Genomic DNA, 57671 nt, shown 5'->3' with positions numbered 1-57671 from the left:
ACCGATCATTGTTTTCGTTATAGGTGAAACCCAATTCGTACAGTTTTGTATTCAGCACGTCTATATTCAATTCAGTGTCATTGCTGTTGGTTTTATAGTTCTTATATACAACCAGAAACCCCGGATTTTTTTCGTCGCCCACATGATATTCGTCGTTGATATAGTCCTCCAGTGTGGCGTCGGGACTTAATCTCTTCGTGGTGCAAACTATTTCGTAAGTTACGTCCTGCTCGGCATGCAGCCAGGTGAGAACAACCTTGGAATCGGTAAGTTCCAGTTCACCCTGTTCATTTGTAGCTATGGAAAATTCAACGGGCGTTCTGGGCAGACGTACAAGATCGTCCATGCTTCCCGAATCGGTTTTTGGCGTTGTAATTGATTTGGCAGGGGTTGCCTCGCCCATCAGGAAATCATCGTCAACATTGACATACAGTATGGCCCTCATTTTGAAATAATATGTCATATTGGGCTTAAGCGCCGTTCCGTCAGGGTATTGGGTTACCATTGCGGATAAAACCGTATTCGGATTATTATCGGGGTATGTGGATACAATTTCATCCACGAGGGCAAAGCTGTCCGGATCGTTACTGTCCGCCATATACAGTTCATACTTTATCCTTCTTCCCTCGGCTACATCCGTGTATTTTGCCCAGTCTTCGTTACCGAGTATCTTTGAAAAACTTACCCTTATTCCGTTAAAAACAGGCTTACCCGTTTCAGGATCTATTTCATCCTTCGGATCCAGTTCCAGAGTAAAATTCGGAACGGGTATGGGCATATCGCGGGTAGGATAGGTTGTAAAACTTACCACCGGGGATATGTAGGATATAATTTCACTCAAATCCGCCATATTCCCGTCAACCCATCTTACTGCGCCGTCATCCTTGCTCCATGTGGTAAACATTCTTAAATAATATTTTGTATTGGGTACGAGAAAATCCGGATAACCCTTATCATTTTCAAAATCCAGCCCAAAGTCGGTGAACAGTCTGTTTCTTTTTACATTCCCGTTTTGATCGGTTTCAATTCCGCCAATCTCGAAATAAAGCCTTCCTGTACTTTCATCTTCTTTAATCTGGTCCCTCGTGATTACCGCCACCCTTTTTTCCTTAACGGGTAAGTTAACCGTGACTTCGGGCTCACCTATTTTTTTCGTTTCGCTTTCCTTTACATTGTCGGACAGGTATGTGCTTAAAAGAACATGGAAAGAAAGACTACTGTTTTCGTCCATACTGTCCCAGAAAAGCGGCTTTTCAAACGAAACTCTTATCTTTGTAAGCGGAATCTTGACCTCTGTGCCGTTAACATTCACTTTCTGCTTTCCCTGGTATATCGGCTGTACTTCAATCTCCCTCGGGACGGGCGGTTTTCCAGTATCCTGATCCAGCTTGCTTAAATCAATGGCCAGTGAACCGAGGGGAGTTTTGGAATCGCCGTCGGTTACAACCACTCTGTAATAATATTGAGGATGTTCGCCGTTTTCATTCAGCGGCACTTCAATTATTATGCTGCCCCAGCCGACACTGTCGGGAATGCTGGCGTCGGGCATTTTTATCCCGCCGCTCAGGCTGGACTGGCCTTCAAGGAAATCGGAGACCGCGCCTGCTTCCTGAACCTGATAATACAAATTAGGATAATTCTTGTTTTTTATCTTTTTTATTCTTACTTCAATTTTATCAATGTCCACCTTATAAACTTCAAAACGCATCGGCGTAAATATGGAGTCCAGGGTGAGATTCTGGAAAACTATATCCCTGTTTACGACTGAAAAACCCTGTCCGGCACCGTAACCGTTAAGAAGCCTCGTTGAAAGAACCTGCTGATCCTTGTCTTTATCCCAGAAAAACAGGCGAATATCCACATTGGCATACTCGGTTCCCGCCTCTATGCCGTCCGACTGATCCAGAACAATGGAGACAAACCCGTCTTTATCCGTTACGGCACCGTCGGCCCCAAAACCCGAGACCTCATCACCCGTTTCTTTTACAATTATCTTGCCGTTCTCCAAGGCGGTCCGGTAATTTTTCGGTGTCACTCTGTCGGTTATTTCGTTCATACGGATATGAAAATAACAGTAATCAATAGTATTCGCGCTTCCCGGTTCCAGAATGCCGTATTCACCGGCCTGCAGCTCAGTAATTCTGACAATGCCCTTTCCTGCATAGTAAATTGTGGGAACTTTCCATCTCAGCGTTATTTGCGGTTTGTGCCCGCTAAATATTTTCGTAACGGGTTCATCGGGTCCGGTACTGTTTGTGTCATAGCTGTTGTCCAGAATTCCGCCCCTGTCGTTAAAGGACGTACCTTCAAAGGTTATATCGGCCAGGAAGAAAACGGTATCCTGTAAAACCAGTTCGTTGAACTTGTTTCTGAAACGCACGGTATCATTTCCATAAGTGAATTTAAAGGTAAAATCATATATATGATCGGGGAGAAGGGAAAGGCTCACCACATTCTTCCCTGATGTTACACTGCCGTCCATTTCAACCAATTTTACGCCGTTAGGACTGTTTTCGTCCGGCTCATGGTATGTTAAAAAATAATGATCGGTACCGTCAATTGCCGTCCATGAAATATCCCATCTTCCTGTGGACGAATTATATGTAATCGTCGGGTTAAATACTTCATTTGCAGCAAAGGAAGGTTCAAGCAAAGGCGATATTATTCCGATGAAGATTGCCAAAACGATAGTCAAAGCGGTAAACCTTTTTAAGTATTTCACCAAATCACACCTCACAGAAATAGTTTAAAACGGTTATATCTCAGTATTAATATCGACATTGCGTATTACGATTTTTAATACATTAAAAACCTCTTTCATCACATGCCGGCAGATTAAACATATACTGGTTATTAAAGAAATTCAGATATCGGGTGTTTTATATGTGGTATACCGTTGTTGCCGGAGACAGTCTCTATCAAATAGCCAGGCGTTTCGGAACAACCGTTGAAACCCTCGTCGAGGCTAATAAACTCCAGAGCACCGACCTGAATATCGGACAGGGTATTTATATCCCACCCGTTCCCGGGAGGGCATTTCAGTACACCGTCCGGGCCGGTGATACGCTTTACGGCCTTGCCCGCCTTTTTGGTACAACAATTCAGGCCCTCGCCGAGCTGAACGGGATCGAAAACACCACCATCTATGCGGGACAAAGGATATTAATACCTTTTTACACCGAAGTGATAGTCAATACACCAATGGCAAACGTAAGAAACGGGCCGGGCACAAATTTTGCGTCGGTTGCGGTTATGCAGCAGGGAGCACGCCTTCCTGTGGTTGGTTACAGGAACGGGTGGTATCAGGTAGGGCTTTTCAACGGCACTTTCGGCTGGATTTCGGAAGACATAGTAACTTTGGATGCGCATGACAGCATAAGGCCGGTTCAGCCCATTATAGGTTTTTACACCCTGGCCGAAGGACCGGGGCTTCCCGGATCGTACACGTCTTTTGCAGACAATGTTTCCCAATTGTCGGGTGTTTATCTTTTCTTTTATCAGATAAGCCGGAATGATCCGACCCAGATTGACAGATTTTTTCAGTTCACCGATCAGGATATCCGCGTAATTGTGGCGGTAGCCCACAGAAACAATATAAAGGTTCTTCCGGTGGTTCACAACCTGCTTTACCGCCCAGGCGGAACGGCGCTGGCAAGGGATCTTGTGCGGCAGCTGGTTTCGTCACCGCAAAACCGGCGTGCCTTTGCGCAAAATCTGGTACAACTTGTGGAACGGTATAACTTTGACGGCGTAAACATAGATATAGAAGATGCCTACACCGAAGACAGCGAAAACCTGGCCCAACTGTATGTGGATATTGCCGAAGCCTTCAGGCCGCACGGTTATTTTCTGTCCGCTTCTGTACCGGCAAGGATTAGTGATGAGCCTTTCAATCCGTTTTCAGATCCCTTTGACTATGCAACTATAGGAAGTGCCGTGGACGAGTTCATTGTGATGCTTTACAACGAATACGGATGGCCTGGAAGCCCTCCCGGCCCGCCGGTTTCGATCCCTTGGATGAGAAGGGTTCTGAATTACACCAAAACAAAAATGCCATGGTATAAAATTGCCGCTGCGGTTTCGGTATTCGGCTTTGATTTCAATTTAACCACAAACACAAGCTCTTATGTCTCCTTTGACAGGGCAATTCAGCTTGCCGAGCAATATGGCGCGACGATCCAGTTTGATATGAACCGTCAGACGCCATGGTTCTCGTATACCGATGGCCAGGGACAGCAACATCAGGTATGGTTTGAAAACACCGACAGCATCAGGGCCAAAGTCCAGACGGCATGGAACATGGGAATTAACGGAATTGCCTTATGGAGGCTGGGTATGGAAGACCCGGGTATATGGGATATGCTTGCAAATGAGACAGTAGTGAAGAAAATAATTGAAAATTTCAGGTAGAGGCCGTTAAAATGCGGCCTTTATTGCTATCTTCCGCGTACAGTCTGCCGGAGTCAGACAATATACATACGAATATACGATAGGCGTGTTTTTTATGATATAATAACTTTTGGTTATGAATTTCGGAGCATCTTTAATTATTTTGACGAATGGAGAATAGTCATGGAATTTCAAATTTCCAATGATATGCTGTTTTCGGACACACTCGTTCCTGATGTTTTTATTTGCGATATTATGCCGTCACTTCCTTCCGACTGCGTGAAGGTTTATATATACGGGCTTTATCTGTGCAAATATAATAAAAACATATCACTGGACGATTTTGCAAAAAACCTTGGTTTGTCAACGGACGCATTAAACGCTGCGCTGGTAATGCTTGAAAACGAAGAACTGATTGTCCGTACCCACACGGGAATAACTTTTGTCAGTGTAAAGGAAAAGGTTTTAAACCGCCTGTACCGCAGGAAAGAAGAATCCACTCCTGAAGAGGCGCTGTCCAATACCCAGTATAACCAGCGCAGGCATCAGTGCATTCAGTCAATGAATCAGATGTTTTTTCAGGGAAGTATGCCTACAAGCTGGTACACTTTCATAGACAATCTGTTTAATCAGTACAACTTTGACGAAGATGTTATGATTTCGCTGTTTCAATACTGCTATAACAGAAATGCACTGAACAGAAAATACATAGGCCAGGTTGCGGCCAGTTGGGCAAAACGGAATATCACAACCCATATCGAGCTGGAAAAATATATGGAAATATTCCAGAGAACAAAGGATCTGAGCTATCAAATTGCAAAAGTATTGAGGCTTCACAGAAGTCTTACCGTATATGAGGAGGAATTTGTCGATATATGGGCAAACCAGTACGGTTACGGCATGGATATTATAGAATTGGCCCTTCAGAAAATGTCGGGCAAGTCCAACCTGAATTTCAGGTATATACATAAGATTCTGACCGACTGGCACAATGCGGGCTTAAAAACAAAAGAAGCCGTTATTGCTTATTTGTCCAAAAAAGAGGCAACGACGGCAGCGTCAAAGGCCGAAACTGCCGTTTCCGCTGAGAAAGTGCCCCAGAAAAGCAATTTCTGGCAAAGAGAATACAGTGATGATTTTTATGAAAAACTCAAGAATTCCACTTTTAAATGAAAATTTTGTTTAAATATGCCTACCACAAAACACACAGGAGGAATTTATGAACAGTAACTGGGAAGAACTAAAAAGGGAATTTTTCAAACGCCGAGAGAACGCATTAGCCGCCCGTGATCAGAGGAAGGAAGAAGTTTACAGAAAAGTGCCTGAAATAAGGAAACTGGATCAGCAGATAGCAGAGCTGGGCCTGTCTTTTAACCGTGAGGCGATAAAACAGGAACTGCCCCCTGAAAGCGTACGGCTGTTTGAAGAAAAAATAAAGCGGCTGACTGAACAGAAGAAAAAACTCCTGACCGAAAACGGATTCCCGGAAAATTATCTTGAAGTGGAATATACCTGCAAAAATTGCAATGATACCGGTTTTGTCCTTGACGATGAGGGAAAGCCCACCACTACGCCGTGTTACTGCTACCGCCAGCTTCTGATTGAAAGGCTTTACGACGTTTCAAACCTTAACAGTGACGGGCAGACGGGGTTTGAGTTTTTTAACGAAAAATATTACTCGGATAAAACCGATGAGAATTCAAATGTTAAGGTTTCTCCAAGAGCCCAGGCCTTAAGGGTGAAACAAAAATGCCTCGATTTTGTCAATAATTTTGAAAATACCTCTTATCCCAACCTTTATTTTACAGGGCCTACAGGGGTAGGAAAAACTTTCCTTTCAAAGTGCATTGCAATAGAAGTTTTGAAAAAGGGGCATACTGTCCTGTACTTGCCTGCTCCCGCAATGTTTGACATCATTTACAGAAGCAAATACCAGTTTGACGGAAACACACAGGATAATGCTTACCAGAACATACTCAATACCGAACTGCTCATAATAGACGACCTGGGCACCGAGTCGCCGAGCGCGGCCAAATATACAGAACTGCTTACAATTTTGAACTACAGAAGCGCAAGAAATGTAACTACTCCGTGCAAAACCATATTATCAACAAACCTTGAACCGCAGGACCTGCACAAAATTTATTCCGAACGCGTAGAGTCGCGCATACTCGGGGAATTTGACATTTTGTATCTTTTCGGCGATGATATACGCTTAATCAAAAGATTTTTGAATGACAACGTCTGAAAAATATAAAGGCCAATTTTGTTAACCTTTTTAAATTTTTAGTTGACATTTCTGCAAAGTTTTTGTATCATCATTACAGACATCCGGATGTTAGTATTTATTATAAGCATTTTCCGGGGTGGTTAATGATGATACGGCGTGTAAATACCAAAAATATGATTCTTACGGCGTTTTTTACCGCTCTTATCGCAGTCGGAGCTTTCATCAAAATCCCAAATCCCTTTTTCCCTGTTCCGTTTACGTTGCAGGGCGTGTTTTGTGCCCTTGCGGGGCTTCTTCTCGGCTCAAAATACGGCTCACTGGCGGTTACCGTTTACATCATCATGGGGCTTCTCGGCTTGCCTGTGTTCACGGCACCAGCCGGCCCTCAATATATTTTTCAGCCCACTTTCGGCTTTTTACTGGGCTTTATCGCCACGGCATACATCATAGGGAAGGTTTCGGAATTAAATGAAGAATTTACATACACAAAGGCATTTGCATCATCGTACGCCGGCCTTTTTGTCCAGTACGCGTTAGGAATATCATACATGTATGTAATCTATAACTTTTATAACAAAAGCCCAATTGGTTTTTGGGCTCTTGTCTCGGCTATGTCGCTTTATTTTCTGAAAGACATAATATTATATTCGGTGGTGGCTTCGGTATCGGTTGTTCTAAGGAAAAGTCTTTCACCAATACTTCAGGAAAGGTAACATTATCTTGTCGCAACGAAAAAGCAGCGCTCGGAATTTTCGCGGGGCGGATTCTTGGTGTATTCGTCAAAAATCCCCATAAGTTTCAGCCCCGCTTCCTGAAGTGCCGATTTTACTTCTTCAAAATTCCAAGCTTTTTGTTGCTGCTCCTCCTCAAACCTTTTGTAAAGATCCCCTGATTCCTTTACAAACAATGTCAAATCAAAGGAACAAATCCGGGTATCCCTGTCATAGGTATTCTGCCATATATACGCTATATCTTCCCCGATCTCGTAGAAAAAATTGTTTCCGAGAATACTTTCCAGCTTGTACGGCGTATTCATGTCAAAAATAAAAAGGCCACCGGGATTCAGATAGTTTCTTACAAGGCTGAAAACCAATTTCAGCTCGCCGTAATCGGTAATGTAATTCAGGCTGTCCAGCGTGCACAGAATGGCGTCAACCGTCCCGTAAAGTTCAAAATTCCGCATGTCCTGGCAAACCCACAGCGGGAACACCTGAGCTTCGCCCGATTTTTCAACAGCGCAGTTCAGCATGTCCTCCGATGCATCAATGCCAATCATGTCATAACCACGCTTCGCCAGTTCCAGAGTGAGACTGCCGGTTCCGCACGCCAGATCAAGCAGAAGTTTTGGTTTTTCGGCCATGTATTCCGAAAAAAGGCTTTCGATGTAATCAGCCATCTTTGAATAATCTACGTCTTTTGTAAGAAGATCATAAACATAGGCAAAATCGCTGTACATTCCGACCCCTTATCCCAATTTTTTTCTCTTTGCCATTAATCCGCCTATCCGGCCGGTTTCTTTGGCACTAAGGCTTTTCCAGCCCTCTTTCTGTACTTTTTCCAACAGACCAAGTTCTTTCGCAATTTCCAGCTTCAGTTTCTCATTTTTCTTTGATGCCATAAATAACCACCTCGTAGAGTATATTATACCCCTACGGTTATGTGGCTATTCAGCAAAAGATTATTTGTTATGCTCTTTTTCCGAAATTAACCTGCTTACCTCGTCAATCGCCCTTAGCAACTGTTTGTCCTCGCCCTCGGGGATTTCGTCTATGCTGTAATACCTGTATTTTTCATCATTGCTGACTTCAATGTCGGGGGTGACACCGACTCCGTGTATTGAAACGCCTGAAGGAGTAAAATATCTTGCCGTGGTGAATTTCAGCCCGGCGTTTCCTTCAAGCGGGATTATGGTCTGAACAAGCCCTTTTCCAAATGTGGTTTTGCCAATCAGCGTACCCTTGCCGTATTCCTTTATTGCTGCCGAAAGAATTTCGGAAGCACTGGCGCTGTACTCGTTTATCAGCACAACCAGCGGCATATTTAGTTCACCTGAGCCCGATTTCTCCTCCTGTCTGTTTCCGTTCCTGTCCTCGGTATAAACAATCAGTCCTTCCGGCACTATAAAATCGGCCATGCGAACCACCTGGCTGTAATCCCCGCCGGGATTGTTCCTGAGATCAAGAATCAGCCCTTTCGCACCCGCTGCTATAAGTTTATTCACATGATTAACAAAGTCCTGCGCAATGTCTTCATCAAACAGCTTCAGCTGAATATACCCTATGTCGTCATTAATCATTCTGCTCTCAATGTACTGAATATTAATTACTTTCCTGACCATCGAAAGTTCCACGTAATTATTGATTTCAGGTCTGTAAACCATAAGCACAACTTCGGTATCGGGCAATCCCTTTATTTTCTGAACAATCAGGTTTAGATCTGTTATTTCGGTCACGTCTTCCCCGTTTACCATGACAATCTTGTCCCCGTTGCGCATTCCGGCCGCTTTAGCCGGTGAGTTGTCAAATATGTCTGCAACGGTGGCCAATCCGTCGTCATCCATAAACACCGTCACGCCTATGCCCACGTAACTGCCGGTTTGCTGTTCCATAAAGCTTTTCATCATATCGGGAGTGTAGTATACGGTATACGGATCGCCGACTGCCTCGACCATCCCTTTTATGGCCCCTTCAAGCAGCACATCTTCGTCTATCTCTTCATAATAGCTGTTAAGCAGCAGTGATTTAACCTTGTTAAAATTTATAATGTTCTCCCTTGACACATTCTGGCTGAATATTATTTCATACTTCGGGCTAAGCGCGTCAAAAACGTTACGGGTGAAAAAACCTGCAACAAAAAAAGTAACGGCTATTACAACACATATTACTGCGGTTAACCAATTTTTTCTCATTTCAACACATCCCATTCTTTATTAATATAAAAATTATGATCAATAAAGCAAATCCTTAGTAAATATATATTTACCATGTTTATCAAAAAGTCTTACATATATAAAGAAAATACCCGGTTACCCGGGATTTCGGTAAGGTTCTATTTTAACCAGAATTACTGTTATGGTTTTACATACTCAAGCGGATTCTGCGGAACTCCGTTCACTCTCACTTCAAAATGCAGGTGCGGACCGGTTGCAACGCCTGTCTGACCCGCCTTCGCTATTACCTGTCCCGCCTTAACCTGCTGCCCCGTCGTCACCAGAATACCACGGTAGTTTATATGGGCGTACAATGTAGTAATGCCGCTTCCGTGGTCAATAATTATGCAGTTCCCGTATCCATCACGCGTTCCTGCAAAAATAACGACTCCATCTGCGGCCGCGACAATTTCTTCGTTCAATGATGCCCCTATGTCTATACCGGTATGTTTTTTGTAAACTTTATAAATCGGATGGAGCCTAGTGCCAAACGTAGAACTGATGGTTTTGTTCGACGGCATCGGCCATACCATTTTACCGCCGAATTTCAGGTTGCTTTTGCTCTGCAAACTTTTAATCAATTTCTCAAGCTCTTTTGATTCCTTCTCCAGTAATGCTTCCTTTCTCTCGTACTCTTCCTTACTTTCTATATCCTTTTTAATTGACGCTTCCAGCGAAGATCTGGAGATTTCAAGCTCTTTTATCCGCTGGGCATAGCGTCTTGCTTCTTCCACACAGTTGTCAATCTCATCCTGCCTCATTTGTTTCAGTTCCTCAAGTTCATTCTTTTTCTCCCTGATGTTGTTTAAAAGCATTCTGTCGTATTCGCCGATCTGGTTCATAAGTTTTACGCGTATAAAGAACTCATTCCAGTCACTACTCTTTAAAAGCTCATCAAGTTTCCATACCGTACTGGAACGCTTGTACATAACACGCAGACGCTCTTTTAATAAATCTTCCTGCTGCGCCAGTTCGGCCTCTTTTATCGCAATCGCCTCATTAAGGGAATCAATGGCCGATTCGAGAAGCTGAATTTTCTGCTCAATTTCGGACTGTTTAAGACCCAATTCTTCAAGCTCTTTTATTATCTGATTGCGTTTATACTGTTTCCAGTTTATATCTTCGCTTATTTTCTGGATTTGCTTTTTGTAATAGGATAAATCAGATTTTTTGGCATTTAACTGTTTCTGGTACTGTGAAATGTCGTCGGCAAAAGAACTGAACATCATTACAACTGCCAATGAAAGCACAATCACTATATACCCCGTGCATTTTATCCCCGTTGTAAATTTTACATGTTTATCATGCCTCATTTTTGTCCTCCTGCACTGTTATTTATCTGTGGTTTATTCTGTTCGGTCAGCTTTTACTTCGCATGAGGGAAAAAATCATTTCAGTTAAATTATACATAAACAGGCATTAAACATTCAAGTGTCTTCTTACCGAAATTACACTTCCTATGCTCCCCATCACTACTCCTATAATCGCGTAAATTACGAAAATCTGACCGCCAACGTTCCCCAATGAAACAATTTTAATCAAGTCGCTGATCCCATATTCCACCGCATGGGAATTCACAAAGGATTCAACCGAATTATAAAGATAGCTTGTCAGTATAAAAGCTATAAGTGCACCGGTAAAACCGATAATTATACCCTCTATGATAAACGGCCAGCGGATAAACCAGTCGCTTGCTCCAATATATTTCATTATTTCAATTTCCTTACGCCTTGCATAAACCGTAAGTTTTATTGTATTTGCTATGATTGACACCGATACAATCAAAAGCAGCGTAAGCACAACCATACTGCCGGCATTAATCCAGTTCAGAACCGTGCTGAGCTTCTTCAGCGATTCATAAGGGTAATTTACATCTTCCACGCCGTCCAGTTTGCTTATTTCTTCCGTAAATGCGGCGCTCTCTTCCACATTTTTAAGGTGTATTCTGAAAGACTCGCTTAAAAAATCAGGGGTGAGCCCATCAAGAATGTCCGAATCTTCAAGATATATATTAATAAGCTGGGCATATGCCTGCTCTTTTGTTATTTTCGTATAGGTCAAAACACGCTCGTCGTTTTTAATCTTTAACTCCACATTTGAGGCTTCAAACTCGGTAGCATCGGGTTTGAGAAAAACAACTATCTCCATCTGCGCTTTGAGACGGTTAATGTTATATGAAAAGTTTATAATAAGCATAAGAAATATTCCGAATATTATAAGCGAAGCAATTACGGTTGACACCGACGCAAGCGACATTAACAGGTTTCTGTATGTATTTGCAAAACCTTCCTTTACCATGTATTTCATTGTTCTAATCTTCATTTGTATAATTCCCTTCCTGCACGTCCCTGATAATTCTTCCGCGTTCGAGGTTAAAAACTCTTTTTTTCATATGATCCACTATGCTTTTCTCATGGGTTGCCACAATAACCGTTGTTCCCCGCTGATTAATCTCATCAAGCAAATTCATGATTTCCCAGCTTGTCTCAGGATCCAGGTTACCTGTCGGCTCGTCCGCGATCAGAACGGACGGGTTATTTACAATAGCCCTCGCTACAGCTACCCTTTGCTGTTCCCCTCCAGAAAGCTCGTCCGGAAATGCTTTTGCTTTTTTGCTCAATCCGACAAGCGCAAGGGCGACAGGCACCTGTCTGCGTATTTCCTTCGGGGAAGCCTCCACTACCTGCATTGCAAAGGCGACATTTTCATAAACGGTTTTGTTGGGAAGAAGCCTGAAGTCCTGGAAAACCACTCCTAATCCCCTTCTTAAGTACGGCACTTCCCTTCTCGGCATGTCATGTATGCTAAATTCGTTAACATAGACTTCACCTTCGGTGGGTACTTCCTCGCGGAGCATCAGTTTAAGCAATGTTGATTTTCCAGATCCGCTCGGCCCCACTACAAAGACAAACTCACCTTTTTCTATCTTGAACGTTGCATTTTGCAGCCCGACACAACCATTAGGATAGATTTTGGTAACATTTCTAAATTCAATCAATTTCCTTCATCCTTTGTTAATGAATTTTCAATTTCCCGTATCTTATTTGCTTGTTTCATCAAGATACCTCTTGACCATCATGGCCACCTTAAACAGCATGGCGTCTTCAAACTTGCGCAAATCCATGCCTGTAAGCTTCTGAATCTTGTCCAGCCTGTAAACAAGGGTATTCCTATGTACAAACAGCTGTCTTGAAGTTTCGCTGACATTAAGGCTGTTTTCAAAAAACTTCTTAATTGTGATCATTGTTTCCTGATCTATCTGTTCATAAACATTGTCCTTAAAAACTTCATTCAGGAACAGTTTGCAAAGAGTTGTAGGAAGCTGATAAATTAAGCGGCCAATCCCCAAATGATTGTAATCTATTATGTCCTTGTCGGTCTCAAAAATCTTGCCTATCGCGAGCGCAGTCTGGGCATCCTTATAGGAACGGGAAATATCACGGAGCCTGGTAACCTCTGAGCCTATTCCCACCGATGCTTTAACCATCAGCTCAGTATTCAGCGTATCTATTATAATCCTCGCCTTGCGGTAAATATCCTCTTCGGTTTCCTTTTCCTTCAATTCCTTTACCAATACGGTGTTCTGATCGTCGAGAAGCACGACGAAATCCTTTGAATCGTTCGGAAAAAGGCTTTGTATTATGTTATATGCATGAATATCCTTGGATTTCTCAGTATGAATTGAATACACTATTCTTCGCACATCGTCCTTAACTCTCAGCTCTTTTGCCCTAAGGGAAATATCGCCGGGTAAAATGTTGCCCAGAACCACATTTTTTATAAAATTATTCTTGTCGAATTTTTCCTCATAGTACAGCCTTGCATTCTCTATCGAAAGACAAATAAGTTCCATCGCCTTTTTACGGTCCTGCAAATTACCGTAAACTACAGCAATAAAATCCAGATTGCCCTTGCTTTCACCGACCTTCATGAAAGCGGCATTTTCGGTCTCGGCGTACTGTTCATTCGATTCAATAAATTCCATTACCTCTTCGTTGCATTCCCCTACCGCATTCCTTCTTGTACTGGCAAAAACTGTACCGTTGGTGTCGGTTATGTCCACGTCGCAACCAAGTATCTCCTTTACGCGATAGACAAGAGACTGAAAAATCTTAGCCGACAAAAAAATACCCCCATTCCGTCCCTTCCAAAATATCCAAAGGAATGAGACATTTTTGTGCATTTTCACCTATACATTATACAACAAACATTTTTTGATTTACAAGGTTTTGAAGATAAATAAAAAACGGAAATTGTCAACCCCCTCAATCATTAAATGCCGTTACCCTGCCTGAAAAAACCTGCATTATCGTGTCTATGAGCTCTTTATTTCTGATTTCGGATATATTGTGCATAATTATTTGTCTTGGAGCGGCAGAAATAAGGAAACTTATTAAAAGATCCTCCTCTTTTATTATTCCGTCAGCCTGTTCCCCCGCCAGTTCCAGTAAATACTGATCCGATATTCTTTCCATGTTTTCGTCATATAAAGAAAATCCGGAATCTTTTTCCGCAATTATATGAACACACCTGAATTTTGGTTTCTGCATCTGCACGAAACATGTCAAAAGCTTTATAAATTCCTGATATTCCTTTTCAATCAAATATTGCCTTACTGCCCAATCCATTACTTCCTCAAGCTCTTTGACATATTCCTGCATCCTGAATGTTACAAATCCCTCAAGAATTATATGATCATTCTGGTTCAGAAAATCGGCAAGTTTCCTTGTAACCAGATTTTTTCTCCTTATTTTCAAAATTGTGTCAAACAAATTCTGACTTCCATCCCTTATTTTTTTCTGCGCTATATTAATAATTTCCCTGCGTTCATCGGGTTTTAAATACCCATAATTCTTTTTGGCTATACGTTTTAACAACATATCGTCATATGCGGTTATTAAATATTCCGCCAGAACCTGGGACAAATGTTCGACAAAAGTCTTATCACCGGAAAACTTACCTTTGCAGGTGCATTCTACGGCTATGAGGCCGTTTTCCTCCTCATGGTTTACTTTGAATAATTCGCCGTCGTTACTTGTTTCAACAAGTTCCTTTTGCAAAAAATTCAAAAGTTCACCGGCTCCGTCACCTGCTGTAATACGGACAGGCTGCATATTTCACACTTCCTTTCTCAGGTGTAGTATATGAAGGTCTGAAAGTGCGTATACTTTCGGCGCATATGTAAATAATGTTAAGAGATATTTTGACATTGTTGTTATTTTTACGACATAAACATTCATAACTTCACCCTTTTTAATTACCTGTCTCAAAAATTGTTTCAGGCAGGCTTAACAAAGCCAGCTTTTATATACTATTCATTCCTGAGGCCTTAGGTGCCAGAACAACAATTGCTCGCCAAGATACTTAAAATCCGGCTTTACTATCAAATCTGCAAGATAGGCAGACCGTTCGGATCCGGTTATCCTGTTTCTGTTCAAATCCCGTATAATTCCATCAGCTGTTTTTATGCCAATACCGTGTCCATAATAATAACCGTTCAAAAGTTTTATTACATTTTCGCCCTGCCATTCAGGAGTATCGGGATTAACATCGGGATTTTTAAAATACAGGCAGTCTCCGGGTATTGCATCTTTGACCCCGCGGTAGTTCCGGACTCCCAGATCCTTGTCCAGGTATTTCCAGTCCATAAGATATATGTCCGGGAACAGCCTGTCGAACAACTCCCTCGGTAAAACTTCAGTCAGTGCAAGATAAAATACTATTACGATCGCGGTTGCGCATTCCGTCCCATACAATCTGCTGTTCCTGAGAATGTCTCTTACTGCGTCATATGCGCTGACGTTTTTTTTCAGGCGGAAACCTCCTTCTTCCGTCCTGTCCCAGTATCGTTTGTTGCATACTGAGTCCTTGAAAAGCCTGAAGGAAAAGAAGCTGTTGTTAAGCCGTTCAGAAGCTCTTACTATCTCTTTCCTGGTTTTAACCTCAAAGTCAAAAAGCTGCTCATCTTTGTATGTAAAAACAGTACCCGCCTTAAGCATCATATCCGCTATCTGATATTTTGTCTCATCCTGTCCGAACATGGCCGTCAGCCTGTCTTCAGTGACAATGTTTCTTCCTATTAAAATCATGTAATCCCACCTTTACATAATGCCTTACTTCATCATATGTACAAGGTGTCAAAATGGTAATGCAGGATGTTTAAACTTTGAAAAGAAAATTGATGAGGTTGGTAACGGAGGATGTAAATATGGTTCAGAAAGTTAAAGAAAAACCGGCTTATGAGCTTATCCAGGAATTCCTTCAAACATGAAACGCCTGGGATTTTTGAAAAGGAAATTGCGTTTATAATTGCAAAAATGGAGGGAGGTGCTGACAATGCATAACATCCTCGAATGCGAAAATCTGTCCAAATACTTTGGCCCGGTCAAAGCCGTTGATTCGGTGACACTGAGTATCCCAAAAGGCAGAATTGTAGGCCTTCTGGGACCAAATGGCAGCGGTAAGACGACATTTATAAAGATATGTAACAATCTTCTTCCCCCAACCGCAGGCAAAATACGTATCGGCGGTTTTGAGCCGGGTGTTGAAACCAAGAAAATCGTGTCTTACCTGCCCGAAAAAAAAACTATCTGAACAACTGGATGAAAGTTTCAGAAATACTTAACTTTTTCAGGGATTTCTATGATGATTTCAATGTGGACAAAGCTTATGACATGCTGGGCAAGTTAAAAATCGATGCAAAACCAGGCTGAAAACCCTGTCAAAGGGAACAAAGGAAAAAAGTTAAGCTGATTCTTGTACAGATCATTTCATGTTTTCTCTATATTTCAGCAGCTTGTCTTTAATCGAATCATTTTCGTCAAATTCTATACCTGCGCCGTATAGCCAGGGAAAGTCTTCTCTCCTGGTTACTATCCGGCTTTCGGTACTGTACTCCGGTTCTCCCTGTTCCGTGCTAAGCAATAATATGCTTTTGTCCAGGTACTCATTGATTTTATTATAGAAGGACGCCATTTCCTCTATGTCAAATTCACCCGTCCGGCCTGTTATATCGAAAGATACCTCACCCTTGTCAACTGTACTTTCCGTACCGTCGCTGTCAATTGAAAACAGCTCATAGGAATAGCTTCCCCAGCCCTGGTTCATATATGGATTATACCTTAACAGGAGATTTCTGCCGTCAACGGTACACAGATAAACCGAATTCCATCCGGCATGGGGTATGCCTGCCGATTCCTTCCAGATGGTTTTACCGTCTGCGTTCATGATTTTGAGAATAATCTCCTGTGTTTCTTCGGCCGCCGACAAATCCAGCACAATTTTCTCGTTTATTCCGTCATTGGTAAGATCGGCATAACCGGCAACAACAATTTTTTCACGGTCATAATAGCCGTTTTCCGAAGGCACGGCATCCAATTCCCGTTCAGTTATTTCATTACCGTCAATACTCACTTCTTTTCCTGCCGGCTCATCAGAAAAACACGACGCAAGAAAAAAACATGACATTAAAACGGCACAAAAAAAAAATAACTGAATGTTTTCAAATCAATCCTCTCCCGGAACCATTATTCTGCAGTATGCCGGCAGTGTTTAAAAGTCATGTGCAGATACTGCATATATATTCGTAATTCAGTTTTCGCATATCGTCCACTGTAACAAAGGCTTTCGACAGGTCCTGGCTGCCTGAATTCGGGTTGACAAATCCGATACACCTGATGCCCGCCCTGTATGCCGCCTCAACTCCCGGTGATGAGTCCTCTATTACAACACATTCTCCGGGCTCTGCTCCCAATAAATCCGCGGCTCTTAAAAAAATATCGGGTTCAGGCTTGCTTTTTTCCAGTTCCTCGCCGCTGACGACAACCTGGAAATATTTCTGCATATCAAGCTTCTTTATGACTGCCTCTATAAATGCCCTCGGCGATGAAGAGGCAACTGCCAATAGTACACCATGCGAAACCAGGTCACAAACCAGTTCTTTTACGCCGTCAATCGGCCGAAGCGGTGCTTCATCCAGCGTCTCAAGCAGTAATTTGTTTTTTATATTCAACAGTTTCTCTATGCTGTAATCAAGGTTAAATCTTTTCTTTACATCGGCAAGCATCTCGGGATTTGACACTCCCACATACCGGCTGAGAAATCTTTCATCAACATTCAGGCCAAGACTGCTCAGCAGCTTTTTGTCAATACTGAAATGTATCGGCTCGCTGTCAATCAGGACACCGTCCATGTCAAAAATAACCGCTTTCAGCATCTGAAACGTCCCAACCCTTTCAGGATACCATAAAAACCTTTCTATAGACTATAAGTATTCATTTTGCCGCAAGTTCCGCTATTCTGATAATCACTTCAACGGCCTTCTTCATCGAATTAACCGATACAAATTCGAACTTGCCGTGATAATTCTGTCCGCCTGTAAAAATATTCGGTGTTGGGATGCCCATATACGAAAGCCTTGCTCCGTCTGTACCGCCCCTGATTGGAGTTACAACCGGCTTAACCCCGGATTGCTCCATTGCCTTTTTGGCCAAATCCACAACATGCATAACGGGTTCTATCTTTTCCTTCATGTTGTAATACTGATCCTTCATTTCAAGAACAACCGTACCCTCACCGTATTTATAATTAATAAAGTCCACAATTTCCCCGATTAGTTTCTTCCTTTCGCTGAACCTTTTCATGTCGTGATCCCGGATAATATAATACAATGAAGTTTTTTCAACGTCACCCTCGATATTGTTCAGATGGAAGAAACCTTCATAGCCTTCGGTATGAGACGGCGTTTCGGCGGCGGGAAGCATGGAATTCAGCTCCATTGCTATGAGGATTGAATTTTTCATCCTGTTTTTTGCACTTCCCGGATGCACATTTACTCCGTTCACGGTGATCTTTGCATATGCCGCATTAAAGTTTTCATACTCAATCTGGCCTTCAATACCGCCGTCAACGGTATAGGCAAATTCCGCGCCGAACTTTTTCACATCAAAATGATCCACTCCCCTGCCTATCTCTTCATCAGGGGTAAAGGCAATTTTTATTGTACCGTGCTTAATTTCAGGATGTTTTATCAGGTATTCAGCAGCAGTTACTATTTCGGCAATTCCGGCCTTATCGTCGGCACCAAGAAGGGTTGTTCCGTCAGTAACAATAATATCATGCCCCTTTACGGTGAGCATGTTCGGGAATCGCTCCACCGACAGAACAATATTCTTTTCACTGTTCAGCACTATGTCACCGCCGTCATAATTCTCAATAATACGTGGTTTAACATTTGCCCCCGTCATGTCAGGGCTTGTATCCATATGGGCAATAAAACCTATCACCGGCACTTTTTTTTCGGTATTTCCATTCAGAGTTGCGTATACGTACCCGTTCCGATCGATTTCCGCATCCTTAAGACCTATCTGGCGCAGCTCTTCCACCAGGTATTTCCCGAACTCATACTGCTTTTGGGTACTGGGACAGGTATCGGAGTTTTCGTCAGACTGCGTGTCAAAAGAAACATATTTTAAAAACCTTTCCACCAAAGCATCCATTCGCCAAACCTCCCGTGATTTTTCGTTTCAGGGTGTCAAGCCACTCTGTCAGTACGATATTATCAAACTTCATAATACAGTTCAACAACGGTCTGTACTTCTATCTGGTTTTGTCTTTTACGGCCCTTTGTACTGAAAAGGCCTTTCAGGTAGATTTTTACCGTTATTTGTGCAACATCGAAGCAAAAGTATTTACAATCAGCCATAAAAACCTAAAGGCAGCAGATGAAAAATCCGCATATAAAAAAAGCGGTATTCCCACTTAAATCGTTTTAAATACCGCTTTTTACGCGCAGAGTATATTTTCGGCACCTTTCCATACCAGACGGGAACTGCCTGCAACGCCCGGCTAAGGCCCTTCGCCGCCCTGCATTCTCTTACCGTAGCCATGAGCCTGTTCAAGCATCATGTCCTTAACCTTCATAAGACGCGTGAGATTTGAGCGTTCATTTTCATCCAGCTTCATCACAATATATTTTATCGTCTCTTCCAGGTTCGGTATCAGCACATATTCAAGAGCGTTTACACGGCGGCGGGTTTTCTCTATTTCGTCCGCAAGAAGCTGGGCAGACTTTTCAATTTCGGCAAGTTTCAACAATTTAGGAGTCAGTTCCGACAACGTTGAAATTGCCTCATCCAGCTCAGCGGTTGTATTTGCCAAACCGTAAGGGTAAATATCCCCTTCGCTGCCGATTTCGGCAGTAAACTCCAGCACAGGCACATCCACGCTCATAATATTCCGCGTGGAAGCATTAAGGTTTACCTCAATTTTCGGAAACATCAAGGCTTCCTCAACTATTTCAGAGCCCATCACCGCTCTTGCCATGACAAACCGGGAGTGAACCAGCATCAGCTTTTCTTCAACTTCTTCGCGCAGTGCTTTATTCTCGCGCACTATTTCCAGGAACTTTTTCATCAGTTCGTCCCGTTTGTCCTTCAGCAGCTTATGGCCTCTTTTGGCCATCTGAAGCCTTCTTTTCAACCCGGTTAACACCATTCTTGTGGGATTTACATTCATTCTGGCCATGAGAATAATCTCCTTGATGACTGTATTTATAATTCCAAATCATTTATCGCCGCGGGGCAGATACTTGTCAATATATTTCTGATCAATACGTTTAAGCTCGCTTACCGGAAGTATCGACAGCAATTTCCAACCAATATTCAGTGTGGTCTCAATATCCCTTTCGGTGTCAAACCCCTGTGATACATACTGCGCTTCAAATTCATCAGCAAATTTGGCATACAGCCTGTCAACATCGGTGAGCGCTGCATCACCCAGAATGGTGGCCAGTTCCTTGGCCTCTTTACCGCGGGCATATGCAGCAAACAACTGATTCATTGTGCTTGCATGATCCTCACGGGTTTTTCCTGCGCCTATACCCTTATCCTTAAGTCTTGACAAGGAGGGCAACACGTCAATAGGCGGAGTTATTCCTTTCTTATACAGTTCACGGCTCAGAATTATCTGCCCTTCCGTGATATAACCGGTAAGGTCGGGTATCGGGTGTGTTTTGTCATCCTCGGGCATAGTGAGAATGGGAATCAATGTAATACTGCCGTTGTAACCTTTCTTTCTTCCCGCACGCTCATACAGCGTGGCAAGGTCGGTATATAAGTAACCGGGATATCCGCGCCTTCCCGGCACTTCCTTGCGCGCGGCCGAAACCTCACGAAGTGCGTCAGCGTAGTTTGTTATATCGGTAATAATTACAAGAACATGCATGTCCTTTTCAAAAGCAAGGTATTCAGCCGCGGTCAGAGCCATTCTCGGCGTTGCAATACGCTCAACGGCAGGGTCATTGGCCAGGTTCATGAAAAGCACTGCCCGTTCAATGGCCCCTGTTTTCTTGAAATCATTAATAAAGAAATCGGCTTCTTCAAAAGTGATACCAACGGCACAGAATACAACGGCAAATTTGCTGTCTGTTCCCAGTACCTTTGCCTGCCGGGCTATCTGGGCGGCCAGTTGGGCATGGGGAAGACCCGAACCCGAGAAAATGGGCAGTTTCTGTCCACGTACAAGAGTATTCAGCCCGTCTATCGCAGAAATACCGGTCTGAATAAATTCCGACGGGTAGTCACGCGCTGCAGGATTAATCGGTGTACCGTTTATATCAAGCCTTTTTTCGGGTATTATTTCAGGGCCGCCGTCAATCGGCCTGCCAAGGCCGTCGAAAACACGGCCGAGCATATCCATCGAAACAGGAAGCTCAAGTCCACGGCCGAGAAAACGCACCTTACTGCTTGAAAGGTTTATTCCGACAGCGTTTTCAAAAAGCTGAACCAGTGCATTGGTTCCGTCAACTTCAAGGACCTTGCAGCGGCGTATTTCGCCGTTCGCCAGCTCTATCTCCCCAAGTTCATTATAAGTAACGCCTTCAACGCCCTGCACAAGCATTAAAGGCCCTGCCACTTCATATATCGAACGGTATTCCCTAAGCATCATTGTTCACCTTCCTTTGCCATCAGTGCACTCATTTGTTCAGCCAGTTCGTTTTCAATTCTCGTGAATTCTTCATCCACCCTGTCTTCACCGATATATTTTGCGCGGCCGATTTTTTCCACAACAGGAAGGCTGAACAGCTTCTTCAGTTCCACACCTTTGCCCACTGCTTCAAGGGACATGTGGTAATATGTCAAAATCAGCTTCAGCATTCTGTACTGTTTATTAAGAGTGGAATACGTATCCGTTTCATGGAAAGCATTCTGATGCAGATAATCTTCGCGTATTGAACGGGCCGCCTCCAGTGTCACCCTGTCCTTTGGCGATAGGGCGTCAATACCGACAAGCCGGACAATTTCTTCCAGTTCGGCCTCTTCCTGAAGAATTTTCATAACCTCGGCACGGTATTTGTTGAAATCCTTTGATATGTTTTTCTCATACCAGCTTTCCAGGCGATCGGTATAAAGAGAGTAACTTATAAGCCAGTTGATGGCCGGGAAATGCCGTTTATATGCGAGATTTGCGTCAAGCCCCCAGAACACCTTTACAATACGGAGGGTGGCCTGGGTTACAGGCTCGGACAAGTCCCCGCCGGGTGGCGAAACCGCACCGATTACAGACACCGAACCGGTACGCCTGTCGCTTCCGAGAGTAACAACCTTGCCCGCCCGTTCATAGAACTGGGCAAGCCTTGACGCAAGGTACGCAGGATATCCTTCTTCGCCGGGCATTTCTTCAAGACGGCCCGACATTTCTCTTAACGCCTCTGCCCATCTTGACGTCGAATCGGCCATTAAAGCCACAGAATATCCCATGTCCCTGAAATATTCGGCAATTGTTATCCCTGTGTAAATTGAAGCCTCACGAGCCGCAACAGGCATATCGGACGTATTTGCAATCAGTACCGTTCTTTTCATCAGCGGATGGCCTGTTTTTGGATCCTTAAGCTCAGGAAATTCCATTAAAACATCAGTCATTTCGTTACCGCGTTCGCCGCATCCTATATAAACAACCAAATCGGCATCTGCCCACTTGGCAAGCTGGTGCTGCACAACGGTCTTTCCGCTTCCGAAGGGACCGGGAATTGCCGCAACCCCGCCTTTGGCAATGGGAAACAATGTGTCTATTGTCCTTTGCCCCGTAATCATGGGCTCATCAGGCGCCAGTTTTTCCTTATAAGGCCTTTGCTTACGTACAGGCCATTTCTGCATCATTTTTACCGGCTTCAGTTCACCGTCTTTTGTCCGCACGGTGGCCACAATATCCTCTACCGTAAACTCTCCCTCTTTAATATCCTCAATCGTGCCCTCTATCCCGAAAGGTACCATAATTCGGTGCTCAAAAACTTCGTTTTCCTGAACGGTACCTATAATATCTCCGGCTACCACTTTGTCACCTTTGGCTTTGACAGGTTTGAACCCCCACTTTTTACTGCGGTCCAGAGCATTAATGTTAATACCCCTGGTTATGTTGGGTCCCACCTGCCTACGCATGACTTCCAATGGTCTTTGAATACCGTCATATATATTTTCCAGAAGCCCGGGACCAAGCTCAACGCTTAAAGGTTCGCCGGTGGATACAACCCTGCCTCCCGGTCCTAACCCCGAAGTTTCCTCATAGACCTGTATAGACGCTCTGTCGCCATGTATTTCAAGTATTTCGCCAATAAGCTCATAATCGCTTACGCGAACAACGTCGAACATATTGGCGTCTTTCATGCCCTCTGCAATTACCAGCGGACCCGCTACCTTAACTATTCTTCCCTGGCTCAATCCATATCCCTCTCTTTCAGTGCATAAATGCGGCTTTATTCGTTAAAAAGAATGTCAGCCCCGACAGCCTTTTCAACGCATTTTTTCACACCCTGCATTCCAATACCCAGACTGCCCTGAATGCCGGGAATTGGAATAACCGCCGGGAAGCGACGTTCCCTGTACTGATTTATCCTGTCAGTGATTTTGGCAGCCGTCTGTTCGGTTATATAAATTACGGCGTAATTCTCCTCTGCCAGTTTAATCAAAGTTTCAACGGCCTGTTCTCTGTTTTCAACCGGGAAAACAGAAAAACCCAGGGATTTAAAACCCAATACCGCATCCTTTTCTCCTATTACACCTATTTTATACATAAATCAAACGCAACCTTTCACGAATCAAATCATTGGGCAATTTATTAATTTTTCCGGTTAATATAATCCGTACATTTTTAATTTCGGTCTCCTTTGCAAAAAGAAACGCAATAAGGGGTTCAATCCCAATTGTAACCATCTTTGCCCTCTGTATATATTTCATAATATAATCATCCAGAGCTTTCTCCAAAGCCTGGATATTTCCTTTTTCGCTAACTTTCACACTTTTCAGCATTTCGGCGCCGATACCTGTTCCGGCGATTTCATTAATGAATTCGCCGACAGATTTCTCGCTGTTGCTGAAATATACGGATTTGTCAATTTTTCCGCCGTCAATGAGAATATTCCTGATAAAAGTGATCTGTCTGTTAAGGACACGTGCCCTTGCGAACATTTTTATATTCGTAGTATCTGCAATAACATCGGCGAGCTCTTTCACAAAATCATTTTCAATGCTTTTTAAATCCTCATAGAACCGGCGGTATAAAGCCTTATCAAGTATTAAATCTATTGCCTGCGGATCCCGGGTTCTTGAAAAAACGTCATAAACCTCGGCAATTGCCTCCCGCATAACCGGAAAAAGCGCGTCATAATCCCGCTCCCGGATAATCCTCACTATTTCGGCCGCCGAATATGTTCCTGTTTCAACAAGAATGGGCGGTATCTCCTGGTTTGACAGTTCGGCCTTTAAAAGGACCTTCACATTGAAGAAATCATATCTCCTTTTAAAGGCCTTTATAACCTCTTTATCCGGCGCTATTTCGGACAAAAAGGCATAGGTTTTCCTCATCTCATCAGCCAAAAGGGCATCAAATTCCAGCACGTTCTTTGTGCTTTCACTGCCCATGCCGTATTCGGCTTCGGCCAATACCTTATATGCTTCCTCTGCGTCCGGAGATTCAAGCATTCTGTCAAACCTGCTTTTGTCCAGGAGTTTTATTTCTCTCGCCCGTATTCGTCCTGCGGCATATGCATAATCATCCTGATTAACTCTTATCATTGTATCCCTCGTTTTTTAAAACCTTAGGAAAAAAGAATTTTTACCACGTCATTTTCAAGCCTGGGTTTCAACATTTCAAACAATACTTCGAAGGTATTGTTTATTTCCATGTCCTTATACCTTAAAACAAAACCTCCGGCAGTTCTGATGCTGTCCTCTGCTAATACCAGTTTTCCTTCCTTTCCGCAGTCTTTTATCTTTCTGTTTATGTTCTTTACAAAATCCTTGTCAATTCTTTTTTTATCCGCTTCCGACAGTAAAATTTCCCCGTCTTCGCCTTTTGCCGCTTCAACAATCATGTTCACAAGCAAATTCTGGTAATCACGGTCGGAAATTCCGCATAACCTGTCCATAGCCTTCCTGAACGCCTCTTCCACCAAATCCTGTTTTGTCCTCAGGACCTCCTTGCGTCCTTCAAGATCGGCTTCGGACAGCATTCTGCGATATATTTCCTTTCCGTCGGTTTCACCTTTTTTAAGAATTTCGGCTTTTTTTCGCTCTGCCTCTTTTAAGGCATTTTCCTTTATTTCCCGGGCTTCAGCCTCAGCTTCCTTAATTATTTGCCCGGCCCTTGCCTCAGCATCCTCAAGAATTTTGGCTTTTATTTTCTCAGTTCCTGTCATTTGGAAAGCTCCTTTATTTACAACTGCCTTTCAAAGAATCAATACCGTAATTATCTGATCATCAGAATTGATACAATCAGGGACAAAATAGCAAACATTTCAACCATCAGTGCAAGTGTAATGGCACTTCCCAAACCTTCGGGACGTTTCGAAATCATCTGGATACCTGCCGCTGCAACCTTGCCTTGGAAAATTGCCGAAACCAGACCTACAATTCCTACCGGCAAACCTGCTATAAAAAGACTTAATCCCTGTTGCAGTGTCATGGACTCGTTAACATTACCGATGATAAGGAAAGCAATAACAAAACCGTAAATGGCCTGTGTACTCGGAAGCGCCTCAAGCAACATTACCGAGCCGAATTTCGACGGGTCCTCCGATAATACACCGGCACCTGTCTGACCGGCAAGACCAACCCCTTTGGATGAACCTAAACCGGCAACCAAAAAAGCCACAGCAGCACCCAGGTAAGCAAAAAACTGTCCTGTCAAAATATTCTCCAACATCGTCAAAAACCTCCACTTTCCTCTTCTTTTCATGCGGTATGAATTGTCTGCATTTCATAATCCGCATTAAGTTTCAGTTTCGTATACTTTGTATTTATTTTCAACGGACTGAAGGCTTCGCCTCCGCCCGTGTAAAACTTGCCAAAAAACTCAAGATACTGTAGCCTGCATGAATGCACATACGCACCCAAAGCATTAATTCCGAAGTTTACCGCATGTCCGACCACAAGTATTACAACGGCAACAATTACTTTCAGTACTATAGGCATATCAAACATGACGCTCAACTGGTTTACGATAGACGCAATAATCGCCGTCGCAAGTCCGAGGGCCAACAGTCTCGAATACGACAATACATCACTCAGGAAACTGACAACATTGTAAAGGCTGGACAAGCCACCTGCTATTTTGCCAAAGATGTTTTTCCTATCCCTGCCCTGTGTCAGCAGAAGCAGTACTCCGCCTACAACAAGCATATATCTGCCGATATTAACAAGAGGTGCAACTTTGTCCTGATTTACAGCCGGTGCGTAAGGCAACAGGAAAAGGACGGCCCCGGTGTAAAAAATATACACAAATCCTACATCATAAAGAGCATCAAGGTATTTTTTTTCACGTATCAAATTGGCCGCCTTAATGGCAAAACCGGCATAAATGTGAATAATCCCGAAAAGCAATGACCAGCTTAACATTCTCTCGGGCTCACTGACCATGTCAAACCATACGGCATAGCGCACAAGTGAGCTGATTCCAAACCAGCCGCCAAACATCAGTCCCCAGAACATGGTGGAAAGGCCACAGAAAAACATCAATTTCATAAATTTTCTCATTTCGTCTTCAAGCTTGAAACGCCATAAAATTATTCCGGACAATAATGACAAAATCAATCCATAACCACCGTCTGAAAACATAAGTCCGAAAAACATTATGAAAAACGGGGCCATAACAGCGTTTGGATCTATCTCTCTGCTGCTGGGGAGACTGTACATCTTCATTACAGGCTCACCGGTTTCGGCGATGCCTCTGTTTTCAAGCAATACGGGGAACTCCTCATTCTTGCCGGGTTCTTCTATTTCAACGTATACAACAAATTTTGATTCAAGAAGCTTTTTCACGTCCGGGGCGTTTCTTTCAGGCACCCAGCCTTTTATCATGAATACTTTTTTTGTCTTTATAAACTTCTCTGTAGCTTCAAGCCGGCTTTTTTCCATTAATAGCCAGTCGTATAAAACCTCCATTTCACTTCTGTGCCCGGCCATGTTCTTTATCTTTTCAATCGTTTTTTCCCGTTCTGACATTATTTCACTAATACGGCCGTTTATTCTTTCAATGTTTTCAGCCACCGTTCCCGTCAGCCCGGAAAAAGTTGCCCTGCTATATCCTTTTGACTGCAAATAAGACAGGCATTCCTCTTCATTTTCCCTGTGAACTATAAAAAACACATAATGCTGATCCTTGTCACTGTTTATTCTTTCCACATATGAATTCGGAATCTTTTCAGTCAGTTCCGCCACGACCGAATTCCAGTCAACAATGGAAGGTATTGTGCCGTACTGAAAAACTGTTTTCTGCGTACCGGCGAAATCCAGAGGTACATCAAGTTCCTTCCACGGCAAAAGCGACAAATACAGGTTGTTAAGCCTGTTTTCCTCTGATTTGAGGCTGACAAGATATTCTTCCTTTTTGAGTATATCGGTTACCAAATTCCAAACCGACTCTCTGTTCTTAACAATACCGTTAAACTCGGATATGTTGACTTCCCGGCGGCCGCCGAACAATGACGCTTTCACAGGTGCGTACCTGCCAAGGCAGTCCAGCGCCGAGTCAATATATGAAAGCTCTGTTTCAATACGCTGTAACTCGGAATTTACATCGGGATTGCCGATTAATTCACCGTATTCATCTATATCAACATCACTTATCTCAACAACACCAAGTTCCATTAATGTTTTTGTCAGTTCTTCGCGCTGATATTCCATACCCAGAAGGGTAATTTTGTTCATTTTAACGATCACTGCGAGTCACGATCCTCCCGACTATAAACTTTGCTGCATCTTCAATTTTTTTATCGGCCTTTTCGCGAATATCCTGACACTCCTTCTGAACTTTTTTCCGTAATTCTTCTATATCTTTCAGTGCTTTTTGCTCATAAGACCTGACAATTTCAGCGGCTTCACGCTCTGCCTCCCGCTCTTTTTCCGCCTGTAAGGCAGAAGCCTCCTTCCTTGCCGATGCAACAATCTCCCTGGCTTTTTTCAGTGCTTCCTGCTCTTTCTGCTCAGCCAGCTGTTCCACCGAGATAATATCCTTTAACAGAGAAATAGCCATTCGGATCACCCCAGAAATGAAAGTATGTTAGGACTATATCAAAGCTTTTTTCCCTTACAAATCTCGTTATATTATAACAGTTTTCCGGCGAACAAACAAGCAAAACGCTCAAACAGAGTGTATTTCATTGCAATTTTGACATATGAGTCAGATATTGCTTAACATGCCATAATCCACGCTTTGTATTCTTTCAAAAGAAACGGTGGATGAAATGAAATACATATATAACATAAGCCTCCAGAGCAGGCAAGCTTTTCATTATTAATATTAATACACTATGCAGTTTCTGCCGCTGGCTTTTGCCTGATAAACTGCCTTATCCGCCATTTCAATGATTTCCGCATCGGTGCGGTTGCGTGTTTTCTCATTTTTTTCAGCAATTCCGATACTCACGGTTACTCTGACCATTTCGGTCCCGCCGGGCGGTAGTTTACCTTTTGGCTTTTTCCTGGGCCTGTCGGGACTTCTTACAATAAACGGTCTCTTCTGCACCGCGTTCCTTATCCTCTCCAATACAGGCAGTACTTCTTTTATGGTTTTCTTCGGAAAGATTATGACGAATTCTTCCCCTCCGTACCGGAACACTTTACCTCCCCTTGCATACTTCTGAAGGCATGACGCCACCATTCGGAGAACCTCGTCCCCTACCTGATGCCCAAACCTGTCGTTTACTTTCTTAAAGTGATCCACGTCAATGATTGCAAGGGTATATCTGTTTCCAATCCTCAAAAATTCCTGCTCCATAGCCCTTCTTGTCAAAACCCCTGTCAGGGCGTCATGATATGCAAGGGAGTATGACGCTTCAAACAACGCAATAACGAAAATTAAAAAGACCGCTGAAGAAAACAGTGACATAATATCAGGGAAAGGAATAAAATGCAATATAATAAAACAGCCCAGAGTAGCGCCGATAAAAGCCATATCCATGTTGGATGAATAAACCATGAACCGTGCCAGCAGAACACACAAGCAAAGGATAAAAAGAAAAACGCTTATTACCGGTATTCCCTGAACATTCTCGTCGTTTCTGAACATAAATTCAACACTCTTCAGATTGGCAAGCCATGGTTTCGCACTGCCCGCGTCTATTACAGCGAAAAGCACCATGCCTGTGAACACAAGCCCCTTTATCAATCCATGTCTGCTGGTAATACCCCTTTCCTCAACTACAGCCAGTATTATAAAAATTACAGGAATGAAAATGGAAATGCCGTTTCTGAATACTGCCGGATTAAGCTTTCCGGGCGATGATAAAACAGCAAAGGAAAGAAGTAGCACGCATACGGCATAAAAAACCCTGCTGTGCTGAAACCATACGCTTAATACCATTGCAAAAAACGCAAAAATATACGGAACAGTAACAAAAACTGCATTCAGTCCGCTGTCGGGCGCAAAAGCCCCCATTGCCAATATCCAGGCTATTAGCAGAATAATAAAGGGTATTACCGCAATTATCACTTTTTTATTATTTAATCTAAACATAAGCCCTCACAATACAAGACAAAAAGGCTGAGAACGAAGCTCTCAGAATCCTGACAACAATATACGGAAAATACAATCTTTCTACATCTTAGATTATATAATACCTCAATTTATAAAACAACCTGTAATTTCCAACAACAAAAGGGAGGATTTTCTCCTCCCTTAATAATTACCGCCTTACCTTCTTCTGCGCCGGTCCTCTTCCCTCTCTTCGTCTCTTTCTTCCCTATCCTTTCTCTTGTTTTTTTCTTCTTCCGCTGCTTCCTCTGTAGGGAAGTCAAAAATCTGCGGCGGGAAGAACTGGTCAAACGGGAAGTCAATGGATTCAAACAGTTCGCACGGATTTTCGTCAGTTCCTGCAACACATTCACGGGTCGGGATGCAGAAATCGAAAGCGGGGATCAACAGCTGTACAAGTCTGGTCAACTTGATTATTGAAAACAGTCCCAGTGTTACAACTACCCGTTTGGGCGGCAAGAACCTTCTTCCAACTGCTGCGACGTTGTCCAGGCTGTCGTCATCTTCTTCGTCCTCAATATCGCCGAACGGTCTTACGGGGCTGCAACGTACGCGTTTAATCTGGGTATTCAGTACAAGAGGTTCGGCAACCTCAACCTTGACATTCGGCAGGTTATCCTGCTGAATTGTCGCATTGCATCCGTCTTCATCGGTCCCATGGTAATTATTGGGATCCACTGAGCTGAATATCTTCACCTGACCTTCGGAACCGAAAAGAATGACTGTCTTGCTGAACCATACGTATCCGGTCTTTGTATCGGATACACACATATTACCGAACTGGTCGCGGTGGGTAAATTCGACACGAACCCTTATCTTGTAGCGTACATTGACGGTAAAGTATCCTCTTTTGAACGGAACGTCCTCCAGATCGGTGAAAACTTTCACAACCTCTGCCTCTCTGACCCGTACTTTCACCGCTTTGTCAATTAAGTTCTGTACATCATCAACAAAGTCCACCACTGCATCTTCTATACAATCCTTTTCTCTGCAGTGATCGTACACTTTTTCAACCTGTACGCAAACAGCCTCCCGAAGTTTGCAGATGTCCTCGCCGTCTATCAGGCCGGCAACAACCTGCTCCTTTCTCATAACATTACATTCCCCCATCGTTTAAAGTATTTCAATTACATAATATGAATGAAGAATTTTTTGGTGATTAAAAGCGGCTGACGAATAATTTATAATGCCGGTGAATATAAATGCATGGGACGAAATGCCTTCGACGCGGAGGAGCAAATATGTACAATCCTGAAAACAGGCAATACATCCTTAAAAACAGTCTGGGCATATCATATCATGTCTACTTTGAAGAAGGGCGCGGACTGTGCATACGAATGCTTAGTGACAGCAAAATATGGTCGAGGGGATATGTGCTTGACAAATCGGCAATAAATGATTTCGCAGCGGCTCTGGACAAAAACGACGTTTTTCATTTCTTTTACCAGACCCGCGACGGAAGTCTCAATTACGGCCACGGTATGCACGGACAGATAGAAACCAGGCCTGTTTTAAACAGCAGGGATCCTGTCCCGTGGACAAAGCATGTTTCACTTATTTTACTGGAAAAAGCCACTGTATTTTTTTATGTTTTAAGATACCAAAGCAGACATATCATATCAATGCAGACAATTCAGAACGGCAAACTTTCAAGGCCGGTCGCGATTGACTATGTGGAAAATGCGTGTTACAGATCAATTGCCGATCACGAGGGAAAATGCCACCTCTTTTACGCCGGATCAGACGGTTTGAAAAATCATTTGTATCACAGAACCATGAAAGAAGATTTAACGGGTTTTAATCCCCCTGAAAGAATATTTTCCACTGAATTTTCCCTTGGCTCTGTTTCGGCAACATGCACCGGCGGCAATAAAATTCATGTTTCTTTCGGAGTATCCGGCGACGGCTTTTATGAAATTTTATACAAAAACCTGGCGGGCGATAGGGAAGCCATAAGCTTGTATAAAGGGGAGAATGCTCCCGGACATTCGGGGCTTGTCTGCAGCGGCGGTACAGTTTATTTTTTCCGCGCTGCTGACGGGAATTTGTATTTCAGAAGTTCCGAAAACGACGGACAGGACTGGACGAATGAGGCACCGTATCCCATCGGAAACAATATTGTCTGCTTTTCCTATGCATCCAACCATAAGGATGAAAACATATTCCCGGGGGAAATCCCCGGCAATTTCACCCGTGGATATAAACTTGCCTTTTTGGAACAGGACAGAATAAAGCCAGTTAATGTAAAAAAGCCGCAGACCAGTACTGAAACCGAAATTTTGAACGGCCTTGAAACAAAAATACTGCAGCTTCAGAAGCATCTGGATAATATACAAAATAATATACAAAAGGAATTTGATAACCTGCAGAACGAGCTGACCAAACTGTGGCTGACCCAGAAAAGTTTTGAAAAAAAACTCATATATCTGGATGGATTGTATGCCGAATTACAGGATCGGATTTTATACGAGCCTGAAGAAAACAAATGCAATAAAAAAATACCGCCTTCTTATTCCTCCGAAAGCTTCCATAGCCTTCCTGCTGCGGAGGAAATAAGCCGGGAAGACGCGTAAAACCTACCGGTCCGAAGAGTGGACCAGTTCACGCCATGCAAAATCACCACGATACAGTCCGTTGATTAGTATTTCGGCAGTGGCGAGATTTGTGGCAAACGGAATATTGTTTCTGTCGCAGTACGCCCGTATGGTGTTAAAACCCACAAGTTCCTCTTCGCTCCTGTTCGGATCCATGAAGAATATAACCAGGTCCATTTCGTTATATGCGACTCTCGCGGCAATCTGCTCTTCGCCGAGATGACCGTATTCCAGGCAGTTTACTTCCAGCCCCGTCGCTTCGGCGATCATTGCTCCCGTCCCTGCCGTGGCATATAAGGTATGATCCTTTAATATGAATTTATAGGCTATACAAAAAGCCTCCATTAATTCTTTTTTATTGTCATGCGCAATTAATGCAATATTCATCCATTGCCTCCAGGCAGCTCAGATTTATATTTATCTTCCAACATTTTTTACGCTTTTTATAGGTATATTTGCGATGAGGGCAGGAACAACCCCTTCCCCGTCTTCGCTCTGTGTCCGGGTAAGTTGTATGTCCAAATCCTCCTCATCAATTTCCATATAATTCTGAATTACTTTTATTATCTCACCCTTTACCATTTCAAGAAACTGGGGTGATACATTTGCCCTGTCGTGAATAAGAACCAGTTTAAGCCTCTCCTTTGCCACATCCTTCGATGTGCGCTTGCGACTTAATTTGCTGAAAAGCTCAAGCATAACAGCACCCCCTAGGCCGACTTAAAGCCTAACAATTTTTTCATCTTCGCCAGAAAACCGTCGTGGCCGTTAAGATTTAGAAGGGGTACCTCTTCTCCCATAAGCCTTCTGGTAATATTCCGGTAAGCCTGTCCTGCCAGTGATTTGTTGTCGGCTACAGCAGGCTCACCACGGTTCGTTGAAATGATGATGTTTTCATCATCGGGAACCACACCAATAAGGTCTATGGCAAGGATGTCTATAATATCCTCAATAGACATCATATCCCCTTTTTTGACCATATCGGGTCTTACTCTGTTGATAAGAAGCATAGGCTTCTTTATTTCATGAGCCTCGAGAATCCCTATGACTCTGTCTGCGTCCCTTACCGCGGAAACCTCGGGCGTGGTTACGACTATCGCCCTGTCAGCGCCCGCAATGGCATTTTTGAAGCCCTGTTCAATGCCTGCAGGACAGTCTATCAATATGTAATCATACTCCTCTCTCAGTTCATCGCACAGCTTAACCATCTGTTCCGGGGACACGGCATTCTTATCCCGTGTTTGTGCGGCGGGGAGGAGGTATAATCCGTCATACCGTTTATCCTTTATTAAAGCCTGCTTTATGCGGCATACACCTTCTACGACATTCACTAAATCATATACTATTCTGTTTTCAAGCCCCATTACCAAATCCAGATTCCTAAGGCCGATATCCGCGTCAATCAGTACCACCTTTTTCCCAAGCAGCGCCAATCCTGTGCCAAGATTAGCAGTCGTAGTGGTTTTACCAACGCCGCCTTTACCCGAAGTAATAACTATAACTTCGCCCATATCATCCATTCCCCCGTCAAGAACAACTCTTCCTTCGTGTCGCGTTACATCCTTACGCTTACAACTTATTAACACTACTGTCTAATTGTAACTATATCGGTTTTTCAGCCAGTTGTCAACAAACGAGGCCGGTGCCGGTGATGAAAAATTCACAGCGGCTCAACATATATCCGGCCTTCCCTGACTACTGCAATTTCCGGCTGAATTTCCCCGTCTTCGTCGGTATCAGGACACCTTGTTATAATATCGCCGATACGCAGCTGTGTCGGGGCGAGTCTCAATGCCGCCACAAATGCATCTCTGTTACCGTCGGCCCCGGCATGTACCATTCCCCTGAGAGCCCCGAAAATAACTACATTGCCTGCAGCTACAATTTCGCTTCCGGGATTTACGTCACCTATTACCACCACATTTCCCTCAAACAGAATGCGCGTACCGCCCCGTACCGTTCCCCTTATAAACTTGCACGGACCTTCTTCGAGATCCTTGAAATAAATCCTGCGTAACGGCATGCCTGATATATTCTGAGGTTTCTCAATTTCCACCGGCGGCGGGACAACTTCATATTTCACGTCCTCAACCGTAACCGAACTGTTTTCCTGCATAACGTTTACAAGTCTTTTTTCTTCATCCGCACTGAGTTTTTTTCCACGGTATATCACTTTCAGTTTTGCGCCGCGGAAAAACCTTTCGGCAGCTTTTACTTTCATGGCAATCTGGTCCATGATCCGGTCTGTTTCCATTTCCTCCGGAATTGTAATAACCAGGCCCTCAGCAGTACCTTTAAATGAAATCACTTTTGCACCGTTTTCCATTTCATACCCTCTTTTTTTATAATTATCGGAGCATTAAGCTTTATATTAATTAAAGGCAGATGGCCTCAGTTTGCCTGATCCTTTAAGTTGAAGTACGCCATTAAAACATCCCTGGCTATTGGTGCCGTGAACGCACCTCTTACCCCCTTTTCGACAACAACGGCAACTGCAATTTCAGGATCGTCCGCCGGAGCATAACATACAAACAGCGCGTTGGAAGAATGCTTGCCTTTCAAAGCCGTTTCCGCCGTTCCCGTCTTGCCTGCAACCTCAAAGGGAAAATCCTTAAAGGCTGAAACCGCAGTTCCGTCCTGGGAATTTGCAACCGCGACCATTCCTTTCTTCACGGCCTTGATTGTTGATGCTTTTGCCCCGGTTTCCCTGTATTTTATTTCGGTTTCTTCCACATTACCTTGATAGTCCACTTTTTTCCTGACCAGGTGAGGTGTATACAGTTTTCCGCCGTTGGCGATACTCGCGACATAGTTTACAAGCTGAATGGGCGTAAAAGCATTGTATAACTGTCCAATGGACGCATTGCAGGTGTCTGCCGGCACCCAGCCTTCATTCAGATATTTCTTCTTATATTCCTTTGACGCAAGGGAACCTATATCCTCTGAAATTTCAATTCCGGTCTTGCTTCCAAAACCAAAATTTTTCGCCCATTTCACTATATTATCTATACCCGTCTCAAACCCGATCTGGAAAAAGAACATATTGCTGGACGTAGCAAGGGCCTTCTCGAGGTTTATCCATTTCTGGTCTCCTTCCGGGTTTGTCCATATTAATCCCCCGATTTCCTTCTTATACGGGCAGTAAATCACTGTTTCAGGCTCAATTACACCGCTTTCCAGTGCAGCTATGGCCACCAGCGGTTTATATGTCGAACCCGGAGCGTAAGCACCGTTACATGCTCTGTTTAATGTAATATTGTCCGGATTATTTAACAGATAGCTTATTTGTTCATAATCTCCTTCAAGAAAAACAGAAGGGTCAAAGGTGGGATAGCTGACCATTGCCAGTATTTCCCCTGTTTTAACGTCCATAGCCACAACGGCGCCTGCGTTTGCATCGTGGTAATTGTCCCTGTGATCGGTGTTTCTGATTATTTCTATATTCCTCTCCAGTGATTCCAGCGCAGTTTTCTGAAGATTCAAATCAATGGTCAGATAAATGTCCTTTCCCGGCGTTGGTGCAACTTCCACTTCATAAGACGCAAGCCTTCCCTCGGTGTCCACCTCTTTACGTATCTTTCCGTTGATTCCCCGCAGTTCCTGCTCCATAGCAAACTCTATGCCCGACACTCCCACAATGTCGTTTGGCGTATAACCAAGCTCGGGGTATTTTTGCGACCATTCCTCATAATACGAACCAATGTTTCCCATATACCCAAGTACATGGGCAATCACACTGGCATCGTAATATTCTCTGAAAGGTTTGGTAAATGTGCTGAAGCCGGGGAATTCACTGTTCCTTTCCTCAAGTACGCTTACCGTCTCAATGGATACGTCTTCGGCTATCAGCAGCGGATTTTCCAGTGTCGCGGGTTTAATCAGCATTTCATACCTTAACTCCATAATGCGGAATGCCTCTTCATCGGTATATTTCGGATCAATGCCGAAAGTCTTTTCCCGCATGTAATTGAAAACTTCCTTCGGACTTGCTTCCATCAACAGTTTCTCGTCCTCATCTCTTACGGAAATTTGTTTTATAAGGCCCTCCCTGTTAACCTTAAAAGTGTAATCATTTATATTGAAGATACTTCTGAGTGTGGATTTGTAGGTATCTCCGTTTTGTTCAAGAAGCTTGACGAATTTGTACAGCATTTCGTTTTTTTCATCACTGGGCATTTCGGTATCCACATATTCTATACAGTACCCCATCCTGTTTCCTGCAATGGGAATTCCGTTGCGATCGTAGATATTGCCACGGTTTGCATAAATAACCCCTCTGGTGACAATCCTTTTCGTTGAAGTGTCAAGATATTCCTGTCCGTTCACAATCTGCAAATTCACAAGATGGCGCAGAAAAACCGCACAGCACAGTATAATGATAATAAGATAGATTATATATCTTCTTTTTATGTCCTTAAGCTTCTTTTTCTCCTTTTCTTCCTCACTGAGATCGTACTTTCCGGCCACGTCGTCACCTCCTTAATTCATGTGCGGATAAGACTGTATTTGTCAATTTTTCTGTATACAAGCGAGACAAGCTTAAACACAGGATAAGAAAGTACTGCGTTGTATAAACATTCGGGAAGTATAAGCTTCGTAACAACAAACAGAAAATCTTCGTATCCTTTCAGGAAAAAAGTAATCAAATAGTATAACGTTTCTATCGCGAGAGTTGAAGTAAATGCGAAAAAAACCGGAATTAAAGGGTTTTCTTTGTATAATTTCGGATTTATCCGGGCTATAATAAAATTCGCCAGAAAAAAGCCCAAACCATACCATCCCACTGCCCTGCCGACAAGAATATCCATTCCGAGTCCTAACGCCAGTCCGGTAAATGCCGACTCCAAATCATTTCTCAGAAGGGCAACCGATACCGCTACAATCAAAAGCAGGTTGGGTCTTATTCCGTGTATCTCTATATACCCGAGAACTGTGCTCTGCAGAAGACACGCAACATATATTAAAGAAGTCACAATAAGGATTTTTTTAGTCATCGCCGTTCCCCTGTTCTGCCCCTACTTTTATGACAACAACCTCTTCAAGCCTTCTGAAATCCACAGCCGGTTTTACAATTGCATAATAATCAAACTGCCCTTCATTTTTGACAATCTGAACAATTTCGCCGATAATGATTCCCTTTGGGTAAATGCTGCTTAAGCCTGACGTTTCCACCGTATCGCCTACAGCCACTTCCACATCGGGAGGTATGTAGTCCAAACGGCACAATCCCTGTGTCCTGAGCTGAGAGTCACCTCTTAATATTACAAGATCCCTTGATTTGGAAAGCCTTGCAGAAACAGAACTTTCAGTATCAATAATTGAAACAACCTTTGATGTAAACAAATCCACTTTTGCCACACGGCCTACAAGGCCGTTGGCATTTATAACCGGATCGTTGACACTTATGCCGTCCCTGCTTCCCCTGTCTATGGTAAAGGTTTCAAAAAGGTTTCCTGAATCTTTCGCAATTATATTGCAACCCACAATCTCCTGCGTAAACTGTTCTTTAAAATCCAAAAGCTTTCTTAAATTTTCATTCTCTTTCTGAAGTCTGTAAACATTTTCCAGTTCCTGTTCCATCTGCTGCAGTTTCTTCTTCAGTTCCTTGTTTTCCTCTCTTGCCGTACGGACCTCGCGAAAAAAGTTTATCGAATCCTTTACCCAGTTTGATACGCCCACTATTCCTTTCTGCAGGGGACTTAACGGTACGGTAAGGACATTCCTCACAACGTTCATCCGGCTGTTTTCTCCTGCAGTCAGCGCTGCAAGGACAAATATCAGCACTACCACCGCCGATATAATAAAAATTTTATTGCTGAAAATTCTTCTCAAAAGCTGACCCCTTCCTGAAAATTATCATAAGAACCAACGGGGCTTTCCCCTGCGCTTTCTACCTGCCCTTGTTTGTGGATATTAACACGCTCCTCAAAACGTCAATCTCTTCAAGAACTTTTCCGGCTCCCAGAGCCACGCAGTCAAGAGGATATTCGGCTATTTTTACCGGTATTCCCGTTTCCCTGTGAATAAGCTGATCCAAGCCTTTCAATAATGCGCCGCCGCCAGTAAGCATTATTCCCTGCTCCATTATGTCAGCAGCCAGCTCAGGAGGTGTCTTTTCCAATGTATATTTAATTGCGTCAACAATTGAATTTATGGGTTCTGCAAGGGCTTCTCTGATTTCCTCGGATTTTATCTCTATTTCCCGCGGAAGACCTGTTACCAGATCACGCCCTGAAATCCTGTATCTGATTTCTTCTTCCAGAGGATATGCCGAACCTACGTTTATTTTTATGTCCTCAGCCGTGCGCTCTCCTATCATTAAATTATATTCCTTTTTTACATAAAGAACAATAGCGTCATCCAGCTCATCCCCGCCAATTCTCAGCGATCTGCTGACCACAATGCCGCCCAGCGAAATAACCGCCACTTCGCTGGTTCCGCCGCCTATATCAACCACCATGCTTCCGGTGGGTTCATCCACAGGGAGATTGGCCCCAATAGCCGCCGCCATTGGTTCCTCAATAAGATATGCTTCTTTTGCTCCTGCATGGAGCGTGGCATCAATAACAGCCCTTTTTTCCACTTCTGTTACTCCAGAAGGCACGCATACAACAACCCTCGGCTTTACAAACAGACCGTTTCCGATAGCTTTGCGTATAAAATATTTCAGCATCCCCTGGGTTACCTGGAAATCAGCAATAACGCCGTCTTTCATCGGTCTTATAGCAGTTATGTTGCCGGGAGTGCGGCCGATCATGTTTTTGGCTTCAATCCCGACTGCAAGGACCTCACCGGTATGATTGTTTATCGCCACCACTGAAGGTTCCCTGATTACAATTCCTTTTGACTTTACATGTACCAGTGTGTTCGCCGTTCCCAAGTCTATACCTATATCTTTCGTAAACATAACATTCCGCTCCTTTTGCTCATTTGCAAAGTATAAAATTTTACCCGAGTACTGTTTTAATGCCAAATTGTGAAAGCATAACAGAAACTCTGTGCAACGGAAGGCCAACAACATTGTAGAAACAGCCTTCAATCCTCTCAACCATCAATGCCCCTATACCCTGTATACCATAGGCTCCTGCCTTGTCAAGCGGCTCACCCGTCCTGATATACTTCCATATTTCGTCTGGTGAAAGATCTCTCATTTTCACCTTTGTGATCTCAACACAGGTAAGTTTTTTATCCTCATCGCCGTCCAACACCGAAACTCCTGTCATTACCTCATGCCAGCGTCCCGAAAGCCTTGATAGCATTTCAAAGGCATGGTCTTCATCGGCGGGCTTCCCCAAAATCACCCCTTCATGAACCACTACAGTGTCGGCGGCCAGAACAACAAAAAAATTATGCCCGCGCGAACAAAAATATTCCTTAACTTTAAAAGCTTTCCTTTCGGCAACAGAACGGACATAATCTTCCGGTCCGACATTTTCCGTCATATTTTCATCAATATTTGAAGGATGAGTTTTAAAACTTACTCCTATCTGTTTAAGCAGCATTTCCCTCCTGGGTGACTGTGAAGCCAAAATAAGCTGTTTCATAAAAACCTTCTCTTTACAGTGTTTATAGTGTTAATTATTCTACAACATTATACACCAGTGCAGGGATTTATGGGAATATTTTTTTATTTACATACCGTAAAAAATATTTTATTATTATTGTTTGTAATTACCTGATTAACCATTCGTTTAACGGGGAAATATGATATATATTAAATATACGAAATCCTTAACAAAAATACTTTAAAAATTGTTCATAATTTAGTACTTCTCAATATATTATTTAAAAAGTATAATAATGTTAAGGATGACGTATTATTTAATACCAAAAATATAAGCAGAGGATACTTGATATGAGAATTGAAAAAATAAGTGAAAACAAAATACGCATCTTTGTCTCCTTTGACGACCTTGAGGAACGGGATATTGACCTGTCTTCGTTTAATTATAATTCTCCCGAAACCCAGGAACTGTTCTGGGATCTGATGGAGCAGGCGGAATTAGAATTGGGGTTTGAAACCAACGAATCCCAGTTATGCATTGAAGCAGTTACCGATGTGGATCAGGGTTTTATTATTACAATAACAAAAATTGATGACGACAGCGATTTTGAATCCATTCAAAAATTTATTAAAAACCGTTATAAAAAGAATGACATAAAATTTAAAAAGAAAACCGGAGGCGCAGGTTCAACGGTAATGATTTATAACGTGGAAAGCTTTGAGGATTTGTGCAACCTGTGCGCCAGACTAAAACCTGTTTATTCGGGAGAAAGCTCTGCATATCTGTGTGAAGGCTCTTACTACCTGGTACTTAAACGAATGGATGACAATGAATACAGAATAGAAAGCATATTATCCGAATACGGGGACAGAGTCCTTAACGTAACGTTCTTAGAAGGGTATCTTAATGAATACGGCAAACTAATGGTTGGAAACGATGCAGTAGGTTGTTTGGGAGATTTGGCTTGACAACGAGGAATTTTTAATAATAGTCAGGTGGAGTGACCTCCGCCTGACTATGTTTTTATTTCTGCTTTAATATTTCTTCAAGCCACGTTCTGAATTCCTCTTTCAGATCGTCCCGTTCAAGGGCAAACTCCACCGTTGCCTGCAAAAAGCCAAGTTTATTGCCCACGTCATATCTTTTTCCTATGAACTCATAAGCATATATGGCTTCGTGATGCATCATTTCCCTTATTGCGTCTGTTAACTGAATTTCACCGCCTTTTCCGGGTGGAGTGTTTTCAAGATACTTGAAAATTGACGGTGAAAGGATATACCTTCCCAATATGGCTATATCGGACGGCGCTTCATCTATTTCAGGTTTTTCTATCATTTCGGTGACTTTTATAACCCTGTCATCCACCTGTCTTCCGGCAACTATGCCATATTTGGATACTTCGCTTTGTGGAACTCTCTGCACCCCCAGAACGGTGGTATGGTATTCGTCAAACACGTCAATAAGCTGCTTTAGGCAAGGAATTTCGGATTTAACTATATCATCACCGAGCAGTACCGCGAAAGGTTCATTCCCAATGAACGACTTCGCGCAATACACCGCATGGCCAAGGCCTCGTGGTTCTTTCTGCCTGATATAGTGAATGTTGACCATATTCGAAATATCCCTTACCAAAGCCAGCAAATCCTCTTTATGTGTTCTTTTCAGCTCTTCCTCCAGCTCATAGGATTTGTCAAAGTGGTCTTCAATTGCCCTTTTTCCCCTGCCGGTGACAATGATAATATCTTCTATTCCTGAAGCAACCGCCTCTTCAACAATGAACTGTATGGTCGGCTTATCAACAATAGGCAGCATTTCCTTAGGCTGTGCCTTGGTTGCCGGCAAAAAACGTGTTCCAAGCCCTGCTGCGGGAATAATCGCTTTATGTACTTTCATAAATCATAACCTCCAGTTACAATAATTACTAAGAATATTATACAAAAAATATTCCGGCTTAACTCCATAAAACAAATCCTTTATCTTTCTTAGTATCCTTTTCTTTATCTTCCAATGTTTATTTCCACCAACGTATTTTCCGCCAAGGACAACAAAAAAGGTTGAAACAGTTTTTTATAAGGCTCATTTCCTATAAGTTTTCCTCCGGAGTTAACTTTACAGAACCATTTTACCCGGCAACAAGCATCTTAATTCCGCTTGTCATGAAGTAAACTGAAAATGCCGCAATAAATATGCCCAGTACCAGAACAATACGGCAGTACAACGTATCGCTTATCAGTTTCCTTCCTCCTGCAAAAGCTACTGAAACAGATGTATACCAGACAAAGTCGGACATAATGTGCCCAGCGTAAAAGCACAGAACCCCGATTAAACCGAATTCATAGGCCTGCCGCACCGATTCCATACCGGTGGACGCCCACCACATGATAAAATACGGATTTGTGGCGCTTACAATAATCCCAGCCAGCACAAGATTTTCAATACCAAAGCTTTTGCCGTTTTTTTGTTCCGAAAGGGAAACGGTCTTTTCAATTCCCGATTTTATCATCCCATAGCCCATCCATGCAAGGAAAGCTCCGCCGAACAGACCTATAATTCCTGCCACCGCCGGCCTTGAAAAGAAATCTCTCAGGCCGAAGGTCATAACAATGACCAGCGTCAGCTCCAGAATTCCATGCCCCAGCACAATCAGCGGGCCAGCCGTCCATTTTTTCCTTTTCAGGCTGCTTTCAATCGTAACCCCCAGCATCGGCCCGGGCATCATTGCTCCGGAAAAGCCGATTAAGAAAGCACTCGTAAAAATCCTCAACAGCTGCATAACATATTACCCTTCCATATGTATTTTTTCTGTGTTATTTCGATATCCCCGGCATTCCCTTAAAGCAGTGAGTGGCAAACTATCATGCGCGGGGCGAAAATCCGCTTAACGTCACAACCTTCTTCAATACATGCCATCATTTTTCAGTAAAGTTCTCAACCCTTTGATGTATTTGCCGTTTGCGATAGCCAACAGCCCCCTGAATATTTTTCCGCTCATACCGCCCGAAATCTGCAAATTGCGGAGCGGACTTCCCACACTGGACTCAACCATCATCCGGTATTCGGCCGTGCCCCGTTTCATACCTCTGGTAACACTTATTTTTACATACCAGTACAGTATCCGCATGATGAACGAATCTTTTTTCATCTCAGCAAGGGTATCGTTCATGGTAAAATTCCCTTTTTGCGGAGTATACGGAACATACTTCGATCCAATCATTTTTTCCCACTGTTCAAGAGGGGGTGGGCCGAAGGGTTTTTCATACCATGAACCCGGCTGCCAGTACGGAACTTTTATTTTTTCACCTGCCTTTTCAACAACCCCTGCCACCGTCAGCTTGTCAGGATTTCCCCCCACAAGAACGGTGTACTTTCCCTCCGGCACCTTCCAGCCTCCGTCCCAAACCGCAAAACATCGATTGTCCAGAGTAAAGCTTATTTCCCTGCTTTCACCTGGAGTAAGAAAAACTTTCGCAAATCGTTTCAATTCCTTAACCGGGCGGTGAATTCCGTCATGAGGAGGAGCAATATAAAGCTGTACCACTTCGGCGCCTGCGCGTTTTCCGGTGTTTGTCACCGTGATTTTAACGGTTTCACCGTTGATTTGGGGATTTGAATAGGCAAACTCGGTATAACTCAGTCCAAACCCAAACTTCCAGCGTACCCGGACATTGGCTTTGTCATAATAACGGTAACCGACATAAATGCCTTCACGGTACTGCCCGTCACGTTGCGGGTAATATGCCGCCGACGGACAATCGCTGTACCGTATTGGCCAGGTTTCGGCAAGCTTGCCTGAGGGATTGGCAATACCATATAACAGATTTTTCACCGCTTCGCCCCCCGCCTGACCGGGCAACCCCATATACAATATGCCTTTAACCCTGTCAGCCCACGGTGTTTCCACAGGCGCACCGCAAAACAGCACCACCACGGTGTTCGGATTTTTTGCCGCCGTCTCCTCAATCAGTCTCACCTGTTCCGGAGGCATTTCCATGCTGTCGCGATCAAAACCTTCGCTTTCATATTCAGGCGGAAGTCCGGCAAACACTACTGCTACATCGGCTTCTTCCACGCTTGCTCTGCTTTTCAGAACATCGGCAGGCTGAACCAGTTTTGTCGGATTAATATGGCTTGAGCCGGAGCCCTGGTACCGCATGTTTCCCGCCATGTCACCTACAATCGCAATTTTTTGCCACTCTTTAAGCGGAAGGATGTCATCCTCGTTTTTCAGAAGCACCGCGCTTTGCTCAGCTGCAATACGGGCCAGTTCGTGGTGGGCGTTATAATCACAGCCCGTTCTGTTTCCCAGTACCTCATACGCTTCCCGCACCATTTTTTTGATCCGTTCCGCACTCCGGTCTATCTCAGCTTCGCTCAGTTCACCCCGCGCAACGGCATCCAGAACCTCCTGTTCCATATAGTTGCTTCCGCCAGGCATATTCAGGTCGCATCCCGCCTTAAAGGCAGCAATACGATCATTCATCGCTCCCCAGTCTGTTATGACCACGCCTTCAAATCCCCACTCATTCCTCAGAATATCGGTCAAAAGTACCTTATTGTCACTGCAGTAGACGCCGTTTATTTTGTTGTAGGCACACATTACTGCCTTTGGTCTGCCTTCGCGTACCGCAATTTCAAAAGGCGTGAGGTAAATCTCCCTTAATGTCCGTTCATCGATGACCGAATCCGAATTAAAACGCCTGTATTCCTGATTATTGCATGCAAAATGCTTAACGCAGGTCGCTATACCGTTCTTTTGGGCGTTTTTTATATAACTTGCCGCCAACTTCCCTGCAAGATACGGATCTTCAGAGAAATATTCAAAGTTCCGTCCGCACAGCGGATTACGCTTAATATTCACTCCCGGTCCGAGAAACACCCCCACGCCCTGATCCAATGCCTCCTCGGCAATAGCGGCGCCTATTTTCCCCAATAACTCCTCATCCCAGCTGCATGCAGTGGAAACCGCGGCAGGGAAACAGGTGGCAGGTCTGGATTCATTTACACCTGAAGGCTCCCTGCCGGTTACTTCCTGCTTGCGCAGTCCATGGGGGCCGTCACACATGAATATTGACGGAATTCCATATTGCGGAAAATCCCGCGTTTCCCAGAAGTTTTTCCCTTCACACAGCGCTATCTTTTCCTTCAAAGTCATAAACGCGCAACCTTCCCGCCAATAATTGTATTTATATTCACCTATACGTAATTTTTGCGTAAATTCCTCATTTTCGCCGGTTTCCTTATTGTCTGTAAAGATTTACATTACAGCCCCTTTTCGTAAAAAGGAACAATTTTGTTTCAGCTTCTTCAGCTCCGCTCTTAACCGGGTTACAGGTTCAGCCGTTTTTCTTCGTCCCGAATTTCGGCTATCCTTATAATCAACCCTGATTACTTTAAAAGCGTGGTATTTTTTAAAAAAAGCATTTTTTACTGAATTATATCACAAAAACTGTAAATAAAATATCCAAAGAGAAGCTTTTTAACTTAAGCGCAAACAGGCGTACACGATCAACCTTTGTTAATACAACAAAAATGGAGTTACCAGTTAACCCAGTAACCCCATTAAAAAGCGCTTTGAAACAGCGGCATGAAATCCACAGACATTGGATTGTTATGAGTATGTTTAATTATTAACAACATTAACCGGCTCGCCTTTCAGAAAGGCTTTCACGTTTTCCACCGCCGTGTGCATAAGTCTGAGCCTCGCTTCTTTTGTAGCCCATGCTATATGCGGCGTAATTACACAGTTTTTGGCGCGGAACAACGGATTGTCGGCCTTCGGCGGTTCAACCGACAATACGTCGAGGCCTGCTCCGGCTATAATGTCGTTGTTAAGGGCATATGCCAAATCCTCTTCGACAACCAGCGGCCCCCTGCCGGTATTTATGAGGAATGCGCTTTTCTTCATTTTCCTCAGCGTTTCAATGTTGACTATGCCTTTGGTTTCTGGAGTCAACGGGCAATGAAGGCTTACCACGTCAGATTCGGCCAAAAGCTCGTCCAGCTCAGCCCACCTGAAATTTTTCCTGTGGGACTGGTCGGTTCTGCGCCTGCTGTATCCCAATACATTCATTCCGAAAGCTACGGCAATGTCAGCAACAGCTTGGCCTATATTCCCGAAACCGATTATGCCCATTGTTTTGCCGTCAAGCTCTATAAGCGGATATTTCCAGAAACAGAAATCCCTTGAATTTGTCCATTCGCCGTTAAAAACCGCGTCGCTGTGCCGCTGGACGTGCTGGGTAAGTTCCAGAAGCAGGGCAAATGTCATCTGCGCCACCGATTTCGTTCCATAGGCAGGAACATTTGTTACCACTATATTCCTTTTCTTTGCAGCCTCGACATCAACCACGTTATAACCGGTAGCCAGAACTCCTATATATTTAAGCCTCGGTAACTGACTTATTTCCCTTTCCATTAACGGAGTCTTGTTTGTCAGTACTATGTCGGCTCCTTCAGCCCGCTCTATTGTTTTGTCAAAAGGAGTATAATCGTATATTTCGGTCTCTCCCAGCTGCTTTAATTCATCCCACGACAAATCGCCCGGATTAAGCGCATACCCGTCCAAAACCACTATCTTCAAGAAATTCACCCCTTTTAAACCCTGCTCCATGCAATATTTAAAACTCTTTTTGCGTTTGCAATAACCAAATCGGGATCTTCGTCGCCGAAGGGTTTAACTTCAAAACTTACAATAGGAGGATTCTCCTCATTAATAAAGCCTATTTTTCTGAGAACCCTTAAATATTCGGTCAGCTGTTCCACATCGTTCTCACTGTCCGGGAAACCAAACCGGGGATGCAGATCGCCGTATGCAGGAAGTTTCGGATCTTTTATTACACAATTGCCCATATGGGCATGAACTATATAATCCTTAATGGGAATAATTGCTTCTTCAATTGTTTCCCTAAGCATCGGTATATGGCTTAAATCAACCATCAGACCGAAATTCCCGCATTCCCTTCTCATGTCTTCGGCAAATCTTTTCGCCAGTGGCGTAGGACCAATCAGACTCTTTTTGTCAATATCATAATCGAAGATTTCAAGTGCAACCCTGAGATTCCCCTTCTTTTCCGCATAACTGCAAAGCTCCCTGGTGGATTTAAGCAAAGACTGATAGGCTTCTTCTTTTTTATTATCATCATATTTACCGCTCAGGAATGCAAAGCCTTCAGCTCCCAGTTCATGAGCCTGATCTATTCCCTTTTTCAGTAATTCCACCGCTTCCCGCCTTCGTTCTTCATTGAGATCATTGACATTCAGCCCCGTTGCAAGAAGCATCGGCTGTGCTCCGAAGGAAACCGACATATGTGCCGTTTCAAGAATTTTTTTAACCTGTGCTCTGACACTGTCATCTTTTATATACGTAACCTCAACGGCGTCAAAATAATCATCCGTCGCTATTTTTCGTATGGTCTCAATAATCGGCCCTTCCCCTTTCATCGTTTCGGGAAAAGCCATAAAATGAATCAGCCCCACTCTCATAAATTTATGCATGGATTCAATCATCTCATCAGCCTCCGAGGGTCGTTAATCTATGGTTCAGGCAGCTTGCAAAAACTGTTGCTGCGGCTAACCGTTTTCCAATATATTGTTAATATAATGTATATAACCATCTCTGACTTAAACACTGCGAAAAAAACGGTGCACCATGAATGGTCATATATGCTCTCAAATCTTATATTCCCTGAACATTACATGCTCAAACTCTCTCAGGGATTTTACCTTGTTGCCGTTTTTCTCCTCATTAACGTTCCTTCTGGTTGTTGAATACAAAGGGATAATCCCTTTAGAGCGGCAGTAATTAACGGTAATGAATGTGACCCCGAAATCCCCCTGTACGAGTGCATAGTCCCCCTTTTGACCGTACGCATTAATCCATTCAAGAATATCCCTGAGGTAATCCCTCAGATCCTCCAAATCGGGGGGAATGTTTGACCATTTTTCCTGCAATTCAGAAGGCAGAGTAACAAATTCCGATATCCCGAACCGTTTTTCGGCGTCTTCTTTTTGTTTGACCGTAAGTCCATGGGAAAATATAAGAAGCATTTTCCTTCCCCTGTTCGCATTATTGCCGTCAACGCATTCCGCCGTAAATCCGGTATCGCCCCTTTCAGACAAGATAATTCTTTCCGCCGATTTGATAAATTCATGAAGTTTTTCCTCAAAAACACCCGGTTCGGATGGATCTTCACGCCAGCCCGCATGATTAATGTCATTTCTGATTTGGGAAATCTGATACAGCAGTATAAGCAGTTCGGTTGTCGTATCGGGTTTCAAATTTAACAACGGGTTATTCCTGGCCTTTTTGTCTTTTTTGCCCAGTTCATTGAAGACAACATAAGCGTAGGAAATCGCCCTGCTCCTGTTATCGGTTTTTATTAATTCGTTTAAATCCCTGTAACCCAGTTTTTCGCAGGCGTAGCTTATCAGGCCTTCTTCCAGTATTGTCAGCCCCTGTTGGTACATTTTATTATCAGCACACCATTTGGCCGCCTCGATAACGTTTATGTATTTGTCGTCCTTGCTGAACCTGTCAAATCTGTCCTTCATCATTTCAAGAAGCGGAAGCAACGGCACTATATGCTGTTTTGAAGCGTTTTCCATGACCGCGGTAAGATTGTCCTTTAGCTTGGAGACCGATTCGGTCAAACTCAGGCCCCTGCAGGTAAACAACACGTCGCTGAATTCCTTCATCGATTTTGAAAGCCTTTTTACCAGTGTTGAGTCCATAAATAACGTTTTTTTATCTACATCCTGATCCAAAAATGCGGCAGACTTGCTTTTTTCCTGATTTATCCTTTTCATTTGTCGGAATGTCTGATCGTATACAACCGAAACGTCTCCGGTGTTTAAATATCTGTCAATTCCCACCGTCCAGTCAAACAAATCCACAAATGACGTAAGATCAAATATCGGCGCATTTCTGTCTTCCACCGGAATTTTTTGAACATCAGACATTTTTCCCAGTACTTCAAAGGCCCCGTAAAAAATGCTGTTCAATTTGCATTTTTTTACCACACGCGCATAATTGATTACTATAAAAACGAGCATCGGCAGATATCTGAAAGAATGGGTAATATCAAATATAATTTCATCATTCTCTTCTATCTGGTCAAGAATTATCCTGAATATATCCCAAAGATCTTCCTCCTTGGTACCATTGGGTATACTGACACTTTCCACAATACTTTCCCCGGCGTTCATTCCTTTAATTTCCTTTATTTCTTTTTCAAATTTTTCAAGTTCTTCTCTTAATCCCGGTTTTTCTTCGTTTCCAATCCAGTTATTTTTGTATGCCTCTTCGGTTGTAAAAATAACTATCTTATCAGGAACTATATTTTCCCTTTTCAGAATATCCAAAATTGCCTTCTGCACATAACGGCAGTTTTCAACCTTTAAATCCTCCCTGCCTCTGACGTAATAATTACAGGGCAAATATGCATTCGTACCAAGAAGTGAAATAAACTTTAACATTTTTACACCCCACAAGATATATTTGGACTGTTTAATCAGTTTTACCATATATTTTTCTCAGTTGTTCAGCAATAGTATTGTTAAACGGCTCGCTCTGCTCCCTGCCTTTTCCGTTTCCGTAGGCGTTATCGTAATCCTTCCTTTTGCCTGAATGTTTCTCATTGCTGTAATATGCCTTTTTGTTGTCTGCCTTCACATTATTTCTGTCGAATCTCCGTTCATTTCTCCCGTTAAATGTTCTTTTTCCATCAGGCACCTTATTTTTGTCTTTTTTGCCCTGCTTTTCCTCTTTTGTAAGCCTGCGCACCCAGGCAAAAACATAAAATATTTCTTCCAGGCTAAGATCGTTGAAATCGGTATTGGCGGGGATATATTCATTTTGTGATTTTTTTATTCCCAAATATTCATCAATGAACTTTATATAAGATTCCTTAACTGCACTTCCGCCCTCGATTATCTCTATATTTGAGCTTTTGACACTGAACAGGATCTGCCATAACTGTTTGACTTTTTGTTCACTGTCCCGGTCCTGCCTGTCCACATAACGGATAATATCCACTATAAAACCTGCAAAATTTCCGCCGCCGTTCTTTTTTATATATTCCGCAGTATTTCTGGCGCATTCCAGAAGAGTTTTTTTGTTTCTCAGCATTTTTTTCACCCCGCAAATTCAAGAAAAAGTCACTTACCATATTACCAAATCCGGTGAACTTACCGCGTTTTTATAACTCAGAATCGAAATAAGCCGGTCAATGTTTTTCTTTATGTCGTCTTCGGCTTTTTCCCTGTATTCTTTCGCCTTTTCCACCCACTTTGCGTCTGAAGTCACTTCAATGCTCCCGTAAAAAAAGTTTTTTCCGTATCCGATTTTGGGATTTATATCGCCGCTTAAACCTAACGAAAAACAAAGCAACTGGATTTGTTCCTCGGTCAGGTCCCTGTAAATAATTTCACCTTCAAACCAAGAATCCTCAGCAACAAATTCACGGAATACTTCACCTTTGGGCTGAATTCCGTTTACGCCGTGTCTGTAAAATTTATATCCTTTGTACTTTCCGTCTTCCATATAAAATTCCCTTTCAGGGTGCGGGTTGAAACTTGCCGGAATTCCCCTGATCTCAAGTCTGAATTTGCCGGGAACACCCTTTAAATCGCCGAAAGCAATTCTGCTTCTCCAGTTCATCATTCCAAACATGTCACAGACTATACATTTTATCTCGTCTTCCTTTTTCTTGTTTTCGTTTTGGTCATTGGCGCGTTGGTTTGAATCGCCTGTTTTTCCTATGCCAGTCTTTTCTTCAGGGATTAATTCCTTCTTTTTGTCGTCAATCATATACGGATAGCTGTGGGAAACACTTTCGGCTATGCTTCTCACGCATCCCTTAAAACTTGTGGCCGGTATAACAGGTATACCGTTTATTTTTATAAATTCTTTATAGATCAAATTTTTTCCGTTTACAGCATATTCCCCGGAGGAAATATGTACAGGAGTGAGGGTTTTAACCCGGATTGGAATTTTTCCCTTATCATACACCGCATTGCCCTTTTTATAAGGGATATATTTCAGGAAGGGCACAAAATCATAAGGCTTTATCATGTTTCAGATCACATCCTTTAAAAGCAGCCTCGTCAAATTTAATATCCTTCAGAAGTTCTGAAATAGCCTCCCTGCCTGTTATGTTTTTCTCAATATAAAGCTCCTTATCCGAATATCCTTCGGCTTTCTTTCCTTTGTCATAATAGCGGACAGTCATGCTTACGTTTTCAATCCTCATCCTTCCGAAACCCTTTGACGAAAATCCGCCGAATGTGGTGTATCCGTCGTCTATTCTGTTAAATATTTCAAATATCAATTTGACTTGCCATCTGAAAAAATTCCTTAACTGTATCCTGCATTTGAATACAGCATTCTCTATGTATTCAAAATCGTATAGGGCTCCGCTCCTGCTTGCCCCCGTAATCCGGTCAATGGCAACCGCAGCTCTTTTTCCGGTTTTGTATTCACCCACGGGACAAGCATCGTTAAAAGTTATCCGGCTTTTTAAAACCTGCGAACCGAAAAGTTTACAGACCGGGCAGCTTTTTTTGTACCGTATTTCGCCAAGAGACATTTGTCCGTAATTGTCCTGATTTTCACTTTTATTTCTTTCCTCCTGGTTTCTTTCCTCCTGCCTTATGCGATAGCTGCAGGAATCTACTTTACTCAGTATATTGCACACCCCATGTTCTTTCAAAAGCTGTTCAGCGGTGCTTCTGAATACGCCCTTCAGTGAGCTTCCCGGTATTGCAGGAACGGGCTCGCCGTTCTTATATGTAACAAAAAACGTATGTTCCACCGCAGCCGGGTTAAGCTGGTCGTCCAGCCCTGACTTTATGAACAGCGGACTTTCGGTATGCATATCGAACTCAATTACGGCTTCGTTATACAGTCTGCTAAACATACTGCCACCCCATTTCTTCGCTTAAACCGTTGAATAAATAACTTTCCAGGCTGTTTTGATCAATTCTGTAAACCTTGGCATCGCAGAGCTTTATTCTTCCCAGCCCTATCGACGTTTTTCCGCCTACCGTAAAGTTTCCGCTTTCCAAAACCTTAATGATTATTTTCAAAATTTTTTCATTCTCCTCGTCCAGGTTGTCGGCCGTCATATAAAAATCAAACTTTGTCCCCGCCGCCACCTGCTCGAAATCATACTTCTTGCCTTGGGAAGCAGTACCGGTGTCCCTGTCGATTGCAACCCTGTCTCTTGTTTCAATATAAGTCTTCTCGTCCTTAAGCCTGCAATCATTTATCGTTATTTTTGAAGCAAAATAGTGAGAGCCGAATACCCTACATATCGGGCAAAGTTTTCGGTATATTTCCTCGGCGACAAACCTGTCCGCATCATCCTTGCCTTCGTATTTCTCTTTTATTTCCTCAAGCCACTTCTTAATCTCTTTATCAGACGGATCAATACAGGGCTTGTCCACGATAAGGCAGGGTTTTTTTTCGCCCACAAGCTTGCTCCCGCTGCCCCTCAGAAAAGTTTCAAGCCAGCTTCTCAGCGCCCCCTTAAGGGAACTTCCGGGAATATACGGTTTGCCGTCTTTATCCTTTATGACCGCATTGTCTGTTTCAACGGGATCTATGCTTTCATTTCCGGCTCCTATATGTATCGGAGTCTCGGCTACAATGGTGCCTTTTACAATATATCTGTTATGAAATTTATCCAGTAACATTTACCGTTCACCCCTGCAATACGAACTTTAATTATTTGTTTTACGCGGTTTATTGGCCTTTTCCAGTGCATACACTTTCCAGTACAAATACCCGAAAAACTTACTTATGTTTCTTAATGCTTCCCTGTCGTTTCGGTTGCACATCTCATAAATTTTATCCATACAGCGCAGAACTTCATGTCCGAATATTCTGTCTCCCTTAAACTTACCGTCCCAGCCATTCCCTTTTGCTATTTTGTACTCAACAAAAAGTCTGAGTTCTTCATAACAATCGGCATTGTTGGCCAAAACAGCCATATTCCTTATATTACTGCTTCCTATTTTCTCATTTTCACCGCCTTTTTTGCCTTTACCCTGACCGGTCCAGAAATTCTTGTCGCTTCCCAGTTCTTCAACAAAATTTAATAAAGTTTCAGTCATTCACCTGCACCTCCAGACCAAAATGGAATTCAAACCAGCCAAAACCGTTTTCAGTATCAAGGCCGAACCCGTCCATTGATACAAAATCATCAAATATCTCGTTGAAAGGTTTGAGGGTCTTGAAAACAATCACGCTGCCCTTCTGAACCATATGTACGGGTTCCTCCCGTATATCGCCCACTTTTGAAGTATCATAGCCTCTGAAATTGAAAACCTCCGCATACACTTTGTCAATTTCGTACGCCGAATTGTCTGTTTTATACGCTCTTAATGCGTTAAACCATATATCTTTTAACTCACCATTATTTTTGTATTTCTCAAATTCATTTCCGCCATGGCTTTTAAATCCCAGTTTTGCGTCCGCCACAAACTTCACGGCAAAATACTTATAATCATCCGTTATTTTATTGTTCGCCCTATACCGTTCACTGAAAAGCTTCATCTTCTTAGTTATTTCCTCTTTGTTTTCTACGGCCTGCAGCGTCGGAGCACACCGGTCATCCCCGTCTTCTGCGGCAATAATACTGCATCTTCCGAAACCTACCGACGTATATTTGCCCACCCTCAACTCGTCAATGGCTGAGATATCTTCGTCCGTTATTCCTTTTATCAGGCCCCAGTAGACAATATTGTTCTCGCCGTCGGTGGCCGTGACGGCTTCTATGCTGTACAGCATACCCTCCTTGGCCGCGCCTGTATATTTGTCTATTGCCGTTCTTGTAAACAGGGTTTTACTCACTTTGTAATCCTTTCCGTCCTTTATATAGCCCGAAACCGCCTCAACCCTTGTATCGCTGTTTCCTGCTTTTATGCAGTCGGGGCATTCGCGCTTTTCGGTAAGGAGATCTATCAAGCGGTGCTCAGGCCTCATTTTGCATCTCATCGTTGTCAGCGGAATTATATCAGTACCCTCCGGGTAGAAAAATGAAAATTTTATGTCGTCAAATTTCAGGCACAAATTTTTCAGCCGGCACTTTTGGCATTCCGGTCTGTTTCTGTAATAAACCCAGTTCCTGTGTTTTTCGCCGTCTATTTCTACAACTTCGTCCCTGTCAAAACACGGGCAGTTATTCAATATGTAACGTGCAAAAGCAGCCCTCACAACGTTGCCTGGTATGTAATCCAGAGTTTCTATGTAATTCGATACCCTCTTTATTCCGCCTACGATAAAAGGGGATTTGAATTTCAGCTTAACGTTCACAGGACACCATTCCTTTCAGTCAAACTTCTTCCAATTGAACCAGAGCCCTGCCATATCCTTTGCTGTGCCCGCCACCGACATTTTCAACCATTTTTATCGCCATCTCAAGGTTTCTTTTGTATTTCACCGTCTCATTGTCAAAATAAACCGTTATATAACCGCTGAATTTTCCGCCGGTGGCCACTTCCTGGGAATACAGGTGCTCGTCCGCAACGGTCTTCGTATATCTGTTGATGGCAATACCGTATCTTACGGCCAGCGCTTTATTTCCCGAATTTTCACCGTCAACGGGCAAAAAGTCGTCTACATATACTTTCGAAGGCTTATATCCCTGACCGCCAAACAGGGCGCACATGGCACAATTGCAGTTATTCTCTGAATGACTTAATTCGGTGATCCTGTAAAAATTCCACCGTATTTTTCCTTTAATTGTACTTCCGGGAATATAGGGCTTGCCCTTATACAGAACCGTCCTTTTTTGCGCCTGGCCGCCCTTTTCCTGACCCGAGGAAATATTAAACGGGGTTAACAAATTTATCGTAACCCTGTATTTAACCGTTCCCATGCAGTTCACCTCCCCACTGCATCCATCAGCAGTATGATATCATCCCACAGCGGCATATATTGTGGTTCTCCGTCAGAGCCGGCATCTGGTTTCTTCTGTATAAGCCCGCAATAGCTGTATGCGTCTCTGTTAATGCCTTTCCTGCTGTTAAGGAATTTTATTACATATCCGTTGTATCTGTTGGCAACCCTGCCTGTCTGGTACAGATAAAAGAGCTGGAATTCCAGCGGGTTTTTCATTATACGCCATGCGTTGCTGAATTTATACAACTGTGAGGGCTTAATATCATTGTCGCTCTTCATTTTTTCTATAATATCCAGGTAATCAGAAAGTTCCGAATTGTCAGCGGGGAACAGGCTGCTTTCGGATTCGAGCAAATCAATGCCTGTATTGCTGCGGATAACCTGAACATCCACGGTTCCTTTTGAATTATTGTTTTTTCTTGAATATTTTTTCGCGCTTTTAAGCATATGCTGGGCAACCTCAAACATGGTTCTAATCGGGGTGCTGGATCTGGCGATGCATATTCCCGCCGACATCGTCATTTTATATTCAAACTCGCTGTCAAATTTTTCAATTATTTTATTGGCAATCACCAGGCTTTTGTCTCCGGGCACGACTATGAATATATCATCCCCGCCCAGTGCTATTGCTTCAAACATTGCCTCACTGCCCATTACCTCGTTTATGGATTTATAAACACATTTTTTCGTTGTTCTGTCCAGGGTTCTGCTGAAATACATATGCTGGAACGGCGTTTCAATACTTTTAACCACGTTCCCCATGTTATTTCCGTCCGCGTAGATTACCGCTATGCGCCCGTTGTCGTCTTCCAGCTCATCAAGACTGTTTATCTTTCTCTTTACTGATGCACCTGTATACTTTCTGTATTCATCGTAAAAAACGGCTTTGTTTTCACCCATCTTGCGTTTCCTTAAACAGGACGGGCAAACCGCGGCATTTTCCGGTATACTAACCTTGTATTTTGCGTCCCTGACACCGCAGAGGTAACAGACCACGCCGTTTTCTTCTATTTTCTCCGCGTCAAATTTTATCACTTCACTGCCAGTTTCTATCTGTTTTTTATCATTATCAGGATTTATATCAAAAATCTTCAGTTTTTTTCTTTCATCAAGTTTCTGGTTTAAGTCCCTCATTATTTCCTTGTAGTCCCTGATAAACTTATTGAGGTTTGTCCGGACGCATTCAAACGCATTCTGCGCAGTCAGCGTGATCTGGGTGTATTCTTCCTCGAGCTCCCGGCATATGTCAGCTCCCGTACCTCCCGGCGCTATTATAAGCGCGTTCCCTCCGCCGCAGTATATAGCACATTCTTCGGTGTATTTTTCCCTGAGGTATCTAAATGTGACATCTTCGTTTACATGCTTAATCAATGCGCTTCCGCCGCGGATATCCTTTATTCTTGAATTTTCAAGGAAATATTTCTTTATTTTATAAACAGAGCCCGAAACTATATCAATATTTAAATCAGAAAATAAATCAGAACCTGTACCGGGTTCGTTGCATATAAAACTGTAAATAAACTCCTTTTCGTCGTCCCATTTGTCACCGAAAAACTCCAAGTAATACCTTGCGGCTTCAAAGCTTCCTCCCGCTGAACCTTCGGCCGAAATTGCACCTGAATTGGTTCCAGATTTATAATGTTCGAGATATTTGATTAAAACGTAGAAACTTGCTGCATCTCTGATTGACGGAGTACACCGTCCGTTTTCCATGTAAATTCCGTTTTTCTTGAAATAATAAGGCTTATCACCGTAATCATCGAGGAATTTCCTTATTTCGTGCACATCAGGCATGAATTTGAGCCTTTCGGCAATCTCGGTTATTATTTTTTCAAACTCGCTTTTTTTAATTTCTGCAGGATTCAAAACCGAAAGTACACCGCTCATTAATTTATCACCCCATAAAATACCGGCCAAATCCCAGCAGCATATTTTGGCCGATGCCTATTTTTTCACAAGCAAAAAAATATTCCAAACAGGGACTGATTTTTCTCGCGTCAAAAACGACGTAACCTGTTAAAACGGGAATTGTTATGAATTTTCGCTCACTTTGGATATAATACCGTGATTTCGTTATTTTAATATTAACCGAACCAATCGCCTGTTTATCCTCCGCCAATTGGTTCAGTTTTTCTTCATCTTCCTTTTCGAGCATGTTAAATATATTCAGACGTTCCTTAATTGAACAGCTGAGAGACCTGGTGTTGAAAATAACTATGCGGTTTTCATCACCTTTAGGCACCGCGTTTAACATAACAGGGGACACAAGCGACATTTTCACGGTATTTCCATTATTACTATCAATGTCATTCATTCTTGACGATATGTACATGAATATGTCTGCTACGGCAGGATTTCCGACTAATGCTGAGTTGCTGAAAACAATATTTCCCTTTTCGTCCGAAACATATAACAGCTTATATTTAATCTTCCCGGAACCAATGCCGCTCTGGCCTATGGTGTCAAACACATATATATACTGGACGAACAGATGGGTTAGATTATCAAAAAGCATTATTTCAAATTCCAGCATGTCATTTTCTTTAAACTCGGTCCGTCCGTCTGAACAGAGGATAATAAACTTTGGCGATACGACAGGCTGTTTAGCAATAGGTATATTTTTATCAAAACCCTTTCCCGTCATCTCCAACACCAGACAAATATCTTTACAGTCGCAGTTATTACATGAAATATCGCTACCACAGTGAATACAGTAAAGCCTTTTGAACTTATTCAGCATGGCCCCGGTTAACGTACTTACTTTTTGCTTCGGCATCCGGCAGTCTTGAAGAATACGTACAGTGAACTTAAGATGCAAAAAGCTTATATTTCTCACTTGCCTACCTCAAACCCGCAAACTTGTATTTATTTACAGTTCATTATATCACTGTTTTTATTATATTTCTACACCGATCGTAATATTTCGCAAAAATGGCTAAAAACAAGCATCCTACCGGGCTTAAGTACAAGCAAATCGAGTTTTTGCTAAATCAGCGACTTCCTTTGCGCCTTATAAATATTTTTAAAAAGAAGTGTAACAAATAATAATGTGTTGTTTTATATAAGGAAATATGAACGTAAAGGAAGTGGTTTCATT

56 protein-coding genes and 1 pseudogene (1 of these 57 running past the window's edge) are annotated in these 57671 nt (G+C 43.0%); 7 read left to right on the top strand and 50 right to left on the bottom strand.

Annotation, left to right across the window (positions count from 1 at the left end; all coding sequences use genetic code 11):
- Nucleotides 1-2722, bottom strand: the 5' portion of a protein-coding gene (locus CST_RS01725; protein ID WP_015358091.1) for a hypothetical protein. The gene continues 2309 nt to the left of window position 1, outside the view; only the first 2722 of its 5031 coding nucleotides appear in the window; it begins with the start codon at nt 2720-2722; its stop codon lies off the left edge, out of view.
- Nucleotides 2723-2883: 161 nt separating this feature from the next.
- Here CST_RS01725 and CST_RS01720 point away from each other — a divergent pair, with 161 nt between their 5' ends.
- From CST_RS01720 to CST_RS01705, 4 genes are all read left to right on the top strand, one after another.
- The gene (locus CST_RS01720; protein WP_015358090.1) at nt 2884-4410 is read left to right on the top strand and encodes a LysM peptidoglycan-binding domain-containing protein; all 1527 of its coding nucleotides are present in this window, start codon (nt 2884-2886) and stop codon (nt 4408-4410) included.
- Between the two features lie 162 nt (nt 4411-4572).
- Nucleotides 4573-5562, top strand: a complete 990-nt coding sequence (locus tag CST_RS01715) for a DnaD domain protein (RefSeq protein WP_015358089.1) — start codon at nt 4573-4575, stop codon at nt 5560-5562.
- Nucleotides 5563-5608: 46 nt separating this feature from the next.
- Nucleotides 5609-6637: an ATP-binding protein gene (locus tag CST_RS01710; protein WP_015358088.1), complete on the top strand. Its 1029-nt coding sequence runs from the start codon at nt 5609-5611 to the stop codon at nt 6635-6637.
- 125 nt (nt 6638-6762) lie between these two features.
- Nucleotides 6763-7332: a biotin transporter BioY gene (locus CST_RS01705; RefSeq protein WP_015358087.1), complete on the top strand. Its 570-nt coding sequence runs from the start codon at nt 6763-6765 to the stop codon at nt 7330-7332.
- Between the two features lie 2 nt (nt 7333-7334).
- On the opposite strand, the gene CST_RS01700 is transcribed toward CST_RS01705, so the two are convergent.
- The 10 genes from CST_RS01700 to CST_RS01660 all read right to left on the bottom strand — a co-directional run bounded on the left by CST_RS01700 (nt 7335) and on the right by CST_RS01660 (nt 15637).
- A complete protein-coding gene (locus CST_RS01700) occupies nt 7335-8075 on the bottom strand; it encodes a class I SAM-dependent DNA methyltransferase (protein ID WP_015358086.1) in 741 nt (246 codons plus the stop codon).
- A gap of 9 nt (nt 8076-8084) precedes the next feature.
- On the bottom strand, nt 8085-8264 hold the full coding sequence (locus CST_RS01695) for a small, acid-soluble spore protein, alpha/beta type (protein WP_479694036.1): 180 nt from the start codon (nt 8262-8264) through the stop codon (nt 8085-8087).
- A gap of 33 nt (nt 8265-8297) precedes the next feature.
- Nucleotides 8298-9527 carry a S41 family peptidase gene (locus CST_RS01690; RefSeq protein ID WP_015358084.1) on the bottom strand — a complete coding sequence of 410 codons (1230 nt, stop codon included), beginning with the start codon at nt 9525-9527 and terminating at the stop codon, nt 8298-8300.
- 161 nt (nt 9528-9688) lie between these two features.
- Nucleotides 9689-10861, bottom strand: coding sequence for a murein hydrolase activator EnvC family protein (locus tag CST_RS01685; protein ID WP_015358083.1), 1173 nt, complete (start codon nt 10859-10861; stop codon nt 9689-9691).
- A 106-nt stretch (nt 10862-10967) separates the two neighbouring features.
- Entirely contained in the window at nt 10968-11870 is a 903-nt protein-coding gene (gene ftsX, locus CST_RS01680; protein WP_015358082.1) for a permease-like cell division protein FtsX, read from the bottom strand.
- The gene (gene ftsE, locus CST_RS01675) at nt 11860-12546 is read right to left on the bottom strand and encodes a cell division ATP-binding protein FtsE (protein WP_015358081.1); all 687 of its coding nucleotides are present in this window, start codon (nt 12544-12546) and stop codon (nt 11860-11862) included. The genes ftsX and ftsE overlap by 11 nt, the downstream gene beginning before the upstream one ends.
- A 42-nt stretch (nt 12547-12588) precedes the next feature.
- Nucleotides 12589-13671: a PucR family transcriptional regulator gene (locus CST_RS01670; protein ID WP_015358080.1), complete on the bottom strand. Its 1083-nt coding sequence runs from the start codon at nt 13669-13671 to the stop codon at nt 12589-12591.
- A gap of 142 nt (nt 13672-13813) precedes the next feature.
- A complete protein-coding gene (gene ytxC / locus CST_RS01665; protein WP_015358079.1) occupies nt 13814-14662 on the bottom strand; it encodes a putative sporulation protein YtxC in 849 nt (282 codons plus the stop codon).
- Nucleotides 14663-14665: 3 nt separating this feature from the next.
- On the bottom strand, nt 14666-14818 hold the full coding sequence (locus tag CST_RS13460; protein ID WP_015358078.1) for a hypothetical protein: 153 nt from the start codon (nt 14816-14818) through the stop codon (nt 14666-14668).
- A 45-nt stretch (nt 14819-14863) separates the two neighbouring features.
- Nucleotides 14864-15637, bottom strand: a complete 774-nt coding sequence (locus CST_RS01660) for a protein-glutamine gamma-glutamyltransferase (protein WP_015358077.1) — start codon at nt 15635-15637, stop codon at nt 14864-14866.
- A 247-nt stretch (nt 15638-15884) separates the two neighbouring features.
- Here CST_RS01660 and CST_RS13880 point away from each other — a divergent pair.
- Nucleotides 15885-16336 (top strand): annotated as a pseudogene (locus tag CST_RS13880) (ATP-binding cassette domain-containing protein); the annotation flags it as partial.
- On the opposite strand, the gene CST_RS01650 reads toward CST_RS13880, so the two are convergent.
- The 15 genes from CST_RS01650 to CST_RS01585 all read right to left on the bottom strand — a co-directional run bounded on the left by CST_RS01650 (nt 16314) and on the right by CST_RS01585 (nt 30665).
- Nucleotides 16314-16961, bottom strand: a complete 648-nt coding sequence (locus tag CST_RS01650; protein ID WP_237266360.1) for a hypothetical protein — start codon at nt 16959-16961, stop codon at nt 16314-16316. The pseudogene CST_RS13880 and the gene CST_RS01650 sit on opposite strands and share 23 nt — an antisense overlap.
- 145 nt (nt 16962-17106) lie before the next feature.
- Nucleotides 17107-17763 carry an HAD family hydrolase gene (locus CST_RS01645; protein WP_015358074.1) on the bottom strand — a complete coding sequence of 219 codons (657 nt, stop codon included), beginning with the start codon at nt 17761-17763 and terminating at the stop codon, nt 17107-17109.
- A gap of 58 nt (nt 17764-17821) precedes the next feature.
- Nucleotides 17822-19045, bottom strand: coding sequence for a peptidase T (pepT, locus tag CST_RS01640; RefSeq protein ID WP_015358073.1), 1224 nt, complete (start codon nt 19043-19045; stop codon nt 17822-17824).
- Between the two features lie 62 nt (nt 19046-19107).
- Nucleotides 19108-19251, bottom strand: coding sequence for a hypothetical protein (locus CST_RS13455; RefSeq protein ID WP_015484850.1), 144 nt, complete (start codon nt 19249-19251; stop codon nt 19108-19110).
- A 143-nt stretch (nt 19252-19394) separates the two neighbouring features.
- Nucleotides 19395-20072, bottom strand: a complete 678-nt coding sequence (locus tag CST_RS01635) for a V-type ATP synthase subunit D (RefSeq protein ID WP_015358071.1) — start codon at nt 20070-20072, stop codon at nt 19395-19397.
- A 39-nt stretch (nt 20073-20111) separates the two neighbouring features.
- Complete coding sequence (locus CST_RS01630; protein ID WP_015358070.1) at nt 20112-21491, bottom strand: V-type ATP synthase subunit B; 1380 nt, start codon at nt 21489-21491, stop codon at nt 20112-20114.
- A complete protein-coding gene (locus tag CST_RS01625; protein WP_015358069.1) occupies nt 21491-23263 on the bottom strand; it encodes a V-type ATP synthase subunit A in 1773 nt (590 codons plus the stop codon). The genes CST_RS01630 and CST_RS01625 overlap by 1 nt, the downstream gene beginning before the upstream one ends.
- Nucleotides 23264-23298: 35 nt before the next feature.
- A complete protein-coding gene (locus CST_RS01620) occupies nt 23299-23616 on the bottom strand; it encodes a V-type ATP synthase subunit F (RefSeq protein WP_015358068.1) in 318 nt (105 codons plus the stop codon).
- Entirely contained in the window at nt 23609-24616 is a 1008-nt protein-coding gene (locus CST_RS01615; protein WP_015358067.1) for a V-type ATP synthase subunit C, read from the bottom strand. The genes CST_RS01620 and CST_RS01615 overlap by 8 nt, the downstream gene beginning before the upstream one ends.
- Before the next feature lie 23 nt (nt 24617-24639).
- Nucleotides 24640-25239: a V-type ATP synthase subunit E gene (locus CST_RS01610; protein ID WP_015358066.1), complete on the bottom strand. Its 600-nt coding sequence runs from the start codon at nt 25237-25239 to the stop codon at nt 24640-24642.
- Nucleotides 25240-25289: 50 nt separating this feature from the next.
- Nucleotides 25290-25745, bottom strand: a complete 456-nt coding sequence (locus CST_RS01605) for a V-type ATP synthase subunit K (protein WP_015358065.1) — start codon at nt 25743-25745, stop codon at nt 25290-25292.
- Nucleotides 25746-25774: 29 nt separating this feature from the next.
- The gene (locus CST_RS01600) at nt 25775-27760 is read right to left on the bottom strand and encodes a V-type ATP synthase subunit I (RefSeq protein ID WP_015484848.1); all 1986 of its coding nucleotides are present in this window, start codon (nt 27758-27760) and stop codon (nt 25775-25777) included.
- Nucleotides 27750-28073 carry a V-type ATPase subunit subunit G family protein gene (locus CST_RS01595; protein WP_015358063.1) on the bottom strand — a complete coding sequence of 108 codons (324 nt, stop codon included), beginning with the start codon at nt 28071-28073 and terminating at the stop codon, nt 27750-27752. The genes CST_RS01600 and CST_RS01595 overlap by 11 nt, the downstream gene beginning before the upstream one ends.
- A 267-nt stretch (nt 28074-28340) precedes the next feature.
- Nucleotides 28341-29555: a GGDEF domain-containing protein gene (locus CST_RS01590; RefSeq protein ID WP_015358062.1), complete on the bottom strand. Its 1215-nt coding sequence runs from the start codon at nt 29553-29555 to the stop codon at nt 28341-28343.
- 177 nt (nt 29556-29732) lie between these two features.
- Nucleotides 29733-30665 (bottom strand): hypothetical protein, encoded by a 933-nt coding sequence (locus CST_RS01585; RefSeq protein ID WP_015358061.1) that lies wholly within the window; start codon nt 30663-30665, stop codon nt 29733-29735.
- Between the two features lie 149 nt (nt 30666-30814).
- Here CST_RS01585 and CST_RS01580 point away from each other — a divergent pair, with 149 nt between their 5' ends.
- A complete protein-coding gene (locus CST_RS01580) occupies nt 30815-32146 on the top strand; it encodes a hypothetical protein (RefSeq protein ID WP_015484846.1) in 1332 nt (443 codons plus the stop codon).
- Nucleotides 32147-32149: 3 nt separating this feature from the next.
- Here CST_RS01580 and CST_RS01575 read toward each other — a convergent pair whose 3' ends face one another.
- From CST_RS01575 to CST_RS01535, 9 genes are all read right to left on the bottom strand, one after another.
- Nucleotides 32150-32554 carry a methylglyoxal synthase gene (locus tag CST_RS01575; RefSeq protein WP_015358059.1) on the bottom strand — a complete coding sequence of 135 codons (405 nt, stop codon included), beginning with the start codon at nt 32552-32554 and terminating at the stop codon, nt 32150-32152.
- Between the two features lie 30 nt (nt 32555-32584).
- Entirely contained in the window at nt 32585-32866 is a 282-nt protein-coding gene (gene minE, locus CST_RS01570) for a cell division topological specificity factor MinE (RefSeq protein WP_015358058.1), read from the bottom strand.
- Between the two features lie 11 nt (nt 32867-32877).
- Complete coding sequence (gene minD, locus CST_RS01565) at nt 32878-33678, bottom strand: septum site-determining protein MinD (RefSeq protein ID WP_015484845.1); 801 nt, start codon at nt 33676-33678, stop codon at nt 32878-32880.
- Between the two features lie 149 nt (nt 33679-33827).
- Complete coding sequence (gene minC / locus CST_RS01560; RefSeq protein ID WP_015358056.1) at nt 33828-34493, bottom strand: septum site-determining protein MinC; 666 nt, start codon at nt 34491-34493, stop codon at nt 33828-33830.
- Nucleotides 34494-34558: 65 nt separating this feature from the next.
- Entirely contained in the window at nt 34559-36634 is a 2076-nt protein-coding gene (locus tag CST_RS01555; RefSeq protein WP_015358055.1) for a penicillin-binding transpeptidase domain-containing protein, read from the bottom strand.
- Nucleotides 36635-36651: 17 nt separating this feature from the next.
- Nucleotides 36652-37161, bottom strand: coding sequence for a rod shape-determining protein MreD (gene mreD / locus CST_RS01550; protein WP_015358054.1), 510 nt, complete (start codon nt 37159-37161; stop codon nt 36652-36654).
- The gene (gene mreC / locus CST_RS01545; RefSeq protein WP_015358053.1) at nt 37154-37999 is read right to left on the bottom strand and encodes a rod shape-determining protein MreC; all 846 of its coding nucleotides are present in this window, start codon (nt 37997-37999) and stop codon (nt 37154-37156) included. Before mreC ends, mreD begins: the two co-directional genes overlap by 8 nt.
- Before the next feature lie 58 nt (nt 38000-38057).
- Complete coding sequence (locus CST_RS01540; protein WP_015358052.1) at nt 38058-39074, bottom strand: rod shape-determining protein; 1017 nt, start codon at nt 39072-39074, stop codon at nt 38058-38060.
- Nucleotides 39075-39114: 40 nt separating this feature from the next.
- Nucleotides 39115-39711: a Maf family protein gene (locus CST_RS01535; protein ID WP_015358051.1), complete on the bottom strand. Its 597-nt coding sequence runs from the start codon at nt 39709-39711 to the stop codon at nt 39115-39117.
- A 311-nt stretch (nt 39712-40022) separates the two neighbouring features.
- Here CST_RS01535 and CST_RS01530 point away from each other — a divergent pair, with 311 nt between their 5' ends.
- Complete coding sequence (locus tag CST_RS01530) at nt 40023-40640, top strand: adaptor protein MecA (RefSeq protein WP_015358050.1); 618 nt, start codon at nt 40023-40025, stop codon at nt 40638-40640.
- A gap of 55 nt (nt 40641-40695) precedes the next feature.
- Here CST_RS01530 and galU read toward each other — a convergent pair whose 3' ends face one another.
- The 15 genes from galU to CST_RS01455 form a co-directional block, all read right to left on the bottom strand.
- Nucleotides 40696-41565 (bottom strand): UTP--glucose-1-phosphate uridylyltransferase GalU, encoded by an 870-nt coding sequence (gene galU / locus CST_RS01525; RefSeq protein ID WP_015358049.1) that lies wholly within the window; start codon nt 41563-41565, stop codon nt 40696-40698.
- A 229-nt stretch (nt 41566-41794) separates the two neighbouring features.
- Nucleotides 41795-42445 (bottom strand): LysE family transporter, encoded by a 651-nt coding sequence (locus CST_RS01520; protein ID WP_015358048.1) that lies wholly within the window; start codon nt 42443-42445, stop codon nt 41795-41797.
- Between the two features lie 123 nt (nt 42446-42568).
- Nucleotides 42569-44824, bottom strand: coding sequence for a glycoside hydrolase family 3 C-terminal domain-containing protein (locus CST_RS01515; RefSeq protein ID WP_015358047.1), 2256 nt, complete (start codon nt 44822-44824; stop codon nt 42569-42571).
- 468 nt (nt 44825-45292) lie between these two features.
- Nucleotides 45293-46252, bottom strand: coding sequence for a D-2-hydroxyacid dehydrogenase (locus CST_RS01510; RefSeq protein ID WP_041746628.1), 960 nt, complete (start codon nt 46250-46252; stop codon nt 45293-45295).
- Nucleotides 46253-46266: 14 nt separating this feature from the next.
- Nucleotides 46267-47178, bottom strand: a complete 912-nt coding sequence (locus tag CST_RS01505; protein WP_015358045.1) for a sugar phosphate isomerase/epimerase family protein — start codon at nt 47176-47178, stop codon at nt 46267-46269.
- 162 nt (nt 47179-47340) lie between these two features.
- On the bottom strand, nt 47341-49146 hold the full coding sequence (gene csx20 / locus CST_RS01500; RefSeq protein WP_015358044.1) for a CRISPR-associated protein Csx20: 1806 nt from the start codon (nt 49144-49146) through the stop codon (nt 47341-47343).
- A gap of 31 nt (nt 49147-49177) precedes the next feature.
- A complete protein-coding gene (locus tag CST_RS01495) occupies nt 49178-49798 on the bottom strand; it encodes a hypothetical protein (protein WP_015358043.1) in 621 nt (206 codons plus the stop codon).
- A 33-nt stretch (nt 49799-49831) separates the two neighbouring features.
- On the bottom strand, nt 49832-50743 hold the full coding sequence (locus CST_RS01490) for an RAMP superfamily CRISPR-associated protein (RefSeq protein ID WP_015358042.1): 912 nt from the start codon (nt 50741-50743) through the stop codon (nt 49832-49834).
- Nucleotides 50727-51587 (bottom strand): type III CRISPR-associated RAMP protein Csx7, encoded by an 861-nt coding sequence (csx7, locus tag CST_RS01485; protein WP_015358041.1) that lies wholly within the window; start codon nt 51585-51587, stop codon nt 50727-50729. Before csx7 (CST_RS01485) ends, CST_RS01490 begins: the two co-directional genes overlap by 17 nt.
- On the bottom strand, nt 51580-52365 hold the full coding sequence (gene csx7 / locus CST_RS01480; protein WP_015358040.1) for a type III CRISPR-associated RAMP protein Csx7: 786 nt from the start codon (nt 52363-52365) through the stop codon (nt 51580-51582). The genes csx7 (CST_RS01485) and csx7 (CST_RS01480) overlap by 8 nt, the downstream gene beginning before the upstream one ends.
- A gap of 27 nt (nt 52366-52392) precedes the next feature.
- A complete protein-coding gene (locus tag CST_RS01475; protein ID WP_015358039.1) occupies nt 52393-52785 on the bottom strand; it encodes a hypothetical protein in 393 nt (130 codons plus the stop codon).
- Nucleotides 52778-53986: a hypothetical protein gene (locus CST_RS01470; protein WP_015358038.1), complete on the bottom strand. Its 1209-nt coding sequence runs from the start codon at nt 53984-53986 to the stop codon at nt 52778-52780. Before CST_RS01470 ends, CST_RS01475 begins: the two co-directional genes overlap by 8 nt.
- 19 nt (nt 53987-54005) lie before the next feature.
- Nucleotides 54006-54551, bottom strand: coding sequence for an RAMP superfamily CRISPR-associated protein (locus CST_RS01465; RefSeq protein WP_015358037.1), 546 nt, complete (start codon nt 54549-54551; stop codon nt 54006-54008).
- A gap of 5 nt (nt 54552-54556) precedes the next feature.
- Nucleotides 54557-56461, bottom strand: a complete 1905-nt coding sequence (locus tag CST_RS01460; RefSeq protein WP_015358036.1) for a Cas10/Cmr2 second palm domain-containing protein — start codon at nt 56459-56461, stop codon at nt 54557-54559.
- A 7-nt stretch (nt 56462-56468) separates the two neighbouring features.
- Nucleotides 56469-57314 carry a hypothetical protein gene (locus tag CST_RS01455; protein WP_242823571.1) on the bottom strand — a complete coding sequence of 282 codons (846 nt, stop codon included), beginning with the start codon at nt 57312-57314 and terminating at the stop codon, nt 56469-56471.
- Between the last annotated feature and the right edge of the window lie 357 nt (nt 57315-57671).

The organism is Thermoclostridium stercorarium subsp. stercorarium DSM 8532 (assembly GCF_000331995.1).
Lineage (GTDB): Bacteria > Bacillota > Clostridia > DSM-8532 > DSM-8532 > Thermoclostridium > Thermoclostridium stercorarium.
This window is presented reverse-complemented; position numbering and strand designations above follow the sequence as displayed.

Excerpts from the sequence above, each read along its gene's own strand:
- CST_RS01530 (WP_015358050.1), top strand. The coding sequence starts at position 40,023 with ATGAGAATTGAAAAAATAAGTGAAAACAAAATACGCATCTTTGTCTCC.
- CST_RS01575 (WP_015358059.1), bottom strand. The coding sequence starts at position 32,554 with ATGAATATTGCATTAATTGCGCATGACAATAAAAAAGAATTAATGGAG.
- CST_RS01700 (WP_015358086.1), bottom strand. The coding sequence starts at position 8,075 with ATGTACAGCGATTTTGCCTATGTTTATGATCTTCTTACAAAAGACGTA.
- galU (WP_015358049.1), bottom strand. The coding sequence starts at position 41,565 with ATGAAAGTACATAAAGCGATTATTCCCGCAGCAGGGCTTGGAACACGT.
- CST_RS01475 (WP_015358039.1), bottom strand. The coding sequence starts at position 52,785 with ATGACTGAAACTTTATTAAATTTTGTTGAAGAACTGGGAAGCGACAAG.
- CST_RS01710 (WP_015358088.1), top strand. The coding sequence starts at position 5,609 with ATGAACAGTAACTGGGAAGAACTAAAAAGGGAATTTTTCAAACGCCGA.
- CST_RS01490 (WP_015358042.1), bottom strand. The coding sequence starts at position 50,743 with ATGATAAAGCCTTATGATTTTGTGCCCTTCCTGAAATATATCCCTTAT.
- CST_RS01720 (WP_015358090.1), top strand. The coding sequence starts at position 2,884 with ATGTGGTATACCGTTGTTGCCGGAGACAGTCTCTATCAAATAGCCAGG.
- minC (WP_015358056.1), bottom strand. The coding sequence starts at position 34,493 with ATGGAAAACGGTGCAAAAGTGATTTCATTTAAAGGTACTGCTGAGGGC.
- CST_RS01690 (WP_015358084.1), bottom strand. The coding sequence starts at position 9,527 with ATGAGAAAAAATTGGTTAACCGCAGTAATATGTGTTGTAATAGCCGTT.
- CST_RS01540 (WP_015358052.1), bottom strand. The coding sequence starts at position 39,074 with ATGTTTACGAAAGATATAGGTATAGACTTGGGAACGGCGAACACACTG.
- CST_RS13455 (WP_015484850.1), bottom strand. The coding sequence starts at position 19,251 with ATGGCTGATTGTAAATACTTTTGCTTCGATGTTGCACAAATAACGGTA.
- CST_RS01715 (WP_015358089.1), top strand. The coding sequence starts at position 4,573 with ATGGAATTTCAAATTTCCAATGATATGCTGTTTTCGGACACACTCGTT.
- CST_RS01595 (WP_015358063.1), bottom strand. The coding sequence starts at position 28,073 with ATGGCTATTTCTCTGTTAAAGGATATTATCTCGGTGGAACAGCTGGCT.
- pepT (WP_015358073.1), bottom strand. The coding sequence starts at position 19,045 with ATGGATGCTTTGGTGGAAAGGTTTTTAAAATATGTTTCTTTTGACACG.
- CST_RS01460 (WP_015358036.1), bottom strand. The coding sequence starts at position 56,461 with ATGAGCGGTGTACTTTCGGTTTTGAATCCTGCAGAAATTAAAAAAAGC.
- CST_RS01455 (WP_242823571.1), bottom strand. The coding sequence starts at position 57,314 with ATGCTGAATAAGTTCAAAAGGCTTTACTGTATTCACTGTGGTAGCGAT.
- CST_RS01630 (WP_015358070.1), bottom strand. The coding sequence starts at position 21,491 with ATGCTTAGGGAATACCGTTCGATATATGAAGTGGCAGGGCCTTTAATG.
- CST_RS01465 (WP_015358037.1), bottom strand. The coding sequence starts at position 54,551 with ATGGGAACGGTTAAATACAGGGTTACGATAAATTTGTTAACCCCGTTT.
- CST_RS01685 (WP_015358083.1), bottom strand. The coding sequence starts at position 10,861 with ATGAGGCATGATAAACATGTAAAATTTACAACGGGGATAAAATGCACG.
- CST_RS01620 (WP_015358068.1), bottom strand. The coding sequence starts at position 23,616 with ATGTATAAAATAGGTGTAATAGGAGAAAAGGATGCGGTATTGGGTTTT.
- CST_RS01535 (WP_015358051.1), bottom strand. The coding sequence starts at position 39,711 with ATGAAACAGCTTATTTTGGCTTCACAGTCACCCAGGAGGGAAATGCTG.
- minE (WP_015358058.1), bottom strand. The coding sequence starts at position 32,866 with ATGCTTGAGCTTTTCAGCAAATTAAGTCGCAAGCGCACATCGAAGGAT.
- CST_RS01615 (WP_015358067.1), bottom strand. The coding sequence starts at position 24,616 with ATGATAAGAGTTAATCAGGATGATTATGCATATGCCGCAGGACGAATA.
- CST_RS01635 (WP_015358071.1), bottom strand. The coding sequence starts at position 20,072 with ATGGCCAGAATGAATGTAAATCCCACAAGAATGGTGTTAACCGGGTTG.
- csx7 (WP_015358041.1), bottom strand. The coding sequence starts at position 51,587 with ATGTTTAGCAGACTGTATAACGAAGCCGTAATTGAGTTCGATATGCAT.
- minD (WP_015484845.1), bottom strand. The coding sequence starts at position 33,678 with ATGGGCGAAGTTATAGTTATTACTTCGGGTAAAGGCGGCGTTGGTAAA.
- CST_RS01645 (WP_015358074.1), bottom strand. The coding sequence starts at position 17,763 with ATGCTGAAAGCGGTTATTTTTGACATGGACGGTGTCCTGATTGACAGC.
- mreD (WP_015358054.1), bottom strand. The coding sequence starts at position 37,161 with ATGACTAAAAAAATCCTTATTGTGACTTCTTTAATATATGTTGCGTGT.
- CST_RS01705 (WP_015358087.1), top strand. The coding sequence starts at position 6,763 with ATGATGATACGGCGTGTAAATACCAAAAATATGATTCTTACGGCGTTT.
- CST_RS01505 (WP_015358045.1), bottom strand. The coding sequence starts at position 47,178 with ATGATTGAATCCATGCATAAATTTATGAGAGTGGGGCTGATTCATTTT.
- CST_RS01495 (WP_015358043.1), bottom strand. The coding sequence starts at position 49,798 with ATGCTGAGAAACAAAAAAACTCTTCTGGAATGCGCCAGAAATACTGCG.
- ytxC (WP_015358079.1), bottom strand. The coding sequence starts at position 14,662 with ATGCAGCCTGTCCGTATTACAGCAGGTGACGGAGCCGGTGAACTTTTG.
- csx7 (WP_015358040.1), bottom strand. The coding sequence starts at position 52,365 with ATGTTACTGGATAAATTTCATAACAGATATATTGTAAAAGGCACCATT.
- CST_RS01580 (WP_015484846.1), top strand. The coding sequence starts at position 30,815 with ATGTACAATCCTGAAAACAGGCAATACATCCTTAAAAACAGTCTGGGC.
- CST_RS01605 (WP_015358065.1), bottom strand. The coding sequence starts at position 25,745 with ATGTTGGAGAATATTTTGACAGGACAGTTTTTTGCTTACCTGGGTGCT.
- CST_RS01660 (WP_015358077.1), bottom strand. The coding sequence starts at position 15,637 with ATGATTTTAATAGGAAGAAACATTGTCACTGAAGACAGGCTGACGGCC.
- CST_RS01520 (WP_015358048.1), bottom strand. The coding sequence starts at position 42,445 with ATGCAGCTGTTGAGGATTTTTACGAGTGCTTTCTTAATCGGCTTTTCC.
- CST_RS01610 (WP_015358066.1), bottom strand. The coding sequence starts at position 25,239 with ATGACAGGAACTGAGAAAATAAAAGCCAAAATTCTTGAGGATGCTGAG.
- CST_RS01515 (WP_015358047.1), bottom strand. The coding sequence starts at position 44,824 with ATGACTTTGAAGGAAAAGATAGCGCTGTGTGAAGGGAAAAACTTCTGG.
- CST_RS01590 (WP_015358062.1), bottom strand. The coding sequence starts at position 29,555 with ATGTTTAGATTAAATAATAAAAAAGTGATAATTGCGGTAATACCCTTT.
- ftsX (WP_015358082.1), bottom strand. The coding sequence starts at position 11,870 with ATGAAGATTAGAACAATGAAATACATGGTAAAGGAAGGTTTTGCAAAT.
- csx20 (WP_015358044.1), bottom strand. The coding sequence starts at position 49,146 with ATGTTAAAGTTTATTTCACTTCTTGGTACGAATGCATATTTGCCCTGT.
- CST_RS01585 (WP_015358061.1), bottom strand. The coding sequence starts at position 30,665 with ATGAGAAAGGAGCAGGTTGTTGCCGGCCTGATAGACGGCGAGGACATC.